The following is a 55488-nucleotide window of genomic DNA, read 5'->3' as shown; positions in this document are numbered from 1 at the left end:
CCAACTGAAGAAGATTTCCTACAACCTGGTCACAAGCAAGTGGCTGCGGGCTACGTGATTTACGGCTCCTCCACCATGTTGGTATACACAACTGGTAACGGCGTAAACGGCTTTACTTACGACCCATCTATCGGCAGCTTCTGTCTTTCTCATGAAAACATGATGATTCCTGATGATGGTAAGATCTACTCCATCAACGAAGGTAATTACATTCGTTTCCCTCAAGGGGTGAAGAAGTACATCAAGTACTGCCAAGAAAACGTGCCAGAAGACGGTCGCCCATACACTTCTCGCTACATTGGCTCGCTGGTTGCTGATTTCCACCGCAACCTACTGAAAGGTGGTATCTACCTTTACCCAAGCACACAAAGCCACCCACAAGGCAAGCTACGCCTGCTTTACGAATGTAACCCTATGGCATTCCTCATTGAGCAAGCTGGCGGCATTGCATCGGACGGCGTGAATCGCATTATGGACATCAAGCCTACTGAGTTGCACCAGCGTGTACCTTTCTTTGTGGGTTCGAAGAACATGGTTCGCAAAGTTGAAGAGTTCCTTGAACTGCACCGCGACGAAGAATAATTTCAGACCTTTGTCCAACGCGGCAGGTGTTTACCTGCCGCGTTTTTGTCGCTAAAGTGAAACGCGAATTTATCATCAGATGAAGCCGCTTTTGTGTGACTCATCGTTAATGAAAAGGAATATTCTAATGAGCTTAAACCATGTACCAGCAGGCAAGTCGCTGCCTGAAGATATCTATGTCGTGATCGAAATTCCTGCAAATGCAGATCCAATCAAGTACGAAGTAGATAAAGACTCTGGTGCTGTATTTGTCGACCGTTTCATGTCTGCACCAATGTTCTACCCATGCAACTATGGCTACGTGAACAATACCCTGTCTCTTGATGGCGACCCAGTCGACGTATTGGTACCAACACCATACCCACTCATGCCAGGTTCAGTCATTCGCTGCCGTCCTGTTGGCGTTTTGAAGATGACAGATGAATCGGGTGAAGATGCAAAAGTGTTTGCGGTTCCCCACTCAAAAATCTCGAAAGAGTACGAGCACATCCAAGATGTGGACGATATCCCAGAACTACTGAAAGCGCAGATCACGCAATTCTTTGAGCGTTACAAAGAGCTTGAAGCAGGCAAATGGGTGAAAGTGGATGGTTGGGCAGATGTTGCTGCCGCCAAAGCTGAAATCCTAGAATCTTACGAGCGAGCTCAGAAAAAATAAGCATCACTGCTGATACAAAATTAAAAAGAGCTGCTCTAGGGCAGCTCTTTTGCTTTCATCTTACCTGTGTCAACTAGATAGGTGCGCCTGCTGAAGACATTCGTCCAGCGTCGTAGTCATGTTGAAAGAAGGGGTCAACATCATCACAAATGCCAAAATACGGCCGCCCGATAACACCGAGCATATAAGCACTTTGCTCACAATACTCTTGTTTGCCTTGCTGGTAACCCGCTTGATAAGCCATTATCAGTTCTGGCGTCGCATGGTTAACATCATCCAGCTTCGCAATTCGCTCCTCAGATAACTCCCGTAATCCATCTAAAGCTGACTGCTTACCAAACACTTGCCAATCGGTCACATTATTCGAAGTCGGTAGTGTTGTTTGTGCGCATGCAGCAAGAAGCAACGCCATTACTCCAATTACGAATGCTTTCATCGTGACTCCTTAGTGTTTAGCTCGTTGCTATTGATAATGTCAGTATAGCTCACACCTTTTGACACCAATCGCCGGAAGCGATTTCTTCGGTTAATTGCTCAGTATCTTGATATAAGTAGATCCAAGCTTGGCCAAACGGCGTAACGATGCTCTCTCGGCGATATTCCACTGGCACATCTTCCAACTTATCTAGCTCGGATAAGGTTTCATCATCAATCAGATACACTTCACCTTGAATCGAGCGTTGCCCATCAGACAACGCTGGATAAGGGCCTAAGTCATACATTGCAAATTGAGCATCCGTTTCATGTAAACCAAGAAACTGCGCCGAGCGCAAATACTGATGGTTGTACTCTCCCTTGCGTAACGTGCCGTAGACAAAAATCAAATGCTGCATAACCACTCCTTAGTCATGACTGTGTATGCTTAGGTTAAAGCACTTTAATCGAACTCAAACTGATAGAGTAGGTCAACGGCGCTATCTACACCAGATACCGCTTCTAAATACAAGTCTTGCATCAATCGGTAACGCACAGTGAACTCACCTAGGGAGTTAAAGATGCCGACACCATATTTCACCTGCAAACCTGGCAGAATATAACCACTCACCGTCACTTGCGAATCATCGCCCGAACCAGCAGTGTCCAGCTGTAAATCCTGTACGCCAAAGGCTTCACCGATTTCACCAACCACACGACCACTCTTCGCCAAGCTTAAACCAATTAAGGTAGTCGTCATTGCATTACCACCGGCTTCACCATCAATATCTTGACCACGAAGTAGATAAGAAAGTGCATTGGCTTGGTTCATCGCGGGCTCTGAGAAAATTTCTATACTCGGATCAGATGCTGGGCCCGACACTTGTACCCCCGCAATGACATCATCTTGGGTATTGTCTGGATTACGAATCGCTTTGATAGACAAGTAAGGTTGATCTGGTGGACCATTCATCAGAATCTTACCTTCTTTAATCAATAAGTCCTGACCAAACGAACGATAAGAACCATCGACAACATTCACTTCACCAACGATGAACGGACCTTTGTCTTTTTGTGTCACGTTTAGGCTCCCTTTCAACCCACCTTTTAAGCCAAAAGCGGCAAGTTGGAAGTCATCACCAATTTTAATGTTGATGTTCGTTTCCACATCAAACGGCATCGCAGCCACATCGTCCACTGGCTGCAAGTTTTTATCGAGAATAACGGTATCACTCGATACGCCTACTGCACTTGGTGGAAGCTCTTCGACGACAATTCTTCCCCATGGCAAATTAATATCACCCTCAATTTTCGCAAGCTGAGGGGTCACATCTATTGTCATGTCAGGCTCAACTTTGATTTTTACCATTGGAGGCACATCAACATTGAGCTCTTTAGCAAATACACGCGCTTTAGTGCGCCAGTTCTGTAAGTCCTGCCAGTCGGCATCACCGGTAACGTTCAACTCACCATCCGGGGTTAGAATTCCGGCATCCAAGTCCGCTTGATGGCCTTTAAAGTTGATGACGACCTGCCCTGAGTTTATATCTATCGGTGTGACTTCACCCTGTAGCTTCATTTGGTCAATCAAGAACTGACCATTCACCTTCGGATGCATGACGTCACCTGATATCGCTAGGTCAGTATTCATGTTTGCTTTAAACAAGCTGTACTCACCAATCAACGGTGCCAAGAAATCCAAGTGGAACGTAGAGAGTGAAACCTTACCATCAATAGTGGGCTTTTCAGACGAGACATTCAGTAAAGAAACCTTACCAGACAAGTCACCGTTATCTTTCACATCAAATAGCCACTCGGCATCAAGCTTGTCTTTCGCTAATGCTGCTTTAAAGTTGAAGCTTTCCCAACCGACTTTAATTGGCTGTTCAAGCGCTTGTTCAACTTGGCCTTTTGGCATATTGACACTTAAGGTTACTTCAGGCTTTTTCTCTGGTGCCCATTTAGCAAAAGCCTGTGCATTAACCGAGCCTTGCAGCTTGGTTTCTGACGGCAGGAATTGTTTGATTTGGTCAAAATCAAAATCATTGATGGCTAACTTCGCCTGGCCACTCTTACCGACACTAATGTCTTCGGTTAGACATACGCTCGACTCCGCTTGCAACCAACAATGCGCTTGAACGTTCGCGATCTGTTTGTCGATATTGACCTTCACCGCGGTCGATTTTTGCAACGCCCACGGGCCTTGTTGCGAGCTCAGCGTCAAGCGGCGCAGCGCCCCATCCCAAATCATTTCTGGTTTCTGCTGGAATGTCCCTTCAATTTCTAAACTGGTCGACACCAGGTCAGATACTACATCGAGCGTCAGTTGATGCAGTTTTTCATCCCCAGAGACTTCAAGGTCAGCACTATCAACTTTTATGTCGTCATAGGTAATGTTGTTCGCAATAAGGCTTATGTTCGCTTTTGGTGCTGGCAGAGGCTTCACATCACCCTTTAAAGTGATCGTTTCTACGTTCGCCTGTTGCTGCCAGTTTATCTGATTTAAAGCGAGAGCAAGATTGATGTCTGGTTCTTTCAAGCTACCACGTAGTGCGACTTTACCTTGCATTTTACCTGCAAGATCCGGAACACTTTTCGCAAAATCAGGGAAGTTAACCTCAACATCCATCAGAATTTGCTTATCTATCTTACCCTTTGCACTGAGTTGGTTTGGACCATGAGAAAGCGCTAGACCCTGAGTGGTAAGTTGGATGTCTTCGCCTTTGCCGTTCTTATCAGACGCTTCAAGTTGCCCTTCAACATTCAGCGGATACCCTCGCAAAATGCCGTCGATGTCTAACTTAGGCAAACTGACTTGCCAACCGCCTTGTTCTGTTAACGATCCCGAAGTCGAAAGGTTACCGCTGATATCCCCTTCAGCTTCTTTCCATTGTAAACCTGGTTGAATATTTTTCAGGTTCAAGTCAGCTTGCCAGTTGATTGGCGCGGCCCAATTGGCCATGACTTTCCCAGAGAGTTCGCCTCCCAGGGTTTTCACTACAAGGCTTTCGAGGTCAATTTGCTCTAACGTACCTTTGCCGTTTAGTGCGACATCAACGGCGGGAATATCTTTGCCCGAAGCTTTGGTTTCTAATGCGACTTCGTAGCCATCAAGTGAGCCTTTTGCCGCCAAGCTTGGTACAGAAACCTGGTAATCGCTTTGTCCAAATAGCGGCCATTGCGCCTGTACATTTTTAATCTCGACATCAAACGGTAACTGCGTTTTAAGCAGTTGAATATCACCTTTGATCTCCGCTTGTACAAGCTCAGAAAGCGTAGCATTTAGTGACAAATCACCAACCGAACCCGAGACCGAAAGCGACAGTTTTTGTCCCTTCGCATCCGCTTGCTTCACTAACGCGTCCAGTTGCGCTTTGATAGGGTAATTAGAAGAAAGCGTCACTTGTGTGCTCAACTTGCCTTCCACTTCTGGCATGTCGAGCTCTAACGTTTTGACATCAACACGTTCACCGCCTGCTCTTGCAACCAAACCAAGATGATTGACGATCACTGGCGTTTCACCCGCCAGTTTGAAATTGTGAATATCAAGACGACGCGCTTCAACCGTCAGTGGAATCCATACTTCGGGTAACACAATATCTTGCGGCGTAACGTCAGTTTCTTTCGGCTCCTCGGCAGCCGCTTCAGGTTCAGCCTCACTTGGTGCTAAAGCCACATTAATGTCTTTCAACGCGGTAGGTGCGATCACCAAACGATCACCCTGCATCGACAAAGCTGTCGAGAATGTTTGCCAATCAATTTGATTGCCCAGCACATTGACATTGATGTCATTAAAGCTGACTTTATTAACAAAAATTGGCACTGGCGTACTGATAGAACGCAGTGGTGGTGTTTCCTCTTGCTCCTCGCTTGCTGGCGGTAGCTCTGGCATCTTAAAGTCAAGCCCCTGCAGTCTTAACTCATCGACACAGACCTTAGGGTCAAAGAAACAGCGGAAGTTCACTGCCAATGCTAAACGCTCGACTTTGGCGTCGATATTCAAAGACTCATCGAAAAAACTGACGTTATGCAGTTCGAAGCGAGGAAACAATGAACCCTGCACTTTTTCAATCTGCAATTGTGGTAGTGCTTTTTCGGCTCCCCACAAGGCAAATTTGAGGCCTGGGTGGGTAAATAAAACTGTCGCGACAATAATGATGAGCAACAGCAATAGACCAATCAAACTGAGCGACAGCCATTTGGTCCACTTAAACATCATTTTGATCATAGCTCAGGCCCCAATGAGAAGTGGATACGAAACTCTCGTTCTGGTTTTGCATCCAACCCCCATGCAAAATCAAAACTAACAGGGCCCACCGGAGACGCCCAGCGGATACCAACACCAGCACCTGATTTCCAATCTGGTGTTTCATTAAACGCATCACCAATATCGTAAAACGTTGCAGCCCACCAGTTTCCATAAACACGATATTGGTATTCTAATGTACTGCTAACAATGTATTTACCACCCGTCAAAGCACCACTCTCATCCACAGGTGAAATAGATTCATAGCCGTAACCACGAATATTATTGTCACCACCTGCGAAGAAACGCAGCGACGGTGATAGCTTTTCAAGTTCATCGGTAATATTCGCACCACCTTCTAAGCGGAACAAACCACGATGATTCTCTCCAATACCACGAATCCAAGAAGTCGAGCCAATTAAGCGGAGCACTCTAGTTTCAGAAAGCATAGCGGTATCACCATACTCAATAGTGATGCTTTGCTTGTCTCCCCACATTGGCATATTGCCCCCTCGAACCCTAGTCCGAGAAAATGTCGCACCTGGAAGTACGAAGTTGAATTCATCATCTTGTAAACCTTGCGTAAAGCTCTCGTACAAATGACGAACATAAACGGTATTATGCCAACCACCGTCTGCTAACCAATGACGTTCCACTGCAAGGTTAGACTCGATACTCTGCGTGTCACGGTTGTCTAGGTTTTTAAGCCCATATTGAACTTGATAATAATCGTTAGCGACATCTTCTAAAGGAATTTTGTAAGAAGCAGTCACAGTTTGCTCTGGCTTAGATAGGGATAAAGCAGTGTTGAAACTGTGTCCTCGGGAGCTCACCCAAGGTTTCTTCCACTTCAACGTTCCTCGAACGCCGACATCCGTTGAGTAACCAATACCCGTCTCGATCTGATTCTTCGAAGCAGGAGATAAAGACACTTTAATTGGCAAGTCTCGGCCATCATCAAGCCTATCCAATTCAGGCTCAACAAAAACTGAGGAAAACCACTCCGTATTTGATAGCTTCTGGTTAAACTCGCCCAGCTTCGAAACGTTGTATGGGTCCCCTTCTTTAAAAGGTTGTAGTGATGCGACACGGTCTTCCCAGATGTGGTTGCCAATAAAAGAAACGTCGCCAAAATTGAAACGTATTCCACTGCTGTAGTGCAAACGGACATTAGCTTCGTTCAGATCAGGGATAACCTCTAATCGACTTAGCGTAAACTCACCATTGAAGTAACCACGCTGAAGCGCCAAGTTACGAATGCCTGACTTAAGGGTGTCGTATTGGCCTTGATTCAAAACTTGGCCAACTTTGAGCGGAGAGCGCTCAATAAGTTTTGCAAACTCTTCATCGTCCTTGGCCTCTCCAGTGATGACCACATCCATGACTTTCACTTTCACTGGCAAGCCCGGCTTGATGAGCACAATTAACTCATCATTCGCTTCAGGAATAGAGTATGAAATTTTTGCATGATAATACCCAAGCGCGTTAAGCGCTTCAGTGATACTTTGATCTAATCTCGCTTGAAAACGCAGAGAAGTGGAGTAATCCTTCTCTGGAATAGATGATAGATACGCACTGACATTCTCTTCTAAAGCGCCATCAATGCCTTTCAAAGTCAAAGAAACATCGGCATAGGCACCATGAGAAAAGGCAAACAGGCCAACAATGGTGGGGAGAGCTTTTTTTATCATGCTTTTATGGCTGAATGAGGTTAAGTAAACGTAAATAATGATAACGCCAATTAGATTCTAAGTCTGTAATATTAATAGGTTTAACGCGGTCTATGTCATCACAGCATCAGATACAGACGAAATGAAAAAGTTCGCAAATTTAAGACACGTATTGAAGGACAAATACCATGCTCAACAAACAAACATTGATCAGTATAGAAGATGCCTTGCCAGGTAGAGATCAACCAATGCAGATTGACGATCATCATTTTGTAAATAAATCTAACCTAAAGGCGCCTCTGACGTCACACCAACAACAGATTTTGCTCGGAATGGGCTGTTTTTGGGGCGCTGAGCGCGTATTTTGGCAACTCGACGGCGTTGTATCTACTTCGGTCGGTTACGCTGGGGGGTACACACCCAATCCCACCTATGAAGAAGTCTGTACGGGTAAAACGGGTCATACAGAAGTCGTTCGAGTCGTTTTCGATGAACGCGTCATCTCATTAGAAAAGCTACTGGCTGTTTTTTGGGAAAAACACGACCCAACTCAGGGAATGCGTCAAGGTAACGACTTAGGTACTCAATATCGTTCTGCAATTTACACTTATTCGACGGAGCAACTCGAGAGCGCAGAGAAATCGAAACTCTTGTATCAACAAGCACTGCAAGAAGAGCAACGCGCGAACATCACCACCGAAATACAACCAGCAGGTCCGTATTACTTTGCGGAAACCTACCACCAGCAATATTTGGCGAAAAACCCTGATGGTTACTGTGGCATCGGAGGAACGGGAGTTTGCTTCCCACCAAGCCTCCAAGGATAAACCTAACCAGCAACAAAAAGAGCGACCGATATGGTCGCTCTTTTCTAAATCTAAGTGGGTACCAAGCTAACTAAGCCGATAATGATGCTATCACTTGGTTGACTTCTTTAAAGATGGTGAGCCTTTTATGATCGTTGACGTCAGGTAGTAACACTTTGCCATTGTCGAACTGAAAACAACCAACCCCGACAATAAAAAACTGACCTTTGAACAACGTTTTAACAAAACGGGCCACTTGTAATGGTCGATATACAGCAAACTCACGTAGCATAACTCACCTCAATTCCTTTGAGAAAACACGGATTGCTTATTTTTCCTCTGCAATCTTAATGCGCAATTTGCGACGGAACTCATTTTAGCAAATTCTAAATATAACGCAAGATTACACCACTCCATACGTTAAATAAATGTTATAAACGGTCCTACAAATTTCTAAGATCTGGATATATACTGGAAGCTTCCAAACCTCGTACGGAATATAACAATATGAAAACTAAGACTCTCCTACCTCTACTACTGGCCTTAACGCCAAGCTTGACCTTTGCACACAACTTGTCAGTAGGAAAAAGCGTTCCTCCTGTCAATGTTGCCGCTTACGGCGAGATTGTTTTACAAGGCGAAGGCGTTGCATACCAACCCTGGGCAACTCAACATATGCAAGGCAAAGTTCGTGTTATTCAAGCCATCGCAGGCCGTAGCAGTTCAAAAGAGATGAATGCCCCTTTAATGTCGGCAATAACAGCGGCAAATTTTCCACAAGAAAGCTACCAGACGACGACTATCATCAACCAAGATGATGCAATTTGGGGGACAGGCTCTTTCGTGAAGTCTTCAGCTCAAGACAGCAAAAAAGAGTTTCCTTGGTCATCCATGGTTCTTGATGAAAGTGGCGTAGTTGCTAATACTTGGGACCTGAAAGAAGAAAGCTCGGCCATTATTGTTCAAGACAAAACGGGCAAAATTCTGTTCGTCAAAGAGGGCGCACTTGAGCAAGATGAGATAACAAAAGTCATTGAGCTTATTAAACAGAACATCTAGCTTCATTGAATGGCTCCTTGCTCTTGCTGTAAGGAGCTATATGAATTTGATTAGAAGCATGGGCAGTGATAACTCTGCTCTTTATAAGTGCGACACTTCCATCAGAGAGTATTACCAATATTTTTCGGCACGTATGTGTGGAGTTAAATTTTTCTGCTAGCCAACAAAAGAGTGAACTTTTATTCATTATGGGTGTTATATTATAACAGTCGGTAAGAGGAGCTCAGATGTACCACCACCAGCAAAAAACACTAAGATATTGGTATCGCACTGCTTTATTTTTCAGTGTTGCGTTGCTGATCGCTTGGAACTTTGCGGTTGTACTTCATCAAGTCGATCTGACGCCCGACCATCATACCCATCATCATTGCCAATTATTTTCTGGTGTTCAGCACGGTATAGCAAAGGTACAACCTACCCTCTCTACACCGACTTTTACGCGCGCCCAGCATCATCATGTTTTTTTGCATCTCGTGTACGGCGAAGAAGTTCTTGGCGCTGCTCGTGCCCCTCCTTATTTTGCTTAATTTCCAAACTATTCCACACTCAAAATTATTGAGTTCATTCCCGCACCTAGTGTGTCAGGGAACAATAACTTAGTGAAACTCGAATCTGAGCAATACCGCCTTTGGTTAATGCCAGTAAAATTAGGAAAAATACAATGTCATCAAAACACGTTTTAGCCCTTGCTATTGGCCTCACTTTATCGACAGCAGCGAATGCAAACGAATACCGCCAGCATGGTGCTCATGTGCATGGTCACGTCGAGTTTAATATCGCCCAAGATGGCAAAGATCTGTTAGTAGAGATCACAGCTCCTGGAGCTGATGTTGTGGGTTTCGAACATGCTCCAGAAAACGCACAACAAGAGCAAGCGCTTAAACAAGCCGTCGCTACACTCGAAGACAGCAACGCATTGTTCGCTATTAACCCACAAGCTGATTGTAATATTGAAGAAGCTTACGTGAGCCACAACCTAAGCGAAACTCATGAGGAACATGATCATAGTGAGCACGACCATGATGACCATGCACATCACGATCATGAAGGACACGAACACCATGATCATAATGAACATCATGATAAACATGACCACCATGACGATCATGATGAGGCGCACGATCATGGCGGTCACGGTGAATTTTCGGTGCAATATCGCTTCAATTGCGAACAAGTTAATCAGCTTAGCCAAATCCAAACCGATTGGTTTAACCAATTCCCAACTACAGAGTCCATCAGCGTCAATATATTCACTGATACCATGCAATCAGCAATTAAATTAAGCAAAGATAACACCCAAATCGTAATCAAATAACACGAGTGGCGTGTAAGTACCTACTTACACGCCAAAGCTTTGGTGATTTAATATGACTGAAACCACACCAAATGTTGTCGAGCTAGAGGATGCCCAATTTTTCTGGCCCGGTTCAATCAACGCAACCATCCACATCCCTAAATTACACATTACACAAGGCGAGCATGTGTTTATCAAAGGTCCAAGTGGCTGCGGTAAATCGACCTTGCTCGCTTTGTTGACGGGGATTAACACATTAACTTCAGGCTCTCTATCTGTACTCGATACTGACCTTGCTAGTTTAAGTGCCAGTCAGAGAGACCGCTTTCGCGCCAATCATATTGGCTACATCTTTCAACAGTTCAATTTATTGCCGTACCTTAACGTACTTGAAAACGTATTATTGCCATGTCAGTTCAGTAAAATACGACGTGACCGTGCCCATTTAGGTGCCTCATCTCAAACGTTAAATGAACAGGCTCAGGCCCTACTAGAACGACTGCACCTGCCAAACGAGCTTCATACACGCCCTGTCTCTGAATTGAGTATTGGTCAACAACAACGTGTGGCTGCGGCTCGAGCTCTGATAGGACATCCAGAGTTAGTGATCGCTGACGAACCAACCTCAGCTTTAGACTATGACAATCGTAAAGCATTTATTGAGCTCCTTATGGAGCAAGCGAATCAAGCCAATGCCACACTGGTATTCGTTAGCCACGACCCAACACTCGAACCCTTATTCGATCGCACGCTCAATCTACCCGACATTAATCAAGTATCTAGCCTAGGAGCCATATCATGAGTGCTGTTGTAAAGCTCGCCTGGAAAAGCTTGATGAACCGCAAAGCGACGGCAATTCTAACCATCATGACCGTTGCGATTTCAGTGGTACTCCTCTTGGGCGTCGAGCGTATCCGAACTCAAGCCAAGGATAGCTTCGCTAATACAATTTCAGGCACTGACCTCATTATTGGTGGACGCTCTGGGCAAGTGAACCTATTGCTCTATTCTGTGTTTCGTATTGGTAATGCGACCAACAACATCGATTGGAAAAGCTACCAAGAGTTTGCCAATCATCGTTCAGTCGATTGGGCTATTCCAATCTCGCTTGGCGACTCGCATAAAGGCTTCCGAGTTATGGGAACCAATCACAGTTACTTTGAGCATTACAAGTTTGGAAGTAAGCAACCACTAACATTTAGCAAGGGTAGAGAATTCCATGGTTTATTTGAAACCGTGCTAGGTTCTGATGTCGCTAAACAACTTGGTTATGATATCGGTAGCGAAATCATCATTGCCCACGGCATTAGCGACGTTGGCTTTAGCCGTCATGACAATCTGCCATTTAAAGTTGTCGGTATCCTTGCACCTACAGGAACACCAGTCGACAAAACTGTCCATGTATCATTGGAAGCCATCGAAGCCATTCACGTCGGATGGGAAAGTGGTGCGCGTTTGGGCCCGACACCCAAGGCACAAGATCTCAAAAACAGAGACTTTCAGCCCAAACAAATTACCGCTATGCTCGTTGGTTTGAAATCTCGTATTCAAACTTTCGCCCTGCAAAGACAAATTAACACCTACCCCAAAGAGCCGCTCAGCGCCATTATGCCCGGCGTTGCGTTGCATGAGTTATGGGGAATGATGTCGGTTGCAGAGCAAGCCCTAATGGCAGTATCTGGTTTTGTCGTGATTGCAGGGTTGTTAGGTATGTTAAGCAGTCTATTAACTAGCCTACAGGAACGCCGCCGTGAAATGGCGATTTTGCGTGCCATGGGAGCAAGGCCTCGTCATGTTTTCTCACTCTTAATTAGTGAAGCTAGCTTGCTTACTGCTGCTGGTATTATTACTGGCGTTACTGGGCTGTATGCCATTCTTGCTATCGCGCAGCCGATCATCCAACAGCACTATGGAATACATCTCACCTTAAGCATCTTATCTACTTATGAGTGGATGCTATTAGGTTTCGTACAATGCGCTGGTATTGTGATTGGTTTCATTCCCGCACTCCGCGCCTACCGACAGTCACTGAGTGACGGAATGACAATAAGGATTTAATAAAATGTGGAAAAAAATACTCGCAAGTTGCTTGCTGGTCGTCGCATTCACAGCGCCTGTTATGGCCAGCGAAGAACCATTAAAGCTTGACTGGATTGACCTTGTTCCAGAAAAAGAGCGTAAATTGTTCGACAGTATAGGCATGCCTGCATCTGATCACAGTGGTGGCGCAGCGCAGCAGTCCAAGATTGGTAATGTTCGACCAGAACTGAACGGAAGCCAAGTTAAAATTCCAGGGTTTGTTATCCCACTTGAAGGTGATGCCAATACCGTCACCGAGTTTTTATTAGTGCCATACTTTGGAGCTTGTATTCACGTGCCACCACCGCCTCCAAACCAGATCATTTACGTGAAGTTTCCGAAAGGCGCGCCTGTTCAAGAGTTGTGGGATGTTATATATGTGGTTGGAACGTTGAAAACCGAGACGATAAACCACGAACTGGCAGAAACGGCTTACGTTATTGAGGGATCAGAAATAGAAGCCTACGACGATATGTAATTTAAGTCGTCGATAAGCCTCGCTACACCTAAGGCGTCACACTGGCGCCTTTTTTAGCTTTGTGCTACACGATATAACGAGATAAATACGCTAACACGCCCACATAAATAACCAAAAGAAACGCTATCGACAGGTGCTTTTTGAGTTTACCTGCTTCTGAGAACTTCATAGCCCCTCCAAAATAACGATAACAATTTTAACAACTCATTATCATTTTGAATAGCCCTATTCGTTCAAAAACTGAGAACTTCTGTCTGGTCGCTTGGTCAGATAAGGTGTAAATTTAAACGTGCGAACCGCGCAGTTCTTGGTAGGAAAACGAATGGCAGATCCGACAAAGCAACCTGTTGTCATCGAACATCAGTCAGACACAAAAAAAAATACGCAACAAGAAAAGAAACAAGGCTACATAAAAGACAGTGCTAGTAAGGTAAAAACCATTGCCCAAATACACGGTCTTGACGCCTTACTGCAAACCGGCCCGCCAGCCAAATCTGCGTTTGAAAGAGCCCAATTGCGAGAGCAAAGACGCCAAGAACAGCGACAAAAAAACTTAGAACAGATTTTAAAATTAGCGCACAGTTCATGCCGAGATGAGACAGCGGGAGAGCCAGACCAAGATTGGTTGCATCGATTTTTTGAGATGGCTCAAGACATCCATAACAGCGCGATGCAAAAGCTATGGGCTCAAGTGATGAAGCGTGAAGTGACCAATCCGGGTTCAACGTCCATGAAAGCGTTGAAAACCCTCAAGGATATGTCACCAAAGGAAGCACAAACTCTGCAAAGAGCCGCCTCTTTAGCGTGCAGTTTTGGAGGGGATCACAGCAGAAAACTGCTGATTGGTTACAAAGCGCAAGGAGGCATATTTAGCTTCGGCAAGCGAGACGTCGCTAACAGCCTAAATATGGGAAGTTTTCAACTGCCGTATTCAAGCTTGTTGCTCTTAATTGAATTAGGGCTGCTGCACAGTGCCGAACTTGAATCTGGCGAAATTAGTATCGAGACACCGTTGGTCCTCACCTACCAAGGTAAAAACTTATCACTGAACGTAAACAGCAAAGGTGTCCGCCTTTTATATTACCGATTCACACCCACAGGTAATGAGCTCTGTACCTTGCTCGGTAACAAACCACATGCCGAATACTACGACCAAATGCTTGCACTGTTAAATCATAGATTTAGTGTCCATAGTGAAGCTAAAAGTACGGTTCATCATACCGTCTAGCCAGCTTGAGAAGCATTTGACTACCTATGAGCCAAATACTTCTCCAGCTGCTCAAAGAGCTTTAGGTCACCTATGATCTAAATGCTTTTTTATCGGATCACACCGCGTTGTTTAAGATCGATTAAGCACAAATCCACCAGCTCATCGACACTCTTTTCTCCCGCGGGCAAATCGATTTCAGGGTTCTCTGGCGCTTGATATTCCGAATCAATACCAGTGAAATTAGGAATCTCTCCCGCACGGGCTTTACGGTATAAACCCTTAGGATCTCGACCTTCGCAAACCTCTAGAGATGCATTGACATACACTTCGATAAACTCGCCTTCTGGCAATAAATCGCGTACTAACTTCCGCTCTGCACGATGCGGTGAAATAAACGCCGACAGAACAATTAAACCCGCATCTGCCATCAACTTCGCCAGTTCACCAATGCGACGAATGTTCTCGCGACGGTCCTGTTCAGAAAAACCTAAATCGCTACACAAACCATGCCGTACATTGTCACCATCCAATAAATAGGTGTGGTAACCCAATGCTGCAAGGCGATTTTCCAACGCCCCCGCTACGGTTGATTTACCCGCTCCAGATAAACCAGTGAACCACAATACGGCAGGTTTTTGCTTCTTTAATTCAGCACGAAACTGTTTATCAACCGAATGCTGGTGCCAAACAATGTTTTCATCTTTTACCGTCGTTTCGGCAGTCATAACGTATCCTTGTAAATATCGGAATTAAAACGGGAAAAAGACCGGGATCAAAGTAAGTACTAATACAGAGTACACAATCGAAATTGGCACTCCAATTCTCACGTAGTCGGTCAATTTGTAATTTCCTACGCTGTACACCAGCAGGTTAGTTTGGTAACCGTAGGGAGAGATAAAGCTCGCACTCGCGCCGAACAAAACCGCCATGATGAATGGCATCGGATCCACGCCATAACCCACCGCCATGCTATAGCCGATAGGAAAAGAAAGCGCAGCCGCGGCATTGTTTGTCACCAATTCAGTGAGTACCAATGTCATGATATAAGTCGCCACCAAGGCACCAAATACTCCCCAGCCATTAAACGCTTCAATAAACATCACTCCCATTCTTTCTGACAATCCAGAAGAGATCATCAGTTGAGCAATAGACAAAGCGGAACCGACAATCACGACGATATCGATCGGAAAACGGCGGCGCAGTTCTGAAATCTGCACAATACCAAACGCAATAAGCGCGATAAGGTACGCAGCTAGACCTTTAATAATCGGTACTAACTCTAATAGAGCGCATCCAATTACGGCTGCAAAGCCCAGTAATACAATGGAAGACTTATTAGTATCAAGCCGAGCGCTAGAGTCCAAGTCATGCACTAAAACAAACTCTTTACGATGAGCTCGGCGTTCAGACTCAAAACGCTTGCCTGGAACCAGAACTAACGTGTCCCCTGGCGCTAAGGTAATGCTACCCAAGCCACCTTCTAGGCGTTCGTGGCCTCGGCGAATCGCCACAACAACGGCATCGAATCGGTCGCGGAATCGGCTCTCTTTGAGGGTTTTGTAGCAAAACGTCGCCGACGAGCTCACCACAACTTCGATAAAGTTTTGCCCATTTAAGTGCTGCTGACCAAACAACTTGAGGCCCGGAATTTCTTGCAGGGTCGCGACGCTCTCAACATCGCCACAAAATAACAGGCGGTCTTTTGCATTGAGCACAAAATCCGGTCCCACAGAAGAAACAGTAACACCATCGCGCACCACTTCTGCAAGAAACAGTTTGCGCAGCGCACGTAAATTATTCTCGCTGATCGTACGCCCAACTAACGGTGAGCCTGGCTCAACGCGAGACTCAAGAAAGTAAGGTAAATCTTCTTGGTTTTGATCATCATAATTCGGTAGCAAGTAGCTGAGCGGGATAAGAATCAGCATCCCTCCCACCAGCACAGCCAAACCTATCATCGTGGGTGTAAAAAAGCTCAGGCTCGGTAAGCCTGCGTCTTCGACAAAGCTGTTGATGATTAAGTTAGTCGACGTACCAATCAAAGTTAACGTGCCACCAAAAATGGCGGCGTAAGACAAGGGAATAAGTAATTTCGAAGGTGCATGCTGCTGATTACGCTTAATCGCCCCAATCAATGAGACAACCACAGCGGTATTATTCGTAAATGAAGAAAGCAAGGCGGTCGACACACCGAGCTTAGCAATCACGCTGCCTAACTGGCCCTCAGAGATACTTCGGCTCACCCAACTGATCAGCAGTGTTTTTTCTAGAGCACAGGATGCAAGAATCAATAGAACCAGGGTTAACAATGAAGAGTTGGTAAAATTGGATGCGATAGTGGCTGAATCCATCATCCCAGCCATGAATGCAATAAAAGCGGCACCCGCAAAGACGTAACTAGGCTTAATTTTCGTGACAAGCAAGCAAGTGATAATGCCAAGCAAAATCGCTAACACAAACCCTTGTTCCCACATAGCCTTTCCTTACCAAATAGCCCCAAAGGGCACAACAACGACTCATTTATCCATGAAACACCGACAAACGAGTAAACAGACAAAAATCAGCGCAAGCGAAAAGAACATCAGAATGCTCGGTTTTCTTGGGCTCCACCGAAGCATTCTGGTATTAGGAGAATACCTAACGACATTTCGCAATTCAGTTAGGTAGCGACGCCCCAAGTACAACAGCAGACAGAGCCTGAAATTATCGTACTTGGGTAAGCCAGTTACTTTTTCAGAAACTGGCTGACGTCTTTTGCTTCCCAGTGTGGGAAGTGTTTACGGACAAGCGCATTAAGCTCAACTTCAAACGCAGAGATGTCCGTCAAATCGCGCTCAACCACGGCGAGGCTCTCTTTAACCATGCCGGCACCAACCGTCACGTTTGTCAGACGATCGATAATGATAAAGCCACCGGTATCTGCACAGTCTTGATAATTGTCCAGCGCAACTGACTCATTAAGAGACCATTCACACAAACCAATACCATTCAATGGCAGCTCTGCCGAGCTATGAGTCGAGAGATTATTAATGTCATATTGATGACGAATCGCTTCAACATGACCTACGGTTTTCTTACCTGCGATTTTGATGTCATAGTCACGACCCGGTTGCAGGGGTTGCTCTGTCATCCACACCACATCGGCAAGCAAATGGTTTGTGGTTTCCACTTGAGCATTATCTAGAACAATCAAATCGCCACGGCTAATATCGATCTCATCGCTTAGCGTCAGAGTGACAGCTAATCCGGCACGAGCTTCTTCGATATCACCATCAAAGGTCACAATACGTGCCACTGTTGACGTTTTACCCGATGGCAATGCTTTAATGGCATCACCGACTTTGATCGAACCAGAAGAAATGGTCCCCGCAAAACCACGGAAATCGAGGTTAGGACGATTAACGTATTGCACAGGGAAGCGGAATTCACCCGCGCCTTTTTCTTGATCCACATCGACCGTTTCAAGAAGCTCAAGCAATGATGGGCCTTTAAACCAAGTCAGGTTTTGGCCTTTATCCACCACATTGTCCCCTTCAAGCGCTGAGATCGGGATGATTTGAATATCAATATCCCCTGTCAGATTCTCAGAGAACTTCAAATACTCGTCGCGGATCTCTTCAAAGCGCTCTTGGGAGTAATCCACTAAGTCCATCTTGTTGATCGCCACAACAAAGTGCTTCAAACCCAACAGGTTGGAAATGAAAGAGTGACGACGAGTTTGATCGAGAATGCCCTTACGTGCATCAACCAGAATCACAGCTAAGTCACATGTCGATGCGCCTGTAGCCATGTTACGTGTGTACTGCTCGTGTCCAGGAGTATCTGCAATGATGAATTTACGTTTCTGCGTCGAGAAATAGCGGTAAGCCACATCAATCGTGATCCCCTGCTCTCGCTCAGCTTGTAAGCCATCGACCAACAACGCAAGGTCGGGCTTTTCACCCGTGGTACCCACACGTTGGCTGTCTGAATGCACTGCCGCTAGCTGATCTTCATAAATTTGTTTTGAGTCATGGAGTAAGCGACCGATTAATGTACTTTTACCGTCATCCACCGAGCCACAAGTCAAGAATCTAAGTAACGACTTGTACTGGTGTTGTGTTAAATAGCCTTCGATACCAAGCTCGGCTAATTGAGCTTCAACTGCACTGTTCATTATCTTTCCTTAGATCCTTTAGAAGTAACCTTGACGTTTCTTAAGCTCCATCGATCCTGACTGATCGTGGTCGATCGCTCGGCCTTGGCGCTCACTCGACGTTGCCACCAGCATCTCTTCGATAATGCCAGTTAAAGTGTTTGCTTCAGACTCGATGGCCCCGGTCAATGGATAACAACCAAGGGTACGGAAGCGCACGCTCTTCTCTTCAATCACTTCACCCGGTTGAAGCTCCATACGATCATCATCCACCATGATCAGCATGCCATCGCGTTCAACAACTGGGCGTTTGTCCGCGAGGTAAAGCGGCACGATCTCGATGTTTTCTAAATAGATGTATTGCCAGATATCAAGCTCAGTCCAGTTAGACAGTGGGAATACACGAATGCTCTCACCCTTATTAACCTGACCGTTGTACGTCTTCCATAGCTCAGGACGTTGGTTTTTAGGGTCCCATGTATGGTTCTTATCGCGGAATGAATACACGCGCTCTTTCGCCCGTGATTTCTCTTCGTCGCGGCGCGCACCACCAAAGGCAGCATCAAAACCGTACTTGTTCAGCGCTTGTTTTAAGCCTTGAGTCTTCATGATGTCAGTGTGCTTAGAAGAACCATGAACAAACGGGCTACAGCCCATGGCTAGACCTTCTGGATTCTTATGTACCAAAAGCTCAAAACCGTATTTGGCCGCGGTGCGATCACGAAATTCAATCATCTCGCGGAACTTCCAATCGGTGTCAACATGCAGCAATGGAAATGGAATCTTACCTGGGTAAAAAGCTTTACGCGCAAGGTGCAGCATCACTGATGAGTCTTTACCAATCGAATACATCATGACTGGGTTATCAAACTCAGCCGCAACTTCACGGATGATGTGGATACTCTCCGCTTCGAGTTGTTTAAGGTGAGTTAAACGTTGTTGGTCCATGTTTTGTATTTCCTTTTTAAGCTTGAAGGCGCATTACGTCTCTAATCTTTGGTCTGAAATTATATGGAGTTGGCAATAGCACTTTTGTTGAATTCAGTACTAGACAAAAACCAGTCTAACTTTTGAGACAGTCGCACTACCTCTCCGACAACAATCAAAGATGGCGACTGTGCTTCCTTCGATAAATCAGAGAGTTGGGAGAGTTCTCCCGTAAATACTTTTTGTTGAATCTGCGTGCCACGCTCAATAATGGCAATCGGAGTCGACGCTGAACGACCATGCTTAATGAGTTGATTCTGAATATAGTGTGATTTCATCAGCCCCATGTAGATCACTAAAGTCTGATTCCCACGCGCCAACGTGGACCAATCCATCTCATCACTTTCTTCTTTCAAGTGGCCAGTCACAAAGATGGCCGATTGCGCATAATCACGATGAGTCAGTGGAATACCAGCATAAGCGGTTGCGCCAGCTGCTGCGGTAATGCCAGGGACAACTTGAAAACGAACGCCGGCATCAGCAAGCACTTCTAACTCTTCACCACCACGACCGAATACAAACGGATCCCCACCTTTAATGCGCACTACTTTGTAGCCCTGCTTGGCAAAATCCACCAAAAGCTGATTCGTCTTCTCCTGCGGCACACTGTGATGCCCAGCTCGCTTCCCAACGCACACCAAAATCGTATCGCTTGGAATCAATGCCATGATTTCTTCAGACACCAAGTAGTCGTACAAAACCACATCAGCTTGCTGCAAGCAGTTCAGTGCTTTCACCGTCAGAAGTTCAGGATCGCCTGGTCCTGCACCTACTAAGGCGACTTCACCAGGCTGTAGCGATTGCTTTGCAAAACGAGTAACACCAGCGACTGGGTTGTCAGAAACTAACCGGGGCTTTGGTTTAGGGAAAGAAGTGACTGAATCGTTCGTTGCCATGTGCTTGCTCATCGTCCATTGATATCGTTATGCAAGCATTATGGCGGGGCGTTTATATTACCTGAAATTCTAAAATTTCATTTTTTATTCAAAAATCTGCTAAGAAGTTTTTGTTTGGTCTCATTCAAAAGCGTGAAAAAGTCGGCGGTTAATATGAATAAGGTTCAGTAAACTGATTAATGTTCACAGTTTTCTGTATCTTTATCATCGAGTTGCACCTGTATTTGATACATTACGCAGTACGATTTCCCCTTATCATTGAATTGGAGCACCAAATGAAAGTGGCAGTTCATCCTATTTCCCTCGCAGTTTTAAGTGGCATGCTAACGCTTGCTGGCCCAGCAATGGCCGATACCATCAAGCTTCGTATTATCGAAACCACCGACATTCACACCAACGTGATGGATTACGATTACTACAAAGACCAACCATCACAGCAAATCGGTTTAAGTCGCGCTGCGACAATAGTGAAACAAGCTAAGTCCGAGGCAGAAAACACGGTACTAGTAGATAACGGTGATTTAATTCAGGGCAGCCCAATGGGCGATTACATGGCAGCAAAGGGGATTAATCCCGGCGACGTGCACCCAGTCTACAAAGCGATGAACAAGCTAGACTACGATGTGGGCAACATTGGCAATCATGAGTTCAACTATGGCTTAGATTTCCTACAAACGACGTTGAAGGGGGCAAACTTCCCTTACATCAATGCAAACGTATTTGATAAACAAACCGGTGAGCATTACTTCAAGCCTTACCTCATCAAAACTCACACATTTAAAGACACAGACGGCGAAGCGCATCAAATAAAAGTGGGTTACATCGGCTTTGTACCACCACAAATTATGGTATGGGATAAGAAGAACTTAGAAGGCAAAGTCTTTGCTAAAGACATTAAGGAAACAGCAGAGAAACTGATTCCTCAAATGAAGAAAGAAGGCGCAGACGTGATTGTGGCGATTCCACACTCGGGCATTTCTACTGATCCATACAAACTAGGCGCTGAAAACTCTGTTTACTACCTCACAGAAGTTGAAGGTATTGATGCGATTGCTTTTGGCCACTCTCACGCCGTCTTCCCAGGGAAAGACTTCGCAAACCTACCTGGTGTTGATATAGATAAAGGGACCATCAATGGTGTAACGTCCGTGATGCCGGGCCGCTGGGGAAGTCACGTAGGTGTGATGGATTTGATGCTGAAAGAGAAAGACGGCAGATGGCAAGTCGTCGAAGGCCAAGCAGAAGCACGCCCTATCTTCGATAAAGTAAATAAGAAGTCATTAGCTAAAGCCGATGCAGATATTGTGAAAGCGTTAGAAGAAGATCACAAAGGCACTCGTGAATTTGTAAACCAACCAATCGGCAAAGCAAATGATGTCATGTACAGCTTCTTGGCATTAGTGCAGGACGACCCCACCATTCAAATCGTTAACCTTGCTCAGAAAGACTACGTAGAACGCTTTATTCAAGGCGACCCAGACCTTTCTGACATTCCAGTACTGAGTGCGGCAGCACCATTTAAAGTCGGCGGTCGTAAGAACGATCCGAATAACTTTACAGAAGTAGAATCCGGTCAGCTCACCTTCCGTAATGCGGCCGATCTTTACTTATATCCAAACACCTTGGTTGCGATGAAAGTGAAAGGTAAAGAAGTTCGCGAATGGCTAGAGTGCAGTGCGGGTCAATTCAACCACATCGACATCAACAATCCTAAACCGCAATCTTTGATTGATTGGGATAATTTCCGTACGTACAACTTCGATGTTATTGATGGGGTTAACTACCAAATCGACGTTACCCAACCGCCGAAGTACGATGCGGATTGTAAAGTGATTAATCCAGATTCTCAGCGTATTGTGAATCTGACGTTCAATGGTAAGCCTGTCAATCCGAAGCAAGATTTCATCATCGCAACCAATAACTACCGTGCTTATAGCAATACTTTCCCTGGTACAGGCCCAGATTTCATTGCGTTTGACGCACCAGATGAAAACCGCTCTGTCGTCGCCACTTATATTTCTCGCGTGAGTGAAGAAAAAGGAGAAGTGACACCAAGCGCTGACAACAACTGGTCTTTCGCACCGATTAAGTCCGATAACAAGCTAGATATTCGTTTCGAAACCTCCCCTAGCGATAAAGCGGCGCAGTTCATCAAAGAGAAAGGACAATACCCAATGAAACGCGTGTCAACAGACGACATTGGTTTCGCAATTTATCAAATCGATCTGAATAAATAAGGTTGATTTGACAGCAACACTAAGCGGCTCTCATGAGCCGCTTTTTTGTTATCAATAAAACCCGTTAAAATAAAGAAAACCGTTTCTGAGTTATCACATGCACAGCGATCTTTTTTCAGACTTAGTCAAACATGGCTTTTTAGAGACAGAAGCAAACCAACTTATTGAAAATGGTGAGTTGCTCGAACTGCCTACACGCCACATTCTTGATCACCAAGGGGAGTTTAGCTCACACCTTTACTTCATCATTGAGGGGTTATGCCACGCAAGCTATCTTACTGAGCACGGCAAAGAATTCAGTAAAGAATTTTATTGGGAGAAGGACTGGGTTATCGGGTTTGAGAGCATAATAAAGGACCAACCTTCGCCTTACTTATTGGAAACGCTGAGCGCTTGTCAGCTATTTTGCTTGCCAATTGAAACGTTGCATCACTGGCGAGCAGAAAAGCACGCCATTTACTTAAAGCTACTCGAAAACCAACTGGTTAATAAAGAGAACAAAGAACGCTTTATGTTGCTCTACTCTCCAGAAGAACGATATCAATTATTTTGCGCTCATTACCCAGATTTAAAGCAACGTATTACCGATAGTCAAATTGCGGCCTACCTCGGCATTACGCCAATCAGTTTGAGCCGAATCAAAGCGCGCTTAACCAAAGATCACACTCTCAAATAAACTCAAAAAAGAAAAAAGCTCTTCAAACGAAGAGCTTTTTCTCTGCTATTTGAGCTATTTAAGAATTCGCGCCCGGAATTGGCGCCCTTTCATCTTGCCGTTACTAATGGTCTGTAGAGCCTTTTTAGCCACAGACTTTTCGACGGCAACATAAGCGCGTACAGGGAACAGGTGAATCTTTCCGACTTGAGAGCCTGGAATACCATTTTTTCCTGTCAAACAACCTAAAATATCACCCGGTCGTACTTTCTGTTTCTTACCGCCATCAATGTTAATCGTCACCATCTTCGCTTGGTATGGCTGCTGATTTGATTTGGCAGGCAATGTTGCTGGTACCACGTCCATCTCTAGGTATTCTTCAATACGAGCTACACGTAAACCGTCTTTCTCACCAAAAAAGCTGAACGCTAAACCTTTACTACCCGCACGACCTGTACGACCAATACGGTGCACATGAACCTCAGGATCGCGCGATAGCTCAAAGTTAAAGACAGCATCAAGATTATCAACGTCCAAACCACGCGCCGCAACGTCTGTTGCAACAAGGATAGACACACTCTTGTTAGCAAACTGCACCAATGCTTGGTCGCGTTCACGCTGCTCTAAGTCCCCATGGATATCGATAACGCTGAATCCTTTGTGATGCAACTCATCTGCGACACTTTGAACTTCTTTTTTGGTATTACAAAAAACCACCGCGGACTCTGGTTGGTGAGTCAGCAGCAAATTCGCCAATGCTTCATCACGTGCTTCCGAGCCTTCAACTTTATAGAAGTACTGCGCAATGCTTGAGGTATCATGCGTCGATTCCACCTTAATCACTTCCGGTGTCTGCATTATACGCTGCGCAATTTGCTCAATTTTCTCTGGAAAAGTAGCACTGAAAAGTAGAGTTTGGCGCTGCTTTGGCGCTGCATCGATGATTGCATCTAATGCGTCTTGGAAACCCATGTCCAACATGCGATCAGCTTCATCTAGCACCAAGGTATTCAGTTCGCTAAGATCAATTCGGCCTTTCTCAAGGTGATCCAAAATACGACCAGGTGTACCAACTAGGATATGCGCACCATGCTCCAGCGAACCAATTTGTGGCCCCATTGGCATCCCACCGCAGAGAGTAAGCACTTTAATATTATGAATGCCGCGACCTAAAGTACGAATTTCCTTCGCTACTTGGTCTGCAAGCTCACGTGTTGGACACAATACTAATGACTGGACACGAAAGCGTTTGACGTTGAGGTTCGATAAAACCCCTAAACCAAATGCAGCGGTTTTACCTGAGCCCGTTTTACCCTGCCCGATGACATCACGATGTTTTAGGATTGCAGGCAAGCTCAAAGCTTGAATTGGCGTCATGTGGGTATAGTTCAGGGAATCAAGTGTGGCGAGTAACGCTGGGTTCAGCCCAACTTGATCGAATGTTTGTTTGCTCACGGGGATATCCTCAGGTGAGATGGAAAGAGGGCACATTATCACCAGATTTGGTGGGAAAACCAGTGCTAATTAACCTTTGTTAATGAGTATGAGCTCAAAACAAAGTAAAGTCAGTCACTCTATTCTCATTACGGATAACAACATGCTCACTTGGATTACTTTGCCCTTTGCTCAGCTAACAACCACACAGCTGTATGAAATGATGAAATTGCGTGTGGATGTATTCGTTGTTGAACAAACCTGCCCTTACCCTGAACTTGATGGTAAGGACACACTGGAAGGCGTTTATCATCTAATAGGCTATCACGGTGATGAACTGGTTGCTTGCGCACGATTACTGCCCGCAGGCACCTCGTATGACAATGTGAGTATTGGTCGAGTGGTGACAAAGCAGACCGCGCGAGGCGGTGGCTTAGGCCATAAGTTATTGGACAAGGCCTTGGCACAATGCGAAACATTATGGCCAGGACAGACAATAGATATAGGTGCTCAAGAACACCTCATCCAGTTTTATGCAAGTCATGGATTCAAGGTTATCTCAGAGTGCTATCTTGAAGATGGTATCCCTCATGTGGATATGCGGAAAGAATCCGTAGCGCTATAAGCTTCAATTCGATTGGTTACTATGAAAACTAATCGCTATGAAAAACCGACTAAAAAGACGCGATATTCGCGTCTTTTCATTTGAAGCGTTTACTTGTTACGCCCAAAGGACCCATCCGATAAACGGAAAAACATAACGGACCGCCCGCTTTTTTCCAGCTGTAGCATATCTAACTCGCCTTCGTCACTAAGCTTAAAGCGAATCAACTGTCCCTGCTTTATTTGGCTTAGCGGCTTATCACTGCCTTCTATTTTGACTAGAGCGCTAAGATCCGCCATAGAGAGCTGATTACTTCTGAAAACCTGCGCTAATGTATCACCATTTTTAACCGTGTACTCTTTCCAGTCTTCAGATTTCGGTCCAGAGTTCTGAGAGGTTCTCTGCTGGCTTAAACTCTGCGCGTTCAGCTCAATCGCTACGCGTTGATGATCGACCTCAGTCTGCGCAACTGGCTGGTCTGTTTTATTCGGCAAAGGAATAACAAGGAGTACCAGAATCAATGGCACTAAGACCATCAAAGCACGCTGATGAAATTTAGGCAGGCGCAACCAAAACTGCTTAACAGGCTGTATACGCTCCAACCATTGCTCTTTGTTGAACGGCTGCTTCCAGTCGATAGCAGCGAATTTTTGTTTAACCAACTCGACATAGTCGACTTGCTGCTTTTTCTTTCTGCGACGATTCATTGTAATGAGTCCCTTAATACTTCTACGGCCAGTATAAAAATACCGACGCGGAGAGTATATGTTTTTCACCAAACTAAAATGGAATTGGGATTAAATTAGCAGAAATTTCACTTGGAGTAAGAGATAAGTCACAACCTGGTCGCCTCAATTAAGCATTCAGTCGCAATCATTTAAACCTAAGCTCGAAACTGATATCCTGTTACCTTTATCACTCCTAATAAGAGCGACATTCATGTCTGAAATTAAATTTGAAACTGCAGAACAAAAAGCAAGCTACGGCATTGGTCTGCAAATGGGTCAGCAACTTGCAGGCTCTGGTCTTGAAGGTCTTAGCGTTGATGCTATCGCAGCAGGTATTGCAACAGCACTAACTGGTGACATGCCATCAATCGAAATTGATGAAATCAACAAAGCACTACAAGAACTTCACACTCGTGCAGAAACAGCTCGCCAAGAAGCAGCAAAAATTGCGGCAGCAGAAGGCGAAGCGTTCCTAAAAGACAACGCTCTACGACCTGAAGTTAACGTTCTAGACTCTGGTCTTCAGTACGAAATCATTTCTGAAGGTACTGGTGCAGTTCCTACAGCAGAAAGCTCAGTTCGCGTTCACTACCACGGTGAGCTAACTGACGGTACTGTATTCGATAGCTCTGTATCTCGCGGTCAACCTGCTGAATTCCCTGTTACAGGTGTAATCAAAGGTTGGGTAGAGGCACTACAACTAATGCCTGTTGGCTCTAAGTGGAAGCTATACGTACCACAAGATCTTGCGTACGGTGAGCGTGGCGCTGGTGCGGCTATCCCTCCATTTGCAGCTTTAGTTTTCGAAGTAGAACTATTAGATATTATCTAATTGAAACCATTTTCAATTATGATTAAATAAAACGGCGCACTAGCGCCGTTTTTTTGTCTAAACTGAATAGACTTTCTCACCTCTGAACCTTTCACTCTGATAGCCTTTAAAAATAAAATCACTTTTAAAAAACGCTCAACCTTTGGAGGTACTATGCGTAAAACACTCCTAACTCTAGCACTCCTATCAATCAACATTGGTAGTGCGCACGCATTCTTAGATTCAGTCACTCAAAAAAGTAAAGAAAGTGGCCTGATGGACATGGTCGGCAGCAGCTTGAACACCGAGTCATCTCCATTAACAGACATGCTAACTAGCCAATTACCAGTATCCACTGAGCAAGCAGCCGGAGGCAGTGGTGCGCTACTCGCTTTGGCTCAAAGCCAGCTTTCGCAAGAAAATAGTAGTGAATTACAGTCTTTGATTCCTGGACTTTCAAACTTGCAAGGAGCACAAAGCTTACTAGGAAATATTGAGAATATCAGTGCAGTCAAAAGTGCATTCGATACGTTAGGTTTAGACCCATCTATGATCAGTCAGTTTGCTCCAGTCATCTTGGATTACTTGAACAAGCAAGGCGCTAGCGAAGGGCTTCTAAGTTCGTTGGGCGGGTTGTGGAATACTAGTAAATAAGCGTAAGTGATAATCACTTTTTAAATTGCCAGTCTGCATGGGTTGAAATAAATGCAGGCTGGATATAAAGGTTTACTGAATTACAGATACAAAAAAGCCGAGCTAATGCTCGGCTTTCTCGTTCTTACGAACTGATTACTCAGCAGCTTCTTCAGCAGCTGGGCGATCTACAAGCTCAATGTAAGCCATTGGAGCTTTATCACCAGCACGGAAGCCAGCTTTTAGGATACGAGTGTAACCGCCCTGACGAGCAGCAAAACGTGGACCTAGTTCGTTAAATAGTTTTGCAACTACTTCGTTGTCACGAGTACGTGCAAATGCTAGACGACGGTTAGCAACACTGTCAGTCTTAGCTAGTGTAATCAAAGGCTCAACTACGCGACGTAGCTCTTTTGCTTTTGGCAAAGTAGTCTTGATAACTTCATGACGTACTAGAGAGCTAGCCATGTTGCTGAACATCGCTTTGCGATGTGAGCTGTTGCGGTTGAGTTGACGACCACTCTTACGATGGCGCATGACCTAATCCTTCTAACTAGTATCGATTAATCTTCAGCGATTGATGCAGGTGGCCAGTTTTCTAGGCGCATGCCCAGAGACAGACCACGTGACGCAAGTACGTCTTTAATCTCAGTAAGAGATTTTTTACCAAGGTTAGGCGTTTTAAGTAGCTCAACCTCAGTACGTTGTACTAGATCACCGATGTAGTGAATCGCTTCTGCTTTCAAACAGTTAGCAGAGCGAACTGTTAGTTCAAGATCGTCTACAGGACGCAGTAGGATCGGATCGAATTCTGGCTTCTCTTCCTTCTCCTCAGGAACTCGTACATCACGAAGATCTACGAATGCATCCAATTGTTCAGCTAGGATTGTAGCTGCACGACGGATTGCTTCCTCAGGTTCTAGAGTACCGTTTGTTTCCATATCGATAACAAGCTTGTCTAGATCAGTACGCTGTTCTACACGAGCTGCTTCTACAGCGTAGGCAATTTTGTCTACTGGGCTGTAAGTAGCATCTACTAGTAGGCGACCGATAGGACGCTCGTCTTCTTCGTTATGGATACGCGCAGAAGCTGGAACATAACCACGACCACGTTCAACTTTGATACGCATTGCGATCTCAGCGTTGTCATCCGTCAGGTGACAAATTACGTGTTCAGGGTTAGCGATCTCTACATCACCATCATGGGTGATGTCACCTGCAACCACAGGGCCCGAGCCTGATTTGTTCAAAGTAATGAACACTTCATCTTTGCCTTCGGCAACGCGCACAGCCAAACCTTTAAGGTTTAGAAGAATTTCAAGAATATCTTCTTGAACGCCTTCTTTCGTGCTGTACTCATGAAGTACGCCTTCAATTTCTACTTCTGTTACAGCACAACCTGGCATAGAAGATAGAAGGATGCGGCGAAGTGCATTACCCAGAGTATGACCAAAGCCACGCTCTAATGGCTCAAGAGTTACTTTTGCGTGAGTCGAGCTGATTTGTTCGATGTCAACTAGACGTGGCTTAAGAAATTCTGTTACAGAACCCTGCATTGTGTCCTCTCTTTAGTTTAAACCTTACTTAGAGTAAAGCTCGACGATCAATTGTTCGTTGATGTCAGCTGATAGATCAGAACGCTCAGGCATACGCTTGAATGTACCTTCCATCTTGCCACCATCTACTTCAATCCAAGTTGGTTTTTCACGTTGTTCAGCAACTTCTAGAGCTGCTTTGATACGAGCTTGCTGTTTAGCTTTCTCGCGAATAGAAACAACGTCATTAGCCGCTACTTTGAAAGAAGGAACGTTTACAACTTTACCGTTTACTAGGATAGCTTTGTGGCTAACTAGCTGACGTGCTTCTGCGCGAGTTGCGCCAAAGCCCATGCGGTAAACTACGTTATCAAGACGACCTTCAAGAAGCTGAAGTAGGTTTTCACCAGTGTTGCCTTTTAGGCGAGCAGCTTCTTTGTAGTAGTTACGGAATTGTTTTTCTAGAACGCCGTACATACGACGTACTTTTTGCTTCTCACGAAGCTGAACGCCATACTCAGATAGACGACCGCGACGAGCGCCGTGTACACCTGGTGCGTTATCAATTTTACACTTGGTATCGATCGCGCGAACACCAGACTTAAGGAATAAGTCAGTGCCTTCACGACGGCTAAGCTTCAGCTTAGGACCCAAATATCTTGCCATGATTCTTCTCCAATTGTCCTAGAAACGTTATACGCGACGTTTCTTAGGTGGACGACAACCGTTATGAGGGATTGGTGTAGCATCAACGATGTTTGTGATGCGGAAACCAGCGGCGTTTAGTGCACGAACAGTAGATTCGCGACCTGGACCAGGACCCTTAACCATAACTTCCAAGTTCTTTAGGCCGTATTCTTTAGCCATTTCAGCACAACGCTCAGCAGCAACCTGTGCAGCGAACGGAGTAGACTTACGAGAACCACGGAAACCAGAACCACCTGCAGTAGCCCATGCAAGAGCGTTACCTTGACGGTCAGTAATGGTTACGATTGTGTTATTGAAAGAAGCATGGATGTGCGCAACGCCATCTGCAACTTGCTTGCGTACGCGCTTACGAGCGCGAGTTGGTTGTTTAGCCATTGTACTCTACCTTCCCGATTATTTCTTGATCGGCTTACGCGGACCCTTACGGGTGCGAGCGTTGGTTTTAGTACGCTGTCCACGTAGTGGTAGACTGCGACGATGACGAAGACCACGGTAACAGCCAAGGTCCATAAGACGCTTGATGTTCATAGATACTTCACGACGTAGATCACCTTCTACAGTGTACTTAGCTACACCATCACGCAGTTGATCGATCTGCTCTTCAGTTAGTTCACTGATCTTAACATTTTCAGCAATACCCACTTCAGCTAGGATAGCTTGAGAGCGAGTTTTACCGATGCCGTAGATCGCTGTTAGAGCGATTACTGCATGTTTCTGATCAGGAATGTTAATGCCTGCTATACGGGCCATTATTCACTCCTAAGTGTTTCTATAAAAGAATTAGCCGCAGCAAAGCCCGTTATGGATACGCTGCGGAATACTACTTCTTTTGCACGCAAAAGGTAGGCCGAGGAATATACTCGACCCAACCTTCATTTTCAAGTAAAAATTTCTGCTAATTAGCCTTGGCGCTGTTTGTGCTTTGGCTCACTGCAAATCACGCGAACGACACCGTTACGCTTGATTACTTTACAGTTACGGCAGATTTTTTTAACGGAAGCACGAACTTTCATTGCTAAACTCCGTAAATGAAACTGAGTCTACCGCCGGATTAACGGCCGTAGCCTTTCAGATTCGCTTTCTTCAACACAGAATCATACTGTTGAGACATCAGATGAGTCTGTACCTGTGCCATAAAGTCCATAATTACAACAACTACGATTAGTAGCGATGTACCGCCGAAGTAGAAACGTACGTTCCACGCGACCATCATGAACTCGGGAATCAGACAGATAAAGGTAATGTACAGTGCACCAGCAAGGGTTAAACGTGTCATTACTTTATCAATGTATTTCGCTGTCTGCTCACCTGGGCGGATACCGGGTACGAATGCACCAGACTTCTTCAAGTTATCTGCTGTTTCACGCGGGTTGAAAACCAACGCCGTGTAGAAGAAACAGAAGAAGATAATTGCTGCTGCATAAAGCATTACATACAACGGTTGACCTGGGCTAAGAGCCAAAGACACGTCAGTTAACCAACCGAACGCGCTGCTCTCACCGTTTTGACCAAACCACTGAGCCAATGTTCCTGGGAACAAGATAATACTTGATGCAAAAATCGCTGGAATTACACCTGCCATGTTAATTTTAAGAGGCAAATGCGAGCTTTGCGCAGCAAATACTTTACGACCTTGTTGACGTTTCGCATAGTTAACGACGATTCGGCGTTGACCACGTTCCATGAAAACAACGAAGTAAATTACTGCAAAAGCTAATACCGCGATTAGCAACAGAAGAAGTACATGCAATTCACCTTGACGCGCTTGCTCGATTGTTTGACCGATTGCAGAAGGCAATCCAGCAACAATACCTGCAAAAATCAGTATCGAAATACCGTTACCAATTCCGCGCTCTGTAATTTGTTCACCTAACCACATCAAGAACATGGTACCGGTTACTAAACTTACGGTAGCAATTAGCGTAAACATGGTTTGGTTGATAACAACCAGATTGTCGACCATGTTTGGTAGGCCAGTTGCAATACCTATAGCTTGGAAGGTTGCAAGTACAAGCGTGCCGTAGCGTGTGTATTGGCTTATCTTACGACGGCCTGCTTCACCCTCTTTTTTGAGTTCAGCTAACGCTGGATGAACTACAGTTAGCAATTGGACAACAATAGATGCCGAAATATACGGCATGATGCCCAATGCTAATATAGATGCACGCTCAAGAGCACCACCGGAGAACATGTTAAACATTTCAACGATGGTACCTTTTTGCTGTTCGAACAAATCGGCAAGTACAGCAGCGTCAATACCAGGAATCGGCACAAAAGAGCCGGCTCGGAATACTAAAAGTGCACCAATTACGAATAACAAGCGCGACTTTAGTTCACTTAAGCCGCTCTGAGCACTACGAAAATCTTGTCCTGGTTTCTTAGCCATCTGTACCTCGTTCCTCGAGATTATTCCTCGATTTTACCGCCTGCAGCTTCGATTGCAGCTTTAGCGCCTTTAGTCACACGTAGACCTTTAACAGTCACTGCTTTGTTGATTTCACCAGAAAGAACAACTTTTACAAATTCGATGTTCTTAGTGACGATGTTAGCAGCTTTAAGACTGTTTAGATCAACTACGTCACCAGAAACTTTCGCTAGCTCAGCTAGACGAACTTCAGCAGACACTAGGCTCTTACGAGAAGTGAAACCGAATTTTGGTAGACGTTGTTTCAGAGGCATCTGACCGCCTTCGAAACCTGGACGAACACTGCCGCCAGAACGTGATTTTTGACCTTTGTGACCACGGCCACCAGTTTTACCTAGGCCTGAACCGATACCACGACCTACTCGCTTCGCAGAAGTTTTCGCGCCAGCAGCCGGTGCTAGAGTATTCAAACGCATTCTGATTACTCCTCAACTTTAACCATGTAGTAAACCTTGTTGATCATACCGCGAATACACGGAGTATCTTCAAGTTCTACTGTGTGGTTGATTTTACGAAGACCTAGACCGCGCAAAGTAGCTTTGTGCTTTGGCAGACGACCAATTGAGCTTTTAGTTTGAGTTACTTTAATAGTTGCCATGGTGTTCTTACTCCGAAATAGATTCAACAGTTAGACCACGTTTAGCAGCAACCATTTCTGGTGACTTCATGCTACCTAGTGCATCGATCGTTGCACGAACGATGTTGATAGGGTTCGTAGAACCGTACGCTTTAGATAGTACGTTGTGTACACCAGCAACTTCCAGTACTGCACGCATCGCACCACCTGCGATAACACCAGTACCTTCTGCAGCAGGCTGCATGTAAACTTTAGAGCCCGAATGGCGACCTTTCACTGGGTGGTGAAGAGTGCCTTCGTTTAGAGCGATCGTAGTCATGTTACGACGCGCTTTTTCCATTGCTTTTTGAATCGCTGCAGGTACTTCACGAGCTTTGCCGTAACCGAAACCTACACGACCGTTACCGTCACCAACTACTGTTAGTGCAGTGAAGCTCATGATTCGACCACCTTTAACCGTTTTAGAAACACGGTTAACTGCGATTAGCTTTTCTTGCAAATCATTCGCTTGAACTTGTTGTTCTTTAGCCATCTTCCAACCCTACCTTAGAATTTCAGACCAGCTTCGCGAGCAGATTCTGCTAGCGCCGCTACTCGACCGTGGTATTGGAAACCAGAACGATCAAATGCAACTGCAGTTACGCCCTTCTCTAGAGCGCGCTCAGCAATAGCTTTACCCACTGCTTTAGCTGCATCAACGTTACCAGTGTATTTCACTTGCTCACGGATCGCTTTTTCTACAGTAGAAGCTGCTGCGATAACCTCAGAGCCGTTAGCCGCGATAACCTGTGCGTACACGTGACGAGGAGTACGGTGTACAACTAGGCGAGTCGCACCCAGTTCTGCAATCTTACGACGTGCACGTGTAGCACGACGGATGCGAGATGCTTTCTTATCCATAGTGTTACCTTACTTCTTCTTAGCTTCTTTAGTACGCACATTTTCATCTGCGTAACGAACACCTTTGCCTTTGTATGGCTCAGGCTCACGGTAAGAACGAATGTCAGCCGCAACTTGACCAACTAGTTGCTTGTCAGCACCAGTGATCACGATTTCAGTTTGGCTTGGACATTCAGCTTTAATACCCGCTGGCAACTCGTGCTCAACTGGGTGTGAGAAGCCTAATGTTAGACCTACAGCGTTGCCTTTGATAGCAGCACGGTAACCTACACCTTTAAGAGTTAGCTTCTTAGTAAAGCCTTCAGTAACACCAACAACCATGTTGTTAACTAGAGCGCGAGCAGTACCTGCTTGAGCCCATGCGTTAGCAACACCTTCTTTAGGACCGAAAGTCAGGTTATTTTCTTCCTGAGCGATTACAACTGCGTTGTTAAGAACGCGAGTTAGTTCGCCTTTCGCACCTTTTACAGTGATTTCTTGGCCGTTTAGTTTCACCTCTACGCCAGCTGGAATAGCGACAGGTGCTTTTGCAACACGAGACATAGTCTACTCCTTATTAAGCTACGTAAGCGATGATTTCACCACCAAGACCTGCTTTACGTGCAGCGCGGTCTGACATAAGACCCTTGGAAGTAGAAACGATAGCAATACCAAGACCACCCATTACAGAAGGAAGTTCATCTTTCTTCTTGTAAACACGTAGACCTGGACGAGAAACACGTTTAAGTTGCTCGATTACTGGTTTAGCTTGGAAGTACTTAAGTGTAACTTCTAGCTCAGGTTTTGCTTCGCCTTCAACAGCGAAGTCAACGATGTAACCTTCAGCTTTTAGTAGTGCAGCAATTGCAACTTTAAGCTTTGAAGAAGGCATTTTTACAGCAACTTTGTTTGCTGCCTGACCGTTACGAACGCGGGTCAGCATATCCGAAATCGGATCTTGCATGCTCATATGATTTACTCCAAATGATTAAGTGGCAATTACCAGCTAGCCTTACGAAGACCCGGAATCTCGCCTTTCATGCAAGCTTCACGAACCTTAATACGGCTTAGACCGAACTTACGTAGGTAACCGTGTGGACGACCAGTTTGGTTGCAACGGTTGCGCTGACGTGATGCACTTGAATCACGTGGAAGAGATTGCAGTGTAAGAACCGCGTTCCAACGATCTTCTTCAGATGCGTTTACATCGCTGATGATAGCTTTTAGCGCTGCACGCTTTTCAGCGAACTTAGCTACTAGCTTCGCACGTTTTGCTTCACGTGCTTTCATTGAATTTTTAGCCATAACAGTAACCCTTCACCTTACTTACGGAATGGGAAGTTAAAGGCAGCCAGCAGAGCACGGCCTTCCTCATCAGTACCAGCAGACGTCGTAATAGTGATGTCTAGACCGCGTACTCGATCAACTTTATCAAAGTCGATTTCCGGGAAGATGATTTGCTCGCGAACGCCCATGCTGTAGTTACCGCGACCGTCAAAAGACTTAGCGCTAACACCACGGAAGTCACGTACACGTGGAAGAGCGATGTTAATTAAACGCTCAAGAAAATCCCACATACGTTCGCCACGCAAGGTTACTTTACAACCGATAGGGTAGCCTTCACGGATTTTGAAACCTGCAACAGATTTGCGCGCTTTTGTGATAAGTGGCTTTTGACCAGAGATCGTTGCCATATCAGACGCTGCATTTTCTAGCAGTTTCTTATCGTTGATTGCTTCACCAACACCCATGTTTAGGGTGATTTTCTCGATTCTAGGGACTTGCATGACGCTTGTGTAACCGAACTGTTTGGTCAGTTCAGCGACTACAGACGACTTGTAGTAATCATGCAGTTTCGCCATAGTAGAACTCCAAATTACTTCTATTAGTTAGAAACGGTTTCGCCGTTAGACTTGAAGAAACGAACTTTTTTGCCGTCTTCAAAACGGAAACCGATACGGTCAGCTTTACCAGTAGCTGCGTTAAAGATAGCCACGTTAGAAACGTCGATAGCTGCTTCTTGCTCTACGATACCGCCTTGGATACCCATAGCTGGAACAGGTTTCTGATGTTTCTTAACTAGGTTGATACCTTCAACGATAACTTTACCAGTTGCTAGAACCTTAGTTACTTTACCTTTCTTGCCTTTGTCTTTACCAGCAAGAACGATTACTTCGTCATTACGACGGATTTTAGCTGCCATTTCTACGTGCTCCTTACAGAACTTCTGGAGCCAGTGAAACGATCTTCATGAACTTATCGCCACGAAGTTCGCGTGTCACAGGACCAAAGATACGTGTACCGATTGGTTGCTCAGTATTGTCGTTTAGCAATACGCAAGCATTTCGGTCGAAGCGAATGACAGAACCGTCAGGACGACGTACGCCTTTACGGGTGCGCACTACCACCGCCTTCAGAACATCACCTTTTTTAACTTTACCGCGAGGGATTGCTTCCTTCACAGTAACTTTGATGACGTCACCGATATGTGCATAACGGCGGTGAGAGCCACCCAGAACCTTAATACACATTACGCTGCGTGCGCCTGAGTTATCAGCTGCGTCCAGCATACTTTGCATTTGGATCATGTTAGTGCTCCGCTAAATATTAATAACTAGACCCATCACGGGTCGGGCTGCCTCTTTAAAAGGGACGCGAATTGTACCACCCTTTTTTGTGATTGGGTAGTCAAAAAATAAACGGCTCCAAAAATATTTTGGAGCCGCTTTAGTTTCATAGAATTAACGAGATTAAATCTTCGCCTTTTCTAGAACTTTTACCAAAGTCCAAGACTTAGTCTTAGACAGTGGACGACACTCTGCGATTTCAACTGTGTCGCCTAGGCCACACTCGTTGTTCTCGTCATGTGCGTGTACTTTAGTCGTACGTTTTACGTATTTACCGTAGATTGGGTGTTTTACGAAACGTTCGATAGCAACAGTGATAGACTTGTCCATCTTGTCGCTAACAACACGACCTTGTTGAGTACGTTTTACTTCGCTCATTATGCGCCTGCCTTCTCAGTCAAAACAGTTTTCACACGTGCGATATCACGGCGTACAGCTTTCAGAGTATGAGTTTGCTGTAGTTGACCAGTCGCAGCTTGCATGCGCAAGTTGAACTGTTCGCGTAGCAAATTCATTAGCTCAGCGTTAAGCTCTTCAACGCTTTTCTCGCGTAGATCTTGTGCTTTCATCACATCACCTGCTTAGTTACAAATGTAGTTTTGAAAGGCAGTTTACGTGCCGCAAGACGGAACGCTTCACGTGCCAATTCTTCAGGTACACCACCCATTTCGTACATAACCTTACCAGGTTGGATTTGGGCTACCCAGTACTCAACGTTACCTTTACCCTTACCTTGACGAACTTCAAGTGGTTTTTCTGTGATTGGTTTGTCTGGGAACACACGGATCCAGATTTTACCTTGACGCTTAACGTGACGTGTCATTGCACGACGTGCCGCTTCGATTTGACGAGCAGTTAGACGACCACGGCCAACAGCTTTAAGACCGAATTCGCCGAAGCTTACATCAGTACCTTTAGCTAGACCACGGTTACGACCAGTCTGAACCTTACGGAACTTAGTACGTTTAGGTTGTAGCATCTGTCGACTCCTTACTTACGGCCTTTACGCTGCTTCTTAGGCTTGTCGCCTTTAGGCTCTACAGCGTTAGCTGCTGGCATACCACCTAGGATTTCACCTTTGAAGATCCAAGTTTTAATGCCGATCACACCGTATTGAGTGTGAGCCGAAGAAGTTGCGTAATCAATGTCAGCACGTAGAGTGTGTAGAGGCACACGGCCTTCACGGTACCACTCTGAACGTGCGATTTCAGCGCCGCCTAGACGACCGCTTACTTCCACTTTGATACCTTTAGCGCCTAGGCGCATTGCGTTCTGTACTGCGCGCTTCATAGCACGACGGAACATAACACGACGCTCTAGCTGAGACGCGATGCTGTCACCAACAAGTTGCGCATCTAGTTCAGGCTTACGTACTTCAGCGATGTTAATTTGCGCTGGTACACCTGCAATTTTAGCTACAGCTGCGCGTAGCTTCTCAACGTCTTCACCTTTCTTACCGATAACAACGCCTGGACGAGCAGTGTGAATAGTCACACGGATGCTCTTAGCAGGACGCTCGATAACGATACGTGATAGAGACGCTTTTTTCAGTTCACTTGTAAGGAACTGACGTACCTTGAAGTCGCCGTCTAGGTTGTCAGCGAAATCTTTGGTGTTAGCAAACCATGTAGCATTCCAAGGCTTAACGATGCCTAGACGAATACCATTTGGATGTACTTTTTGACCCATTGCTTACTCTCCTAGTCTCTAGCGATCTGCTACAACAACAGTGATGTGGCTTGAACGCTTCAAGATACGATCCGCACGACCTTTAGCACGAGGCATAATACGCTTCATGGTTGGGCCTTCATCTACAAAGATTTTTGCGACATTCAGATCGTCAATATCTGCACCTTCGTTGTGCTCCGCGTTAGCGATAGCAGACTCTAGAACTTTCTTAACTAGTGCAGCAGCTTTTTTGTTGCTGAACGTTAGGATTTCTAGAGCTTGGTCAACAGATTTACCACGGATTAGATCCGCAACTAAGCGAGCTTTCTGAGGCGAAATGCGAGCAAAGTTATGTTTAGCAATTGCTTCCATTATCTACTCCTTAGCGCTTCTTAGCTTTCTTATCCGCAGCGTGACCGCGGTAAGTACGTGTTGGTGCGAATTCACCCAGTTTGTGACCGATCATTTCATCAGTTACAAATACTGGTACGTGCTGACGACCATTATGGACAGCGATGGTCAAACCGATCATCGTAGGGATGATCATTGAACGACGGGACCAAGTCTTAATAGGCTTTTTGTCTCCGCTTTCCACCGCTTTCTCTACCTTCTTCAGCAAGTGTAGGTCAATAAAAGGACCTTTCTTGAGAGAACGTGGCATGGCGATTCCTCTTTATATAGATTACTTGTTACGACGACGTACGATGTACTTGTCAGTGCGTTTGTTCTTACGAGTCTTGAAGCCTTTAGTAGGCATACCCCAAGGAGATACTGGGTGACGACCACCAGAAGTACGACCTTCACCACCACCATGTGGGTGGTCAATCGGGTTCATTACAACACCACGAACCGTTGGACGGATACCGCGATGACGTGATGCACCTGCTTTACCAAGTTCACGTAGCATGTGCTCAGAGTTACCAACTTCACCGATTGTTGCACGGCCTTCAGAAAGAACTTTGCGCATCTCGCCAGAACGTAGACGGATAGTTACGTACGCACCGTCGCGAGCAACGATTTGAGCGTAAGCACCAGCCGAACGAGCTAGCTGACCACCTTTACCAGGCTTAAGTTCAACGTTATGTACTGTTGAACCTACTGGGATATTACGCATTGGTAGAGTGTTACCAGCTTTGATTGGTGCATCAACACCAGACTGAATAACATCACCAGCTACAACACCTTTAGGTGCTAGGATGTAGCGACGCTCACCGTCTTTGTAAAGAACTAGAGCAATGTTTGCGCTACGGTTTGGATCGTATTCAAGACGCTCAACTGTCGCTGGAATACCATCTTTAGTACGTTTGAAGTCAACTACACGGTAGTGATGCTTGTGACCACCGCCGATGTGACGTACTGTGATACGACCCTTGTTGTTACGACCACCGTTCTTAGAGTTTTTCTCTAGAAGAGGTGCGTATGGCTTGCCCTTGTGTAGGTCAGCGTTAACAACTTTAACAACGTGACGACGACCAGGGGAAGTCGGCTTACATTTAACAATAGCCATTTTTAACTACTCCTGTTATTCCGCGCCGCCAACGAAGTCAAGATCTTGACCTTCTTTCAAAGTAACGTACGCTTTCTTAACGTCGCTGCGGCGACCTTGGCGTAGACCTTGACGTTTGGTTTTACCCTTAGTGATAAGAGTATTTACAGACTTAACTTCAACTTCAAATAGCTTTTCTACAGCTGCTTTGATCTCTTTTTTAGTCGCATCTTTAGCTACTTTGAAAACGATAGTGTTCGCTTTCTCAGCTGCCATAGTTGCTTTTTCAGAGATGTGCGGTGCACGTAGAACTTTTAGGATACGCTCTTCAGTGATCATGCTAGCATTTCCTCTACTTGCTTAACTGCTTCTGCAGTCATTACAACTTTGTCAAACGCGATTAGAGATACTGGATCGATACCAGCAACATCACGTGCGTCAACTTTGTATAGGTTACGAGCAGCTAGGAATAGATTCTCATCTACTTCGCTAGTCACGATTAGAGCGTCAGTTAGCTCAAGCTCTTTAAGCTTAGCAACTAGCTCTTTAGTCTTTGGTGCTTCAACTGAGAAGTTATCAACAACGATTAGACGCTCTTGACGAACAAGCTCAGAAAGAATGCTCTTCATAGCACCACGGTACATTTTTTTGTTTACTTTTTGGCTGTGATCTTGTGGTTTCGCAGCAAAAGTAACACCACCTGTACGCCAGATTGGGCTACGGATTGTACCAGCACGCGCACGGCCAGTACCTTTTTGACGCCATGGCTTAGCGCCACCGCCAGAAACTTCTGAACGTGTTTTTTGAGCACGAGTACCTTGACGAGCACCTGCTGCGTACGCAACAACTACTTGGTGTACAAGAGCTTCGTTAAACTCACGTCCGAAAGTAGTTTCGGAAACAGTTAGTGCATCGGCACCTTTAACCATTAGTTCCATTACTTACTCCTGAGACGTTATGCTTTAACAGCTGGTTTAACGATCACGTTGCCGCCAGTTGCGCCTGGGACTGCACCTTTAATAAGAAGCAGGTTGCGCTCAGCGTCAACACGTACGATCTCTAGGTTTTGAGTCGTTACACGCTCAGCACCCATGTGACCTGCCATTTTCTTGCCTTTAAATACGCGACCTGGAGTCTGACATTGACCGATAGAACCAGGAGCACGGTGAGACAATGAGTTACCGTGAGTCATATCTTGAGTACGGAAGTTCCAACGCTTAACAGCGCCTTGGAAACCTTTACCCTTAGATGTACCAGTAACGTCTACTTTCTTAGTTTCGTTGAATAGTTCAACAGTTAGTTCTGAACCAACTTCGAACTCTTCGCCGTTTTCTAAACGGAATTCCCAAAGACCGCGACCAGCTTCAACGCCAGCTTTAGCAAAGTGACCTGCTTCAGCTTTGTTTACACGGTTAGCTTTCTTAGAACCAGCTGTAACCTGGATTGCTGCGTAGCCGTCAGTTTCAAGAGTTTTCACTTGAGAAACACGGTTAGCTTCAACCTCAACAACTGTTACTGGGATAGAAACGCCTTCTTCAGTAAATACGCGGGTCATGCCCACTTTACGACCGATTAGACCAATCATACTTCTAATCTCCCTTAACCTAGGCTAATTTGAACGTCAACGCCCGCAGCAAGGTCTAGACGCATTAGAGCATCAACAGTCTTGTCTGTTGGCTCAACGATGTCGATTAGACGCTTGTGAGTACGGATTTCGTACTGGTCACGTGCTTTCTTGTTAACGTGTGGAGAGATAAGAACTGTGAAACGCTCTTTACGAGTTGGCAGTGGGATTGGACCACGAACCTGTGCGCCAGTGCGCTTAGCTGTTTCAACGATTTCCGCTGTAGAAGCATCGATTAGTTTGTAATCGAAAGCTTTTAGGCGGATACGGATACGTTGGTTCTGCATGAGACAGAGCTCCAAATTTAATAAATTACACAAACAATATCGCCACTCAAACTCGTCAAGACGAGAGAATGCCGATTGATTTATGTGAAACCGTAGCATCCAAGATTAGGACGCATTGTCAGTTAATTTTCGATTAACTATCCCTATATGCCAAAGTCACCTTTGAGGATAGTTTTTCCGAAGAAAAGATAGCTAATTGTATTAACCGCGAACATAAGCTGAGTATACATTACCTCGAAAATCCTTAGATTTGCTCGCTCCTCACTGCTCATTGGTTCACAACTGGCTTAACCAGTGCGCTGCATTATACAGATCACACTTTAGGTTGCAAGCGCTGAGTGAAAAATAATCGGGAATATTCCAAACCCCATACATTCCTCTTCGCTTGGTAGCCATTAAAACAAAAAGGACGCCGAAGCGTCCTTTTCTAAACTGTAATCGTAATAGCGGCTGCTATTATTTCTTACCGCTTGATAGTGCACCGAAACGCTTGTTGAAGCGATCAACACGGCCGCCTGTATCAACGATACGTTGCTTACCAGTGTAGAATGGGTGACACTTGTCACATACGTCTAGGTGGATAGACTCTTTACCTAGAGTAGAGTTGAACTCAAAAGAGTTGCCGCAAGAACAAGTAGCTTTTACTGCTTTGTATTCTGGGTGGATACCAGCTTTCATGGGATAACCTCAATAGTAGGCCGTGTCGCTATACGAATCTAAGCCGCACACCACACGCAATTAATAATAAAATGGGATACCGCATCAACTAATTGCCGAAGCCATATCTCAAGGCGCGATATAGTAAAGAATCACATTGCTCGGATCAACACATTTGGCAACTTTTTCGCCACTTTTTTAGCCAGACTAATCATAGAGGCACGATTCACGCTGAATCGCATTGCTTTACTCGAATTTCCAAACCGATTTTAATAGACTCTCATTTCCTTTCCCTCTTTTTTAATAGCTAAGAATTTATGCGTCCAACCATTGCTAGAGTGGCATTACCCGTTCCGCTCGACAAACAATTTGATTACGCCATTCCGGGGCACCTGTTTCCGATCATTGGTGGACGTGTTTCCGTACCTTTTGGACGCCAAACCTTAGTCGGCATCGTCACCGCAATGGTGAACCACTCCGACTTTCCCAAAGATCAACTCAAGCCAATCAAAGCAGTTCTTGATTCTCAGCCGATATGGTCTGAAAAGCTTTATTCGTTGCTGACTTGGTGCAGCCAGTTCTATCAGTACCCTCTAGGTGACACTCTACACAATGCAATGCCTGCCGCGCTGAGGAAAGGCAAAGCGGCCGAGTTTGCGACGCTACAAGAGTGGCAAATTACCGAATCCGGTAAAGACAAGCTGATGCAAGGGCTTGATCGTCGAGCGGTCAAACAACAGAAGGTCTTGCAAATGTTGGTTAACGGCGCTTTGCCTCACCAGGAATTTGTCGACCAAGAGATAGCCTCAACAGTACTAAAGTCTTTAGAAGAGAAAGGCTGGATTGAACGTATCGAGAAGAAGCCTGCAATCACCCAGTGGGGACAGCACGTTGAATGCGACGTCGAGAAGCCTAAGCTCAACCACGAACAAGCGCTGGCTATTGCGAGTGTAAATAGCCAAACAGGTTTTGCTTGCTATTTATTAGAGGGAGTAACTGGCTCTGGTAAAACAGAAGTTTACTTAAACCTTATCAAACCAGTTTTAGAGCAAGGGAAACAAGCATTAGTTTTAGTACCAGAGATTGGCTTAACACCACAAACCATCAACCGCTTTAAACGCCGTTTTAATGTGCCAGTTGACGTCATCCACTCCGGGTTAAACGAGACGGAGCGTCTGAATGCGTGGCTTTCTGCACGCGACAAAGCGGCCGGAATCATTATCGGCACACGCTCTGCCCTACTCGCGCCTTTTGCTGATCTCGGGATTATCATTGTGGACGAGGAACATGACACCTCTTACAAACAGCAAGATAGCTTGCGTTATCATGCACGCGATGTTGCTGTAATGCGCGCTCATAAAGAACAAGTTCCGATTGTTCTGGGCTCAGCCACACCTGCACTGGAGACATTGCACAATGCCTTGTCAGGCAAATATCACCATTTAACACTAACCCAACGAGCTGGCTCTGCCGTGCCAACCACTAATAAAGTGTTAGATGTAAAAGGTCAGTATTTAGAAAGTGGCTTATCTGCCCAACTGATTGCCAAGATGCGCAAGCATTTAAAAGCGGGCAATCAAGTAATGTTGTTTCTTAACCGTCGAGGCTTTTCGCCCGCTTTGATGTGCCATGAATGCGGTTGGATTGCAGAATGTAAACGCTGTGATGCGTACTATACGTTCCACCATTACAGCAACGAAATACGCTGCCATCACTGCGGCTCACAACAACCGGTGATTCATCAATGTCAGGGGTGTGGTTCAACCCAATTGGTTACCGTCGGCGTAGGAACGGAACAACTCGAACAACAATTGGCTCAGTTATTTCCAGAATACAACGCCATTCGCATCGACAGAGACAGCACACGTCGCAAAGGTAGTTTGGAAGATGCCCTTGAATCGATTCGTAAAGGTGAACATCAAATTCTGATTGGCACCCAAATGCTGGCTAAGGGGCACCATTTTCCAAATGTAACGCTCGTTGCTCTTTTGGATGTTGATGGCTCTCTCTATAGTAGTGACTTCCGCGCTTCCGAGCGACTAGCGCAGTTGTTTATTCAAGTCGCAGGTCGTGCCGGCCGCGCAAGTAAACCTGGCGAGGTTATCCTACAAACCCACCATCCTGAGCACAGCTTGCTGCAGGCCCTGCTTCAAAAAGACTATCGCCACTTTGCTATGACTGCTCTGGAAGAACGCAAATTGGCTCAGCTTCCGCCTTATAGTTTCTTGACTCTGTTTAAAGCAGAGGCGAACCAAAGTGAGGTAGTTGAAGACTTCCTGCGTCAGGTCCGCTTTACGTTAGAGTCACACCCTCTGTTCGATGATTCCTGCATGGTGTTAGGCCCTACTCCTTCACCTTTGGCCAAGCGGGCTGGTAAATACCGTTGGCAACTATTACTGCAAACTCAGCATCGTTCATTGATGCAAAAGTTATTAACCAGTGCCAAACCTGCTATTGAGTTGTTGCCAAATGCTAAGAAAGTACGCTGGAATTTAGACATAGAACCACAAGATCTCAGCTAGCAAACGTTTAACTATGTAATGAATTACCATTTAATGTGACCAGAATCACACCAAGATTACAATTTTTGTTAAACAGACCGTAACTTTCACTTTAGAAATGAATAGACTATCCAAATTAGAAAAGTCTAAAGTGACTTGTTTGCACAGGCTTAGATTAAAACAATGACTATTCCCACAAATTGATATCGCGGTGAAGAATCCATTTTCCCACTCGTTAACACGAACTGAGCGAAGAGCAAATACAGCTCTAACTCGGTTTGATTACTCTGATTTCAAACCGGAATAACGTCATCTTGGCAAAAATAAATGAGAGGTTAAAAACTATGGCGACAATGAAGGATGTTGCCCAGCTTGCGGGAGTGTCTACGGCTACGGTATCTCGAGCCTTAATGAATCCAGAGAAAGTCTCTTCTTCTACAAGAAAGAGAGTAGAAGATGCCGTACTTGAAGCGGGTTATTCTCCAAACTCATTAGCGCGTAACTTACGTAGAAACGAATCAAAAACCATTGTTACTATCGTTCCCGACATCTGTGATCCTTATTTTTCTGAAATTATTCGCGGTATTGAAGATGCAGCCATGGAACATGGCTATCTAGTCCTGTTGGGTGATAGCGGACAACAGAAGAAACGCGAAAGCTCTTTCGTTAACCTCGTATTTACTAAGCAGGCAGATGGAATGCTACTGCTTGGTACAGATCTACCATTCGATGTCAGTAAGCCAGAGCAAAAGAACTTACCTCCGATGGTAATGGCGTGTGAATTTGCGCCAGAGCTCGAGCTTCCGACAGTACATATTGATAACCTGACCTCAGCATTTGAAGCGGTGAACTACCTGACTCAATTAGGTCATAAACGCATTGCTCAAATCTCTGGACCAGATACAGCAATATTGTGTCAGTTCCGCCAGCAAGGCTACCAACAAGCCCTGCGCCGTGCCGGCATCAATAAAGATCCACAATATAGTGTCATTACTGAGTTCTCTTTTGATGGCGGAGCAAAAGCCGTTCGTAAACTGCTCGAATTGCCAGAACCACCAACGGCTATTTTCTGTCACTGTGACACAATGGCCATCGGCGCAATTCAAGAAGCGAAAAAGCTTGGCTTACGAGTACCGCAAGATCTCTCTGTTGTGGGCTTTGATGACATTAACTTCGCTCAGTACTGCGATCCACCGTTGACCACCATCTCTCAACCTCGCTATGAGATTGGTCGACAAGCGATGCTAATGATGCTCGAGATGTTAAAAGGCCACGACGTGCATTCAGGCTCGCGTCTGCTTGAAACTAATCTCGTCATTCGTGGAAGTGCAGCGCCACCACAGCGTCCTTAACCTAAAGATTAGGTATTCATCCCCAAAGCGGTGCTAAGGCGCCGCTTTTTTATTTACCCCTCCTGCTTTTTGTGTATCCCTGAATAAATGTAAGTGAGAACGGAAACACACTCCTACACTCGGGCGTTGTCGCGCTTTAGCTATCAAGATTCTATCAATAGGGTGTTTTCTCAACTCGTTCTGGATTAACATATTTGCAAGAATCCTTGATGACCAGAAATAACCGTGGCAAATAGAGATTATGTAAGACGAGGGCGAGGCGCCCCAAAAAAGTCGACAAAAAAACAGCCGCCGAAAAGAAAAAAACCTTGGCGCAGTGGCCTGCTCGCTATCTTGCTCGTGGGCGGTTTTGGCTATGGTCTTTACCTTTTGAGTAGTGACCCAGAACCTAAACAACCAGTCGTGAAGCAGCCAACAACCACTGTAAGCAAACCAAAGCCGAAAAAAGACTTGCCGCCACCACCAGAAGAAAAATGGGAATATGTTGAGTCACTACCGAAACGTGAAGTTGAAGTTGTGGCCAAAGAAATTGAAGTTTCTAAAATTCCTTACATCATGCAGTGTGGCGCGTACAAAACCCAGGCACAAGCCGAAGAGCGTAAGCTTGCAATCGCGTTCCAAGGGATGTCGAGCAAGATTCGTAAGAAAGAAGGCAGTTCATGGTATCGCGTGGTGCTAGGTCCGTATAAGTTCAAACGTGATGCAGAACGTGACCGTCATAAACTGCAACGCGCGAAAATCGAGCCGTGTGCGATTTGGAAAGAAAATCTTTAAACTCAGGCCCTAGGAGCTAAGATCCTAGGGCCTTTCTTTTTGCCCCCTTGAATCCCCATTTCTCCTCCCCCATATACTGAATTAAATCCAAAGAGAAATAATCAAGAGGTCGACTGTGACTACCATTGTATCTGTACGTCGAAATAATAAAGTCGTCATCGCGGGTGATGGCCAAGTATCTCTAGGCAATACCGTAATGAAAGGTAATGCGCGCAAAGTTCGCCGCCTGTACAACAACCAAGTACTAGCGGGCTTTGCCGGCGGTACTGCGGATGCCTTCACCCTTTTTGAGCGCTTCGAAAGCAAACTGCAAATGCACCAAGGTCACCTAACCAAAGCGGCAGTTGAGCTAGCTAAAGACTGGCGTAGCGATCGTGCTTTGCGCAAGCTCGAAGCCTTACTTGCCGTTGCCGACGAAACCGCATCGTTAATCATTACCGGTAATGGTGATGTCGTACAGCCAGAACATGACCTGATTGCGATTGGCTCTGGTGGTGCTTACGCACAAGCTGCCGCAACCGCCCTACTAGAAAACACAGATCTAGATGCTCGTGAGATCGCGGAAAAAGCTCTCAATATCGCGGGTGATATTTGTGTCTTCACTAACCATCACCACACGGTAGAAGAGCTAGACTCAACAGTAGAGCCTGAAAAACCAACCGCGTAATCGTAACGAAGTAAGGAAAGAATATGTCTGAAATGACGCCTCGCGAAATCGTTCATGAATTGAACCGCCACATTATCGGTCAAGAAAAAGCCAAGCGTTCGGTTGCGATTGCACTTCGTAACCGCTGGCGCCGCATGCAGCTTGAAGAAAGCTTGCGTGCCGAAGTGACGCCAAAAAACATCTTGATGATTGGTCCTACTGGTGTTGGTAAGACTGAAATCGCACGACGCCTCGCAAAACTGGCAAATGCCCCTTTCATCAAAGTTGAAGCGACAAAATTCACCGAAGTGGGTTACGTTGGTAAAGAAGTTGAAACCATCATCCGTGACCTAACAGATGTCGCTGTGAAAATGACGCATCAACAAGCGATGGAGAAAGTGAAATTCCGCGCAGAAGAGCAAGCGGAAGAACGTATTCTTGATGCGCTACTGCCACCAGCACGTGATAGTTGGGGTCAAGCAGAGCAAACGGAAGAGTCTTCTCACACTCGCCAGATCTTCCGTAAGAAACTGCGTGAAGGCCAACTAGACGATAAAGAAATTGAAATCGACGTAGCCGCACCGCAGATGGGCGTAGAGATCATGGCGCCTCCTGGTATGGAAGAGATGACTAACCAGCTGCAAGGCATGTTCCAAAACCTGGCAGGCGACACTAAGAAAAAACGTAAGCTGAAAATCAAAGACGCAATGAAAGCGTTAGCGGAAGAAGAAGCGGCGAAACTGGTAAACCAAGAAGAGCTAAAAGAAGCAGCGATTTTCAACGTTGAAAACAACGGCATCGTATTTATCGATGAGATCGACAAGATCTGTAAACGCGGCGAGAGCTCAGGCCCAGACGTTTCACGCGAAGGTGTTCAGCGCGACCTACTTCCATTGATTGAAGGCAGCACGGTATCAACCAAGCACGGCATGGTAAAAACAGACCACATTCTGTTTGTTGCATCTGGTGCATTCCAAGTGGCAAAACCATCTGACTTGATCCCAGAATTGCAAGGTCGTCTACCAATTCGCGTTGAGCTAGAAGCACTAAGCAGCAACGACTTCAAACGCATTCTGACAGAACCAAAAGCCTCTCTAACAGAGCAGTACGTTGCGTTGATGAAAACGGAAGATGTGGACATCGAATTCACAGAAGACGGTATCACGCAAATCGCGGAAGCTGCATGGACGGTCAACGAAAGCACAGAAAACATCGGTGCTCGTCGCTTACACACCGTTATGGAACGCTTAATGGATGAAATCTCTTACGACGCAGCGGAGCAATCTGGCGCTAAATTCGTTATTGATTCCGCTTATGTGAAAGCACGCTTAGGCGACACAATTGAAGATGAAGATCTAAGCCGCTTTATTCTTTAATCGCAATCTATTTTACCAAAGCCCAGAACCTTGTTTCTGGGCTTTTTGTATAGAATGACGGCCACTGTGACAACACCTAAATCAAAAGTTCTCGTCATTCTAGCGAGCTCAAGTGAGACTAAGAATCTGCTAACAGCAGACGCCTATTCTTTCCAACTCACCTTAACCACGGCACTATTGGGACGATAGATTCTGAATCACCTCGTTCCTCGCTGTTCAGAATGACGGTTACTGTGACAACACCTAAATCAAAAAAGATCTCGTCATTCTAGCGAGCTCAAGCGAGACTAAGAATCTAGTAACAGCAGACGCCTATTCTTTCTCTCTCACCGTAACACTTCACAATCGGATGATAGATTCTGAATCACACTCGTTCCTCGCTGTTCAGAATGACGGTGACTTAGACAACATCTAGATCAAAAGCTCTCGTCATTCTAGCGAGCTTAAGCGAGACTAAGAATCTGCTAACAGCAAACGCCTATTCTTTCTCTCTCACCACAACACTTCACAATCGGATGATAGATTCTGAATCACACTCGTTCCTCGCTGTTCAGAATGACGGTGACTTAGACAACATCTAGATCAAAAGCTCTCGTCATTCTAGCGAGCTTAAGCGAGACTAAGAATCTGCTAACAGCAGACGCCTTTCTTTCCCACTCACCTTCACCACTGCACAACCGGATGATAGATTCTGAATCACCCTTTGACTTCTAGTTGAGTTGTTTTAGGTCAATAGCGTATCTGCCTCTTTGTGCTTATACTGGGCACATTGGTTACTAGCACGAAATTTCCATGAAACAATCTCTACAGATCTGGCTTGAAGCCGCTCGTCCAAAAACATTACCTCTGGCATTGGTCTCTATCTTAACAGGTAGCGTACTCGCCTACTCGGCGGGTCATTTCTCACTGACGATTGCCATCATGGCTTTCGTAACCGCGACATTGCTGCAAATTCTGTCCAACCTGGCAAACGACTATGGCGATGCCGTTCAAGGTACAGATAACGACAAACGCCTCGGCCCATTACGAGCGATGCAGTCAGGCGCGGTAAGTGCTAAACAGATGAAACAAGCGATTATCTTTAACATCGTTCTGACCGCCATTTCAGGCTTGGTGTTGGTTTTCTATTCACTAAGTTCACTGGAAAGCATTGTTACTTTTATCGGGCTGGGAATTTTGGCCATTCTCGCCGCCATTGCTTATACCATGGGTAGCAAACCATACGGTTACGTGGGGCTTGGCGATATATCAGTGTTCTTGTTTTTTGGTTTACTCGGCGTATCCGGTACCTACTTCTTGCATACCGGTCACGTAGACACCACGCTATTCTTACCTGCTTTAGGCTGCGGTTTACTCGCCGTTGCAGTACTCAATATCAACAATATGCGTGATATAGAGAACGACCGAGAGTGTGGTAAACGCACGGTGGCGGTACGCTTAGGTCAACGTAAAGCCAAACAGTACCACTTTATTTTACTTGGCGGAGCTATCCTTGCCTTTGCGGCTTACTTGTTAATTCAAGACAAACCCGTTTGGATTAGCTTGCCATTCTTACTTAGTATTTATTTCGTGGCCGATCATGGTAAAGCGGTTTGGCATACACAAAAGCCTGCTCAAATAGCACCAATGATGCCAGTCATCGTGAAATGCTCTCTAGTCACCAACGTTTTGTTTGCAACAATTGTGGTAGCTCAAACTCTAGTAAGTTAAAAAAGGATTGTCATTGCATTGACTTAATGCCTAGATATACTCAAAGACAACCAATTTCTGTTTAGAAAGGTACGCTATGGAATACAATACCTCAGCACTCTGTGATATCTACCTCGATCAGGTAGATGTGGTTGAACCAATGTTCAGTAACTTTGGCGGTCGCGCTTCATTTGCCGGGCAAATCACCACCATCAAGTGTTTTGAAGATAATTCGTTGATCCGCGAGACATTAGAGCAAGATGGACTTGGTCGCGTTTTGTTAATTGACGGTGGCGGTTCCCTACGTAAAGCCCTTATCGATGCAGAAATCGCAACCATTGCGGAAGAAAACGAGTGGGAAGGCATTGTCGTTTACGGCTGTGTTCGTGAAGTAGATGAACTTGAAGATATGAACTTAGGCATTCAAGCCCTCGCTTCTATTCCTGTTGGAGCGACAAGTCAAGGTATTGGCGAATTGGATGTACCAGTCAACTTTGGCGGCGTCAGCTTCTTACCTGAAGATTATATTTATGCTGATAGCACCGGAATTATCCTGTCGCCTGAACCATTGAATATTGATTTAGAGTTGGATGAAGAAGCATAGCGAGTCTTAGGCGCCTAAGTTATAGGGTCTTCTCTTGGCTCTTAGCGCCTAGCCTTGTCTTAACATTTTCTACTTCCCTAAAACACAAACACCCGCTTAACGCGGGTGTTTTTAATTTGGAATGAAGAAGCCGAATTATTCCACTTCGTCCATTTTGCCAAGTAGTGCACGAATGCGCTCTTGCCATTGTGCGTGCTCTTGCTGTGCTTGTTGTGCTTTTTGCTCTAGCTCTTCACGTTGAGAGCGAAGCTCGTTCGCTTCTTCCGCAAGTTTAGCTTTATCTTCTTTCAGCTCTTCGACTTCCATCTGAAGAAGAGTGATTGTGTCAACTGCAGTTTGAATTTTAGATTCTAGTTGTTCTAGTACTTCAAAAGACATCTTGGCCTACCTATGTTATTCCGTTGGGACGATGTGCGAGATTGATGCACACCTAACCTATATAAGGTTCATTCTACTCAGCGTCGCGATGAGAAACACTCACTATATTCGATATTTTGCATCATTCGGTCAAAAAATCAGCGCAATCTCACTAAACGCTGACTTTTCTTGTCGCCGAAGCATTTTTGAGCAAGGATTTTGCGTCTCGCTACGCTGAAAATCGCCCTAAGTATTGATCAAATTCAAGTTAGATAAAGTAAAAGCCTCGCAAAAAGGCAAACGTTTACTCGACCTTGTGATAGAATCGCCGCGCAAATTCTTCTTCCCTCTTGCTTACTTGGAGACATCATGAAACGCGATTTAGCAATGGCATTTTCCCGTGTGACTGAAGGTGCAGCTCTGGCTGGTTACAAATGGCTTGGCCGTGGCGATAAAAACGCAGCCGATGGCGCAGCTGTTGAAGTTATGCGCACGCTACTGAACAAAACAGATATCAGTGGTGAAATTGTCATTGGTGAGGGTGAAATCGATGATGCGCCAATGCTGTACATTGGTGAGCAAGTGGGTATTGGTGGTGATGAAGTAGATATTGCAGTCGACCCGATTGAAGGGACGCGTATGACGGCAATGGGACAATCGAACGCACTAGCCGTACTTGCCGCAGGTGAGAAAGGCAGCTTTCTTAAAGCGCCAGATATGTACATGGAAAAACTGGTTGTTGGCCCTGGTGCAAAAGGCGTAATTGACTTAGAAAAGCCGTTAAAAGAAAACCTAGAGAACGTAGCAAAAGCCCTGAACAAGCCACTTGATACCCTAGTCGTTATTACCCTTGCGAAACCTCGCCACAATGACGTTATTGCAGAAATGCAAGCAATGGGCGTACGTGTTTTTGCGGTGCCTGATGGTGACGTCGCTGCCTCTATTCTAACTTGTATGCCAGACAGTGAAGTGGACATGATGTACTGTATTGGCGGTGCGCCAGAAGGGGTTGTATCAGCAGCGGTAATTCGAGCGCTAGACGGTGACATGCACGGTCGCCTGCTTCCTCGTCATGAGGTAAAAGGCGATACTGAAGAAAACCGCATTTACGGTGTAGATGAACTAAAACGCTGCGATGAAATGGGCGTAAAAGCGAATGTTGTCCTCAAAATGGAAGACATGGCTCGTAGCGACAATGTGGTATTTTCAGCTACAGGCATCACTAAAGGTGACTTGCTGGAAGGTATCTCTCGTCAAGGCAATATTGCAACCACAGAAACGCTGCTCGTACGCGGTCGATGCCGAACTATTCGCCGCATCAAATCGACTCACTACTTAGATCGTAAAGATCCAGAAGTGCGTGATATTATTCTTTAAGCATTTCTCGAGGCTCTCGCTCAGTCTGAGTTTGAGCCTTTCTTTCCGCACAACGGGCAATAGATTCTGAATCACATTCGTTCCTCGTTGTTCAGAATGACGGTGACTTTAATAAGCTCTAAATCAAAAGAACTCGTCATTCTAGCCAGCTCCAGCGAGACTAAGAATCTGGTAACAGCAGGCTCCTATTCTTTGCTGGTCACCTTAACCACTGCTCAACCGGAAGATAGATTCTGAATCACCTCGTTCCTCGCTGTTCAGAATGACCGCTACCATAGCAAGCTCTAAATCGAAAAAACTCGTCATTCTAGCGAGCTCCAGCGAGACTAAGAATCTGGTAACAGCAAACTCCGCTTCTTTCCCGCTCAACTTAGCCACTGCACAGCCGGACAGTAGGTTCTGAATTACACTCGTTCCTCGTTGTTCAGAATTACGGTGACTTTAATAAGCTCTAAATCAAAAGAACTCGTCATTCTAGCCAGTTCCAGCGAGACTAAGAATCTAGTGGTAACAAGCTCCTATTCTTTCCTGGTCACCTTAACCACTGCTCAACCGGACGATAGATTCTGAATCACCTCGTTTCTCGCTGTTCTGAATGACGACATATCTTGGCTCATATGAACATAGCCCCTACAAAGCCACACTCAAATTAAGTCAACACTTTTCTTTACTAACCCTATCGCGCATAATATGTACTGACGTATAAATGGTGGGTATATGAAGACCGTAGATAGGATATTGCAAATCGTTAAGCGTGATGGCTCCGTCACTGCAAAACAACTCTCTTCTGAGCTAGGTATGACAACCATGGGGGCGCGTCAGCACCTGCAGAGTTTAGAAGATGATGGCATCCTGTCTATCCATGACGTAAAAGTAAAAGTTGGTCGCCCTGCTCGTCATTGGTCTCTCACTCAAAAAGGTCATGAGCAATTTGCTGACCGTCACGGTGAGTTGACCATTCAGTTTATAGAAGCTGTCGAACATATCTTTGGCAAAGATGGACTGGAAAAAGTCACATCAGAGAGGGAAAAACTCACGTTACAAAGTTATCGTCAGCATCTTGAGCAATGCGACTCTCTGCAAAGCAAACTAGAAACACTCGTCACATTAAGAGAGCAAGAAGGCTATATGGCAGAGCTCGAGAAAGATGAGAACGGATTCATCTTGATCGAAAATCACTGTCCGATTTGTAAAGCCGCAACTCGCTGCCCAAGCTTGTGCCAATCAGAATTAAGTGTCTTTCAGTCTTTACTTGGACGTGACACCAAAGTAGAGCGTACCGAACACATCATTAGTGGCCAAAGACGCTGCGTTTACCGCATCCAACAACTGCAGTAACCACCACAACCAAACATCGACATGCCGCACTTATTCAATCTCAAGCTTGAAAGCTTCTCTTATAAGTGAGACGGCTGAAGAATTCATCCTCTCTCCTCTTTCTAGTGGTATAGGCTTTTAGTAACTAAAGGCAATTTCCATAAGGATTTGGAGAGCATCGATGTCTACTCTACGTCATATCCCACCCCAAACGCTTCCTCCATTCGATGAAATGGTTCGAATGGCAGAGCGAGACCCAGAAGCTTTTGAGCAATTTCGTCATGAGATGGCGAAAGAGATGATCGAAAGCGCATCAGAAGATATGAAAGAAAGATTGTGGGCTCAACAAAGCCACATTGATAGAGTCATCAGCACGTGTAAAAACCCTCATCACACCAATGTGGTATTGATGAACGAGTTGCAAAAACAGGTCGTAAAGTTCAAAGCAGCGCTAGAAGGGGAAGCGGCACCGACACAAAAAGCGGATGTGGTTAGCTTAAATGCGTTTAAAGATAGGGATGATTTTTACTGATACTCAGTAGATAGATCGAGAAAGTTAGGGTTCGTTTCTCTTACCAAGGCTAACTTCCACTCACGCTTCCACTGCTTGAGCTGCTTTTCTCGGTTTATAGCATTAGCGATATCGTCGAATAACTCAAAGTAAACGAGCTTATGAACGTTGTATTTCTTAGTAAATCCTTCCACTACTCCATTTTTATGTTGCCATATTCTTTGGGGCAGCTGACTGGTAACACCTATGTAGAGAACAGCGTTGTTATTTGACGTTAGGATATAAACGCAAGGTGTCTTATCGATGATTCATTCTCCTTCATTATTCGCTGTTACTTTTCCATTGTAATTCAATCGCTCAGTTCAAACTCGGAGCGCTCTGTGCGTAGATTCTGAATCACACTCGTGCTTCGTTATTCAGAATGACGATGGCTTTCACAGACTCTAAATCAAAGGAGCTCGTCACTCAATCGAGCTGTAGCGAAACTAAGAATCTGGTATCAGCAAGCTCCTACTCTTTCACACTCAGCTTAACCACTGCTCAACCGGACGATAGATTCTGGATCACGCTCATTCCTCGCAGCTCAGAATGATGATGGCTTTAACAGTCTCCATATCAAAAGAGTTCGTCATTCTAGCGAGCCTCAGCGAGACTAAGAGTCTAGTAACAGCAAGCTCCTATTCTTTCCCGTCAAGCGGACGATAGATTCTGAATCACGCTCGTCCCTCGCAGTTCAGAATGACGATGACTTTAACAGCCTCCAAACCAAAAAGGATCGTCATTCTAGCGAGCCTTAGCGAGACTAAGAATCTAGTAACAGCAAGCTCCTATTCTTTCCCGCTCAGCTTAACCACTGCTCAACCGGACGATAGATTCTGAATCACGCTCGTCCCTC

General features: G+C 45.4%; 68 protein-coding genes (1 of these 68 cut by a window edge). 25 read left to right on the top strand and 43 right to left on the bottom strand.

Features of this window, described 5'->3' with window-relative positions:
• A protein-coding gene (gene fbp / locus IQP38_RS09385; protein WP_005383114.1) for a class 1 fructose-bisphosphatase crosses the window boundary here: on the top strand, positions 1 to 582 show its 3' portion. It extends 435 nt beyond the left edge of the window; the window shows 582 of its 1017 coding nt (coding positions 436-1017); its start codon lies off the left edge, out of view; its stop codon occupies positions 580 to 582.
• Between the two features lie 127 nt (positions 583 to 709).
• Positions 710 to 1240, top strand: a complete 531-nt coding sequence (gene ppa, locus IQP38_RS09380) for an inorganic diphosphatase (RefSeq protein ID WP_005379635.1) — start codon at positions 710 to 712, stop codon at positions 1238 to 1240.
• A 73-nt stretch (positions 1241 to 1313) separates the two neighbouring features.
• On the opposite strand, the gene IQP38_RS09375 is transcribed toward ppa, so the two are convergent.
• From IQP38_RS09375 to IQP38_RS09360, 4 genes are read right to left on the bottom strand one after another with little or no spacing between them, the layout of a single operon-like run.
• Positions 1314 to 1676, bottom strand: a complete 363-nt coding sequence (locus tag IQP38_RS09375; protein ID WP_017633454.1) for a DUF2799 domain-containing protein — start codon at positions 1674 to 1676, stop codon at positions 1314 to 1316.
• A 49-nt stretch (positions 1677 to 1725) separates the two neighbouring features.
• Complete coding sequence (locus IQP38_RS09370; protein WP_054576638.1) at positions 1726 to 2073, bottom strand: gamma-glutamylcyclotransferase family protein; 348 nt, start codon at positions 2071 to 2073, stop codon at positions 1726 to 1728.
• 44 nt (positions 2074 to 2117) lie between these two features.
• Positions 2118 to 5882, bottom strand: a complete 3765-nt coding sequence (locus IQP38_RS09365; protein WP_193837532.1) for a translocation/assembly module TamB domain-containing protein — start codon at positions 5880 to 5882, stop codon at positions 2118 to 2120.
• Entirely contained in the window at positions 5879 to 7591 is a 1713-nt protein-coding gene (locus IQP38_RS09360; protein ID WP_005379622.1) for an autotransporter assembly complex protein TamA, read from the bottom strand. Before IQP38_RS09360 ends, IQP38_RS09365 begins: the two co-directional genes overlap by 4 nt.
• 167 nt (positions 7592 to 7758) lie before the next feature.
• Here IQP38_RS09360 and msrA point away from each other — a divergent pair, with 167 nt between their 5' ends.
• Positions 7759 to 8397: a peptide-methionine (S)-S-oxide reductase MsrA gene (gene msrA / locus IQP38_RS09355; protein ID WP_017633451.1), complete on the top strand. Its 639-nt coding sequence runs from the start codon at positions 7759 to 7761 to the stop codon at positions 8395 to 8397.
• A 70-nt stretch (positions 8398 to 8467) separates the two neighbouring features.
• Here the strand turns inward: msrA and IQP38_RS09350 are convergent, their stop codons facing one another.
• On the bottom strand, positions 8468 to 8668 hold the full coding sequence (locus IQP38_RS09350; RefSeq protein WP_005379612.1) for a DUF1107 domain-containing protein: 201 nt from the start codon (positions 8666 to 8668) through the stop codon (positions 8468 to 8470).
• Positions 8669 to 8883: 215 nt separating this feature from the next.
• Here IQP38_RS09350 and IQP38_RS09345 point away from each other — a divergent pair, with 215 nt between their 5' ends.
• From IQP38_RS09345 to IQP38_RS09315, 7 genes are all read left to right on the top strand, one after another.
• Positions 8884 to 9435: a YtfJ family protein gene (locus IQP38_RS09345; RefSeq protein ID WP_054574246.1), complete on the top strand. Its 552-nt coding sequence runs from the start codon at positions 8884 to 8886 to the stop codon at positions 9433 to 9435.
• Positions 9436 to 9662: 227 nt separating this feature from the next.
• Positions 9663 to 9962 (top strand): DUF2607 family protein, encoded by a 300-nt coding sequence (locus IQP38_RS09340; protein ID WP_005379608.1) that lies wholly within the window; start codon positions 9663 to 9665, stop codon positions 9960 to 9962.
• A gap of 134 nt (positions 9963 to 10096) precedes the next feature.
• On the top strand, positions 10097 to 10750 hold the full coding sequence (gene zrgA / locus IQP38_RS09335; protein WP_054574245.1) for a zinc uptake protein ZrgA: 654 nt from the start codon (positions 10097 to 10099) through the stop codon (positions 10748 to 10750).
• Positions 10751 to 10802: 52 nt separating this feature from the next.
• A complete protein-coding gene (locus IQP38_RS09330) occupies positions 10803 to 11531 on the top strand; it encodes an ABC transporter ATP-binding protein (RefSeq protein ID WP_017820286.1) in 729 nt (242 codons plus the stop codon).
• Positions 11528 to 12787: an ABC transporter permease gene (locus tag IQP38_RS09325; RefSeq protein ID WP_017820287.1), complete on the top strand. Its 1260-nt coding sequence runs from the start codon at positions 11528 to 11530 to the stop codon at positions 12785 to 12787. Before IQP38_RS09330 ends, IQP38_RS09325 begins: the two co-directional genes overlap by 4 nt.
• Positions 12788 to 12791: 4 nt before the next feature.
• The gene (locus IQP38_RS09320) at positions 12792 to 13286 is read left to right on the top strand and encodes a DUF3299 domain-containing protein (protein ID WP_064353581.1); all 495 of its coding nucleotides are present in this window, start codon (positions 12792 to 12794) and stop codon (positions 13284 to 13286) included.
• 322 nt (positions 13287 to 13608) lie between these two features.
• Positions 13609 to 14514 carry a TIGR03899 family protein gene (locus IQP38_RS09315; RefSeq protein ID WP_064368954.1) on the top strand — a complete coding sequence of 302 codons (906 nt, stop codon included), beginning with the start codon at positions 13609 to 13611 and terminating at the stop codon, positions 14512 to 14514.
• An 89-nt stretch (positions 14515 to 14603) separates the two neighbouring features.
• Here the strand turns inward: IQP38_RS09315 and cysC are convergent, their stop codons facing one another.
• The 5 genes from cysC to cobA form a co-directional block, all read right to left on the bottom strand.
• The gene (cysC, locus tag IQP38_RS09310) at positions 14604 to 15221 is read right to left on the bottom strand and encodes an adenylyl-sulfate kinase (protein ID WP_005379598.1); all 618 of its coding nucleotides are present in this window, start codon (positions 15219 to 15221) and stop codon (positions 14604 to 14606) included.
• Between the two features lie 24 nt (positions 15222 to 15245).
• Entirely contained in the window at positions 15246 to 16970 is a 1725-nt protein-coding gene (locus tag IQP38_RS09305) for an SLC13 family permease (protein ID WP_005379596.1), read from the bottom strand.
• 251 nt (positions 16971 to 17221) lie between these two features.
• Positions 17222 to 18652 carry a sulfate adenylyltransferase subunit CysN gene (gene cysN, locus IQP38_RS09300; protein WP_017633444.1) on the bottom strand — a complete coding sequence of 477 codons (1431 nt, stop codon included), beginning with the start codon at positions 18650 to 18652 and terminating at the stop codon, positions 17222 to 17224.
• A gap of 18 nt (positions 18653 to 18670) precedes the next feature.
• A complete protein-coding gene (gene cysD, locus IQP38_RS09295) occupies positions 18671 to 19579 on the bottom strand; it encodes a sulfate adenylyltransferase subunit CysD (RefSeq protein ID WP_005379592.1) in 909 nt (302 codons plus the stop codon).
• A 59-nt stretch (positions 19580 to 19638) separates the two neighbouring features.
• On the bottom strand, positions 19639 to 20514 hold the full coding sequence (gene cobA, locus IQP38_RS09290; protein ID WP_031780800.1) for a uroporphyrinogen-III C-methyltransferase: 876 nt from the start codon (positions 20512 to 20514) through the stop codon (positions 19639 to 19641).
• Positions 20515 to 20789: 275 nt separating this feature from the next.
• Here cobA and cpdB point away from each other — a divergent pair, with 275 nt between their 5' ends.
• Both cpdB and IQP38_RS09280 read left to right on the top strand, forming a co-directional pair.
• Positions 20790 to 22751: a 2',3'-cyclic-nucleotide 2'-phosphodiesterase gene (cpdB, locus tag IQP38_RS09285; RefSeq protein ID WP_193837531.1), complete on the top strand. Its 1962-nt coding sequence runs from the start codon at positions 20790 to 20792 to the stop codon at positions 22749 to 22751.
• A gap of 97 nt (positions 22752 to 22848) precedes the next feature.
• A complete protein-coding gene (locus tag IQP38_RS09280; RefSeq protein ID WP_161441116.1) occupies positions 22849 to 23427 on the top strand; it encodes a Crp/Fnr family transcriptional regulator in 579 nt (192 codons plus the stop codon).
• 54 nt (positions 23428 to 23481) lie between these two features.
• Here IQP38_RS09280 and dbpA read toward each other — a convergent pair whose 3' ends face one another.
• On the bottom strand, positions 23482 to 24861 hold the full coding sequence (dbpA, locus tag IQP38_RS09275) for an ATP-dependent RNA helicase DbpA (protein ID WP_005379583.1): 1380 nt from the start codon (positions 24859 to 24861) through the stop codon (positions 23482 to 23484).
• Positions 24862 to 25003: 142 nt separating this feature from the next.
• On the opposite strand from dbpA, the gene IQP38_RS09270 reads away from it, so the two are divergent.
• Positions 25004 to 25465: a GNAT family N-acetyltransferase gene (locus IQP38_RS09270; RefSeq protein WP_033906124.1), complete on the top strand. Its 462-nt coding sequence runs from the start codon at positions 25004 to 25006 to the stop codon at positions 25463 to 25465.
• Positions 25466 to 25554: 89 nt separating this feature from the next.
• On the opposite strand, the gene IQP38_RS09265 is transcribed toward IQP38_RS09270, so the two are convergent.
• Positions 25555 to 26151, bottom strand: a complete 597-nt coding sequence (locus tag IQP38_RS09265; protein WP_193837530.1) for a LysM-like peptidoglycan-binding domain-containing protein — start codon at positions 26149 to 26151, stop codon at positions 25555 to 25557.
• A 232-nt stretch (positions 26152 to 26383) separates the two neighbouring features.
• Here IQP38_RS09265 and IQP38_RS09260 point away from each other — a divergent pair, with 232 nt between their 5' ends.
• The gene (locus tag IQP38_RS09260; RefSeq protein WP_005383137.1) at positions 26384 to 27004 is read left to right on the top strand and encodes an FKBP-type peptidyl-prolyl cis-trans isomerase; all 621 of its coding nucleotides are present in this window, start codon (positions 26384 to 26386) and stop codon (positions 27002 to 27004) included.
• A 153-nt stretch (positions 27005 to 27157) separates the two neighbouring features.
• A complete protein-coding gene (locus IQP38_RS09255; RefSeq protein WP_017820297.1) occupies positions 27158 to 27637 on the top strand; it encodes a DUF2780 domain-containing protein in 480 nt (159 codons plus the stop codon).
• Positions 27638 to 27772: 135 nt separating this feature from the next.
• Here IQP38_RS09255 and rplQ read toward each other — a convergent pair whose 3' ends face one another.
• The 29 genes from rplQ to rpmE form a co-directional block, all read right to left on the bottom strand.
• Entirely contained in the window at positions 27773 to 28153 is a 381-nt protein-coding gene (rplQ, locus tag IQP38_RS09250) for a 50S ribosomal protein L17 (RefSeq protein WP_005383141.1), read from the bottom strand.
• Positions 28154 to 28179: 26 nt separating this feature from the next.
• Positions 28180 to 29172, bottom strand: a complete 993-nt coding sequence (locus IQP38_RS09245) for a DNA-directed RNA polymerase subunit alpha (protein ID WP_005383143.1) — start codon at positions 29170 to 29172, stop codon at positions 28180 to 28182.
• A 24-nt stretch (positions 29173 to 29196) separates the two neighbouring features.
• Positions 29197 to 29817 carry a 30S ribosomal protein S4 gene (rpsD, locus tag IQP38_RS09240; RefSeq protein ID WP_005383146.1) on the bottom strand — a complete coding sequence of 207 codons (621 nt, stop codon included), beginning with the start codon at positions 29815 to 29817 and terminating at the stop codon, positions 29197 to 29199.
• A 27-nt stretch (positions 29818 to 29844) separates the two neighbouring features.
• On the bottom strand, positions 29845 to 30234 hold the full coding sequence (rpsK, locus tag IQP38_RS09235) for a 30S ribosomal protein S11 (RefSeq protein ID WP_001118870.1): 390 nt from the start codon (positions 30232 to 30234) through the stop codon (positions 29845 to 29847).
• 18 nt (positions 30235 to 30252) lie between these two features.
• Complete coding sequence (rpsM, locus tag IQP38_RS09230; protein ID WP_005383154.1) at positions 30253 to 30609, bottom strand: 30S ribosomal protein S13; 357 nt, start codon at positions 30607 to 30609, stop codon at positions 30253 to 30255.
• Between the two features lie 149 nt (positions 30610 to 30758).
• Positions 30759 to 30872 carry a 50S ribosomal protein L36 gene (gene rpmJ / locus IQP38_RS09225; RefSeq protein ID WP_000868186.1) on the bottom strand — a complete coding sequence of 38 codons (114 nt, stop codon included), beginning with the start codon at positions 30870 to 30872 and terminating at the stop codon, positions 30759 to 30761.
• 38 nt (positions 30873 to 30910) lie between these two features.
• Complete coding sequence (gene secY, locus IQP38_RS09220) at positions 30911 to 32245, bottom strand: preprotein translocase subunit SecY (RefSeq protein WP_005379562.1); 1335 nt, start codon at positions 32243 to 32245, stop codon at positions 30911 to 30913.
• A gap of 20 nt (positions 32246 to 32265) precedes the next feature.
• A complete protein-coding gene (rplO, locus tag IQP38_RS09215) occupies positions 32266 to 32700 on the bottom strand; it encodes a 50S ribosomal protein L15 (RefSeq protein WP_005379563.1) in 435 nt (144 codons plus the stop codon).
• Between the two features lie 5 nt (positions 32701 to 32705).
• Positions 32706 to 32882 (bottom strand): 50S ribosomal protein L30, encoded by a 177-nt coding sequence (rpmD, locus tag IQP38_RS09210; RefSeq protein WP_005379565.1) that lies wholly within the window; start codon positions 32880 to 32882, stop codon positions 32706 to 32708.
• 7 nt (positions 32883 to 32889) lie between these two features.
• Positions 32890 to 33393 carry a 30S ribosomal protein S5 gene (gene rpsE / locus IQP38_RS09205; protein WP_004745894.1) on the bottom strand — a complete coding sequence of 168 codons (504 nt, stop codon included), beginning with the start codon at positions 33391 to 33393 and terminating at the stop codon, positions 32890 to 32892.
• Between the two features lie 14 nt (positions 33394 to 33407).
• Positions 33408 to 33761, bottom strand: coding sequence for a 50S ribosomal protein L18 (gene rplR / locus IQP38_RS09200; protein WP_005379568.1), 354 nt, complete (start codon positions 33759 to 33761; stop codon positions 33408 to 33410).
• A 9-nt stretch (positions 33762 to 33770) separates the two neighbouring features.
• The gene (rplF, locus tag IQP38_RS09195) at positions 33771 to 34304 is read right to left on the bottom strand and encodes a 50S ribosomal protein L6 (RefSeq protein ID WP_005379570.1); all 534 of its coding nucleotides are present in this window, start codon (positions 34302 to 34304) and stop codon (positions 33771 to 33773) included.
• A gap of 13 nt (positions 34305 to 34317) precedes the next feature.
• Complete coding sequence (rpsH, locus tag IQP38_RS09190; protein WP_005379572.1) at positions 34318 to 34710, bottom strand: 30S ribosomal protein S8; 393 nt, start codon at positions 34708 to 34710, stop codon at positions 34318 to 34320.
• 29 nt (positions 34711 to 34739) lie between these two features.
• Positions 34740 to 35045 (bottom strand): 30S ribosomal protein S14, encoded by a 306-nt coding sequence (gene rpsN / locus IQP38_RS09185; protein ID WP_004410442.1) that lies wholly within the window; start codon positions 35043 to 35045, stop codon positions 34740 to 34742.
• Positions 35046 to 35062: 17 nt separating this feature from the next.
• On the bottom strand, positions 35063 to 35602 hold the full coding sequence (rplE, locus tag IQP38_RS09180; protein WP_005379573.1) for a 50S ribosomal protein L5: 540 nt from the start codon (positions 35600 to 35602) through the stop codon (positions 35063 to 35065).
• 23 nt (positions 35603 to 35625) lie between these two features.
• Complete coding sequence (gene rplX, locus IQP38_RS09175) at positions 35626 to 35943, bottom strand: 50S ribosomal protein L24 (protein ID WP_005379574.1); 318 nt, start codon at positions 35941 to 35943, stop codon at positions 35626 to 35628.
• Between the two features lie 13 nt (positions 35944 to 35956).
• Entirely contained in the window at positions 35957 to 36328 is a 372-nt protein-coding gene (gene rplN, locus IQP38_RS09170; RefSeq protein ID WP_004410450.1) for a 50S ribosomal protein L14, read from the bottom strand.
• A gap of 162 nt (positions 36329 to 36490) precedes the next feature.
• On the bottom strand, positions 36491 to 36745 hold the full coding sequence (gene rpsQ / locus IQP38_RS09165) for a 30S ribosomal protein S17 (RefSeq protein WP_005379575.1): 255 nt from the start codon (positions 36743 to 36745) through the stop codon (positions 36491 to 36493).
• Complete coding sequence (gene rpmC / locus IQP38_RS09160; RefSeq protein ID WP_005379576.1) at positions 36745 to 36936, bottom strand: 50S ribosomal protein L29; 192 nt, start codon at positions 36934 to 36936, stop codon at positions 36745 to 36747. Before rpmC ends, rpsQ begins: the two co-directional genes overlap by 1 nt.
• The gene (rplP, locus tag IQP38_RS09155) at positions 36936 to 37346 is read right to left on the bottom strand and encodes a 50S ribosomal protein L16 (RefSeq protein WP_005379577.1); all 411 of its coding nucleotides are present in this window, start codon (positions 37344 to 37346) and stop codon (positions 36936 to 36938) included. The genes rpmC and rplP overlap by 1 nt, the downstream gene beginning before the upstream one ends.
• Positions 37347 to 37357: 11 nt before the next feature.
• Positions 37358 to 38056, bottom strand: a complete 699-nt coding sequence (gene rpsC / locus IQP38_RS09150) for a 30S ribosomal protein S3 (RefSeq protein ID WP_005383161.1) — start codon at positions 38054 to 38056, stop codon at positions 37358 to 37360.
• An 18-nt stretch (positions 38057 to 38074) separates the two neighbouring features.
• Positions 38075 to 38407 carry a 50S ribosomal protein L22 gene (gene rplV / locus IQP38_RS09145; RefSeq protein WP_005383164.1) on the bottom strand — a complete coding sequence of 111 codons (333 nt, stop codon included), beginning with the start codon at positions 38405 to 38407 and terminating at the stop codon, positions 38075 to 38077.
• A 10-nt stretch (positions 38408 to 38417) separates the two neighbouring features.
• Positions 38418 to 38696 carry a 30S ribosomal protein S19 gene (gene rpsS / locus IQP38_RS09140; protein WP_004394525.1) on the bottom strand — a complete coding sequence of 93 codons (279 nt, stop codon included), beginning with the start codon at positions 38694 to 38696 and terminating at the stop codon, positions 38418 to 38420.
• Between the two features lie 21 nt (positions 38697 to 38717).
• Positions 38718 to 39542 (bottom strand): 50S ribosomal protein L2, encoded by an 825-nt coding sequence (gene rplB / locus IQP38_RS09135; RefSeq protein ID WP_005383168.1) that lies wholly within the window; start codon positions 39540 to 39542, stop codon positions 38718 to 38720.
• Between the two features lie 15 nt (positions 39543 to 39557).
• Positions 39558 to 39860, bottom strand: coding sequence for a 50S ribosomal protein L23 (gene rplW, locus IQP38_RS09130; RefSeq protein WP_004398471.1), 303 nt, complete (start codon positions 39858 to 39860; stop codon positions 39558 to 39560).
• Complete coding sequence (gene rplD, locus IQP38_RS09125; protein ID WP_005379556.1) at positions 39857 to 40459, bottom strand: 50S ribosomal protein L4; 603 nt, start codon at positions 40457 to 40459, stop codon at positions 39857 to 39859. The genes rplW and rplD overlap by 4 nt, the downstream gene beginning before the upstream one ends.
• A gap of 17 nt (positions 40460 to 40476) precedes the next feature.
• Complete coding sequence (gene rplC, locus IQP38_RS09120; protein ID WP_005379555.1) at positions 40477 to 41106, bottom strand: 50S ribosomal protein L3; 630 nt, start codon at positions 41104 to 41106, stop codon at positions 40477 to 40479.
• A gap of 14 nt (positions 41107 to 41120) precedes the next feature.
• Positions 41121 to 41432: a 30S ribosomal protein S10 gene (gene rpsJ / locus IQP38_RS09115; protein WP_004410492.1), complete on the bottom strand. Its 312-nt coding sequence runs from the start codon at positions 41430 to 41432 to the stop codon at positions 41121 to 41123.
• Positions 41433 to 41888: 456 nt separating this feature from the next.
• Positions 41889 to 42110, bottom strand: a complete 222-nt coding sequence (rpmE, locus tag IQP38_RS09110) for a 50S ribosomal protein L31 (RefSeq protein WP_005379546.1) — start codon at positions 42108 to 42110, stop codon at positions 41889 to 41891.
• A 296-nt stretch (positions 42111 to 42406) separates the two neighbouring features.
• On the opposite strand from rpmE, the gene priA reads away from it, so the two are divergent.
• The 7 genes from priA to rraA all read left to right on the top strand — a co-directional run bounded on the left by priA (position 42407) and on the right by rraA (position 51031).
• Positions 42407 to 44611 (top strand): primosomal protein N', encoded by a 2205-nt coding sequence (gene priA / locus IQP38_RS09105; RefSeq protein ID WP_193837529.1) that lies wholly within the window; start codon positions 42407 to 42409, stop codon positions 44609 to 44611.
• Between the two features lie 302 nt (positions 44612 to 44913).
• Positions 44914 to 45942, top strand: a complete 1029-nt coding sequence (cytR, locus tag IQP38_RS09100; protein WP_254901949.1) for a DNA-binding transcriptional regulator CytR — start codon at positions 44914 to 44916, stop codon at positions 45940 to 45942.
• A gap of 225 nt (positions 45943 to 46167) precedes the next feature.
• The gene (ftsN, locus tag IQP38_RS09095) at positions 46168 to 46716 is read left to right on the top strand and encodes a cell division protein FtsN (protein ID WP_047101882.1); all 549 of its coding nucleotides are present in this window, start codon (positions 46168 to 46170) and stop codon (positions 46714 to 46716) included.
• A gap of 115 nt (positions 46717 to 46831) precedes the next feature.
• A complete protein-coding gene (hslV, locus tag IQP38_RS09090; RefSeq protein ID WP_005383176.1) occupies positions 46832 to 47383 on the top strand; it encodes an ATP-dependent protease subunit HslV in 552 nt (183 codons plus the stop codon).
• Positions 47384 to 47406: 23 nt separating this feature from the next.
• A complete protein-coding gene (hslU, locus tag IQP38_RS09085; protein WP_025768349.1) occupies positions 47407 to 48738 on the top strand; it encodes an HslU--HslV peptidase ATPase subunit in 1332 nt (443 codons plus the stop codon).
• A 792-nt stretch (positions 48739 to 49530) separates the two neighbouring features.
• Entirely contained in the window at positions 49531 to 50448 is a 918-nt protein-coding gene (locus tag IQP38_RS09080) for a 1,4-dihydroxy-2-naphthoate polyprenyltransferase (RefSeq protein ID WP_005383178.1), read from the top strand.
• A gap of 76 nt (positions 50449 to 50524) precedes the next feature.
• Positions 50525 to 51031, top strand: a complete 507-nt coding sequence (gene rraA / locus IQP38_RS09075; protein WP_005379537.1) for a ribonuclease E activity regulator RraA — start codon at positions 50525 to 50527, stop codon at positions 51029 to 51031.
• 135 nt (positions 51032 to 51166) lie between these two features.
• Here the strand turns inward: rraA and zapB are convergent, their stop codons facing one another.
• Positions 51167 to 51409 (bottom strand): cell division protein ZapB, encoded by a 243-nt coding sequence (gene zapB, locus IQP38_RS09070; RefSeq protein WP_005379536.1) that lies wholly within the window; start codon positions 51407 to 51409, stop codon positions 51167 to 51169.
• A 348-nt stretch (positions 51410 to 51757) separates the two neighbouring features.
• Between zapB and glpX the strand changes: the two genes are divergently transcribed.
• The 3 genes from glpX to IQP38_RS09055 all read left to right on the top strand — a co-directional run bounded on the left by glpX (position 51758) and on the right by IQP38_RS09055 (position 54614).
• Positions 51758 to 52765 carry a class II fructose-bisphosphatase gene (gene glpX / locus IQP38_RS09065; protein ID WP_193837528.1) on the top strand — a complete coding sequence of 336 codons (1008 nt, stop codon included), beginning with the start codon at positions 51758 to 51760 and terminating at the stop codon, positions 52763 to 52765.
• Between the two features lie 717 nt (positions 52766 to 53482).
• Positions 53483 to 54103, top strand: a complete 621-nt coding sequence (locus IQP38_RS09060) for a helix-turn-helix transcriptional regulator (RefSeq protein ID WP_005379532.1) — start codon at positions 53483 to 53485, stop codon at positions 54101 to 54103.
• A gap of 160 nt (positions 54104 to 54263) precedes the next feature.
• Positions 54264 to 54614, top strand: coding sequence for a DUF3135 domain-containing protein (locus tag IQP38_RS09055; protein ID WP_176311254.1), 351 nt, complete (start codon positions 54264 to 54266; stop codon positions 54612 to 54614).
• On the opposite strand, the gene IQP38_RS09050 is transcribed toward IQP38_RS09055, so the two are convergent.
• On the bottom strand, positions 54608 to 54874 hold the full coding sequence (locus IQP38_RS09050) for a GIY-YIG nuclease family protein (protein WP_372081343.1): 267 nt from the start codon (positions 54872 to 54874) through the stop codon (positions 54608 to 54610). The genes IQP38_RS09055 and IQP38_RS09050 overlap by 7 nt on opposite strands.
• Between the last annotated feature and the right edge of the window lie 614 nt (positions 54875 to 55488).

This window comes from Vibrio sp. OPT41, assembly GCF_015163595.1.
Taxonomy (GTDB): Bacteria; Pseudomonadota; Gammaproteobacteria; order Enterobacterales; family Vibrionaceae; genus Vibrio; species Vibrio alginolyticus.
This window is presented reverse-complemented; position numbering and strand designations above follow the sequence as displayed.

Bases quoted from the DNA above. Each gene is read 5' to 3' on its own strand.
- IQP38_RS09370 (WP_054576638.1), bottom strand. From the start codon at position 2,073: ATGCAGCATTTGATTTTTGTCTACGGCACGTTACGCAAGGGAGAGTAC.
- IQP38_RS09245 (WP_005383143.1), bottom strand. From the start codon at position 29,172: ATGCAGGGTTCTGTAACAGAATTTCTTAAGCCACGTCTAGTTGACATC.
- IQP38_RS09330 (WP_017820286.1), top strand. From the start codon at position 10,803: ATGACTGAAACCACACCAAATGTTGTCGAGCTAGAGGATGCCCAATTT.
- secY (WP_005379562.1), bottom strand. From the start codon at position 32,245: ATGGCTAAGAAACCAGGACAAGATTTTCGTAGTGCTCAGAGCGGCTTA.
- rpsK (WP_001118870.1), bottom strand. From the start codon at position 30,234: ATGGCTAAACAACCAACTCGCGCTCGTAAGCGCGTACGCAAGCAAGTT.
- glpX (WP_193837528.1), top strand. From the start codon at position 51,758: ATGAAACGCGATTTAGCAATGGCATTTTCCCGTGTGACTGAAGGTGCA.
- cobA (WP_031780800.1), bottom strand. From the start codon at position 20,514: ATGGCAACGAACGATTCAGTCACTTCTTTCCCTAAACCAAAGCCCCGG.
- rplD (WP_005379556.1), bottom strand. From the start codon at position 40,459: ATGGAACTAATGGTTAAAGGTGCCGATGCACTAACTGTTTCCGAAACT.
- IQP38_RS09265 (WP_193837530.1), bottom strand. From the start codon at position 26,151: ATGAATCGTCGCAGAAAGAAAAAGCAGCAAGTCGACTATGTCGAGTTG.
- rplX (WP_005379574.1), bottom strand. From the start codon at position 35,943: ATGGCAGCTAAAATCCGTCGTAATGACGAAGTAATCGTTCTTGCTGGT.
- IQP38_RS09055 (WP_176311254.1), top strand. From the start codon at position 54,264: ATGTCTACTCTACGTCATATCCCACCCCAAACGCTTCCTCCATTCGAT.
- rpsC (WP_005383161.1), bottom strand. From the start codon at position 38,056: ATGGGTCAAAAAGTACATCCAAATGGTATTCGTCTAGGCATCGTTAAG.
- IQP38_RS09345 (WP_054574246.1), top strand. From the start codon at position 8,884: ATGAAAACTAAGACTCTCCTACCTCTACTACTGGCCTTAACGCCAAGC.
- zapB (WP_005379536.1), bottom strand. From the start codon at position 51,409: ATGTCTTTTGAAGTACTAGAACAACTAGAATCTAAAATTCAAACTGCA.
- IQP38_RS09280 (WP_161441116.1), top strand. From the start codon at position 22,849: ATGCACAGCGATCTTTTTTCAGACTTAGTCAAACATGGCTTTTTAGAG.
- rpsS (WP_004394525.1), bottom strand. From the start codon at position 38,696: ATGCCACGTTCTCTCAAGAAAGGTCCTTTTATTGACCTACACTTGCTG.
- IQP38_RS09325 (WP_017820287.1), top strand. From the start codon at position 11,528: ATGAGTGCTGTTGTAAAGCTCGCCTGGAAAAGCTTGATGAACCGCAAA.
- priA (WP_193837529.1), top strand. From the start codon at position 42,407: ATGCGTCCAACCATTGCTAGAGTGGCATTACCCGTTCCGCTCGACAAA.
- IQP38_RS09315 (WP_064368954.1), top strand. From the start codon at position 13,609: ATGGCAGATCCGACAAAGCAACCTGTTGTCATCGAACATCAGTCAGAC.
- rplO (WP_005379563.1), bottom strand. From the start codon at position 32,700: ATGCGTTTGAATACTCTAGCACCGGCTGCTGGCGCGAAAACTTCTGCG.
- IQP38_RS09060 (WP_005379532.1), top strand. From the start codon at position 53,483: ATGAAGACCGTAGATAGGATATTGCAAATCGTTAAGCGTGATGGCTCC.
- IQP38_RS09365 (WP_193837532.1), bottom strand. From the start codon at position 5,882: ATGATCAAAATGATGTTTAAGTGGACCAAATGGCTGTCGCTCAGTTTG.
- rplP (WP_005379577.1), bottom strand. From the start codon at position 37,346: ATGCTACAACCTAAACGTACTAAGTTCCGTAAGGTTCAGACTGGTCGT.
- rplN (WP_004410450.1), bottom strand. From the start codon at position 36,328: ATGATCCAAATGCAAAGTATGCTGGACGCAGCTGATAACTCAGGCGCA.
- rpmD (WP_005379565.1), bottom strand. From the start codon at position 32,882: ATGGCAACTATTAAAGTAACTCAAACTAAAAGCTCAATTGGTCGTCTG.
- hslU (WP_025768349.1), top strand. From the start codon at position 47,407: ATGTCTGAAATGACGCCTCGCGAAATCGTTCATGAATTGAACCGCCAC.
- ppa (WP_005379635.1), top strand. From the start codon at position 710: ATGAGCTTAAACCATGTACCAGCAGGCAAGTCGCTGCCTGAAGATATC.
- IQP38_RS09340 (WP_005379608.1), top strand. From the start codon at position 9,663: ATGTACCACCACCAGCAAAAAACACTAAGATATTGGTATCGCACTGCT.
- rpmJ (WP_000868186.1), bottom strand. From the start codon at position 30,872: ATGAAAGTTCGTGCTTCCGTTAAAAAAATCTGCCGTAACTGTAAAGTA.
- rpsH (WP_005379572.1), bottom strand. From the start codon at position 34,710: ATGAGCATGCAAGATCCGATTTCGGATATGCTGACCCGCGTTCGTAAC.
- rpsJ (WP_004410492.1), bottom strand. From the start codon at position 41,432: ATGCAGAACCAACGTATCCGTATCCGCCTAAAAGCTTTCGATTACAAA.
- IQP38_RS09375 (WP_017633454.1), bottom strand. From the start codon at position 1,676: ATGAAAGCATTCGTAATTGGAGTAATGGCGTTGCTTCTTGCTGCATGC.
- IQP38_RS09350 (WP_005379612.1), bottom strand. From the start codon at position 8,668: ATGCTACGTGAGTTTGCTGTATATCGACCATTACAAGTGGCCCGTTTT.
- msrA (WP_017633451.1), top strand. From the start codon at position 7,759: ATGCTCAACAAACAAACATTGATCAGTATAGAAGATGCCTTGCCAGGT.
- cysC (WP_005379598.1), bottom strand. From the start codon at position 15,221: ATGACTGCCGAAACGACGGTAAAAGATGAAAACATTGTTTGGCACCAG.
- rplW (WP_004398471.1), bottom strand. From the start codon at position 39,860: ATGATCACTGAAGAGCGTATCCTAAAAGTTCTACGTGCACCGCACATC.
- rplE (WP_005379573.1), bottom strand. From the start codon at position 35,602: ATGGCGAAACTGCATGATTACTACAAGTCGTCTGTAGTCGCTGAACTG.
- rplF (WP_005379570.1), bottom strand. From the start codon at position 34,304: ATGTCTCGTGTTGCAAAAGCACCTGTCGCTATTCCAGCTGGCGTAGAG.
- rpsD (WP_005383146.1), bottom strand. From the start codon at position 29,817: ATGGCAAGATATTTGGGTCCTAAGCTGAAGCTTAGCCGTCGTGAAGGC.
- cysD (WP_005379592.1), bottom strand. From the start codon at position 19,579: ATGGACCAACAACGTTTAACTCACCTTAAACAACTCGAAGCGGAGAGT.
- cysN (WP_017633444.1), bottom strand. From the start codon at position 18,652: ATGAACAGTGCAGTTGAAGCTCAATTAGCCGAGCTTGGTATCGAAGGC.
- cpdB (WP_193837531.1), top strand. From the start codon at position 20,790: ATGAAAGTGGCAGTTCATCCTATTTCCCTCGCAGTTTTAAGTGGCATG.
- IQP38_RS09255 (WP_017820297.1), top strand. From the start codon at position 27,158: ATGCGTAAAACACTCCTAACTCTAGCACTCCTATCAATCAACATTGGT.
- IQP38_RS09260 (WP_005383137.1), top strand. From the start codon at position 26,384: ATGTCTGAAATTAAATTTGAAACTGCAGAACAAAAAGCAAGCTACGGC.
- rplC (WP_005379555.1), bottom strand. From the start codon at position 41,106: ATGATTGGTCTAATCGGTCGTAAAGTGGGCATGACCCGCGTATTTACT.
- IQP38_RS09360 (WP_005379622.1), bottom strand. From the start codon at position 7,591: ATGATAAAAAAAGCTCTCCCCACCATTGTTGGCCTGTTTGCCTTTTCT.
- zrgA (WP_054574245.1), top strand. From the start codon at position 10,097: ATGTCATCAAAACACGTTTTAGCCCTTGCTATTGGCCTCACTTTATCG.
- IQP38_RS09320 (WP_064353581.1), top strand. From the start codon at position 12,792: ATGTGGAAAAAAATACTCGCAAGTTGCTTGCTGGTCGTCGCATTCACA.
- IQP38_RS09305 (WP_005379596.1), bottom strand. From the start codon at position 16,970: ATGTGGGAACAAGGGTTTGTGTTAGCGATTTTGCTTGGCATTATCACT.
- rpsQ (WP_005379575.1), bottom strand. From the start codon at position 36,745: ATGAGCGAAGTAAAACGTACTCAACAAGGTCGTGTTGTTAGCGACAAG.
- rplQ (WP_005383141.1), bottom strand. From the start codon at position 28,153: ATGCGCCATCGTAAGAGTGGTCGTCAACTCAACCGCAACAGCTCACAT.
- rpsN (WP_004410442.1), bottom strand. From the start codon at position 35,045: ATGGCTAAAAATTCAATGAAAGCACGTGAAGCAAAACGTGCGAAGCTA.
- rpsE (WP_004745894.1), bottom strand. From the start codon at position 33,393: ATGGCTAAAGAACAACAAGTTCAAGCGAATGATTTGCAAGAAAAGCTA.
- rplR (WP_005379568.1), bottom strand. From the start codon at position 33,761: ATGGATAAGAAAGCATCTCGCATCCGTCGTGCTACACGTGCACGTCGT.
- rpsM (WP_005383154.1), bottom strand. From the start codon at position 30,609: ATGGCCCGTATAGCAGGCATTAACATTCCTGATCAGAAACATGCAGTA.
- IQP38_RS09270 (WP_033906124.1), top strand. From the start codon at position 25,004: ATGCTCACTTGGATTACTTTGCCCTTTGCTCAGCTAACAACCACACAG.
- rplB (WP_005383168.1), bottom strand. From the start codon at position 39,542: ATGGCTATTGTTAAATGTAAGCCGACTTCCCCTGGTCGTCGTCACGTT.
- rpmC (WP_005379576.1), bottom strand. From the start codon at position 36,936: ATGAAAGCACAAGATCTACGCGAGAAAAGCGTTGAAGAGCTTAACGCT.
- rpmE (WP_005379546.1), bottom strand. From the start codon at position 42,110: ATGAAAGCTGGTATCCACCCAGAATACAAAGCAGTAAAAGCTACTTGT.
- IQP38_RS09080 (WP_005383178.1), top strand. From the start codon at position 49,531: ATGAAACAATCTCTACAGATCTGGCTTGAAGCCGCTCGTCCAAAAACA.
- rraA (WP_005379537.1), top strand. From the start codon at position 50,525: ATGGAATACAATACCTCAGCACTCTGTGATATCTACCTCGATCAGGTA.
- rplV (WP_005383164.1), bottom strand. From the start codon at position 38,407: ATGGAAGCAATTGCTAAACATAACTTTGCTCGCATTTCGCCTCAGAAA.